This is a genomic window from Sphingomonas sp. PP-CC-3A-396 (genome assembly GCF_004343105.1).
Taxonomy (GTDB): Bacteria; Pseudomonadota; Alphaproteobacteria; order Sphingomonadales; family Sphingomonadaceae; genus Sphingomonas.
In genome coordinates this window covers 171546-226006 of record NZ_SLYF01000002.1, presented here as the reverse complement: position 1 = coordinate 226006, position 54461 = coordinate 171546, and the positions used below count along the sequence as shown (strand labels likewise).

General features: G+C 66.2%; 59 protein-coding genes and 1 tRNA gene (2 of these 60 cut by a window edge). 36 read left to right on the top strand and 24 right to left on the bottom strand.

Features of this window, described 5'->3' with window-relative positions; all coding sequences use genetic code 11:
- Positions 1-274 carry the start of a 4-hydroxybenzoate octaprenyltransferase gene (gene ubiA, locus C8J40_RS04735; protein WP_132896022.1) on the bottom strand. It extends 668 nt beyond the left edge of the window, so the window shows 274 of its 942 coding nt (coding positions 1-274); its start codon is at positions 272-274; its stop codon lies beyond the left edge, outside the window.
- Positions 275-356: 82 nt separating this feature from the next.
- On the opposite strand from ubiA, the gene C8J40_RS20180 reads away from it, so the two are divergent.
- The 3 genes from C8J40_RS20180 (at position 357) to C8J40_RS04725 (ending at position 2976) form a co-directional block, all read left to right on the top strand.
- Entirely contained in the window at positions 357-518 is a 162-nt protein-coding gene (locus tag C8J40_RS20180; protein WP_165899558.1) for a hypothetical protein, read from the top strand.
- Positions 519-753: 235 nt separating this feature from the next.
- Positions 754-1524 carry a 16S rRNA (uracil(1498)-N(3))-methyltransferase gene (locus C8J40_RS04730; protein WP_132896021.1) on the top strand — a complete coding sequence of 257 codons (771 nt, stop codon included), beginning with the start codon at positions 754-756 and terminating at the stop codon, positions 1522-1524.
- A gap of 78 nt (positions 1525-1602) precedes the next feature.
- The gene (locus tag C8J40_RS04725; RefSeq protein WP_132896020.1) at positions 1603-2976 is read left to right on the top strand and encodes a glutamate--cysteine ligase; all 1374 of its coding nucleotides are present in this window, start codon (positions 1603-1605) and stop codon (positions 2974-2976) included.
- Positions 2977-3087: 111 nt separating this feature from the next.
- Here C8J40_RS04725 and C8J40_RS04720 read toward each other — a convergent pair whose 3' ends face one another.
- On the bottom strand, positions 3088-4362 hold the full coding sequence (locus C8J40_RS04720; RefSeq protein ID WP_132896019.1) for a DUF1295 domain-containing protein: 1275 nt from the start codon (positions 4360-4362) through the stop codon (positions 3088-3090).
- Positions 4363-4478: 116 nt separating this feature from the next.
- Here C8J40_RS04720 and C8J40_RS04715 point away from each other — a divergent pair.
- Positions 4479-4552 (top strand) — tRNA-Gly (locus tag C8J40_RS04715).
- A 74-nt stretch (positions 4553-4626) separates the two neighbouring features.
- On the opposite strand, the gene C8J40_RS04710 is transcribed toward C8J40_RS04715, so the two are convergent.
- The 6 genes from C8J40_RS04710 to groES all read right to left on the bottom strand — a co-directional run bounded on the left by C8J40_RS04710 (position 4627) and on the right by groES (position 9482).
- Positions 4627-5064, bottom strand: a complete 438-nt coding sequence (locus C8J40_RS04710) for a winged helix DNA-binding protein (RefSeq protein WP_132896018.1) — start codon at positions 5062-5064, stop codon at positions 4627-4629.
- Between the two features lie 20 nt (positions 5065-5084).
- Entirely contained in the window at positions 5085-5543 is a 459-nt protein-coding gene (locus C8J40_RS04705) for a hypothetical protein (RefSeq protein ID WP_132896017.1), read from the bottom strand.
- 34 nt (positions 5544-5577) lie between these two features.
- Positions 5578-6525 (bottom strand): sigma factor-like helix-turn-helix DNA-binding protein, encoded by a 948-nt coding sequence (locus tag C8J40_RS04700; protein WP_132896016.1) that lies wholly within the window; start codon positions 6523-6525, stop codon positions 5578-5580.
- A gap of 172 nt (positions 6526-6697) precedes the next feature.
- Positions 6698-7267, bottom strand: coding sequence for a Uma2 family endonuclease (locus tag C8J40_RS04695; RefSeq protein WP_132896015.1), 570 nt, complete (start codon positions 7265-7267; stop codon positions 6698-6700).
- A 199-nt stretch (positions 7268-7466) separates the two neighbouring features.
- Entirely contained in the window at positions 7467-9110 is a 1644-nt protein-coding gene (gene groL / locus C8J40_RS04690; RefSeq protein ID WP_056065680.1) for a chaperonin GroEL, read from the bottom strand.
- A gap of 84 nt (positions 9111-9194) precedes the next feature.
- Positions 9195-9482, bottom strand: a complete 288-nt coding sequence (groES, locus tag C8J40_RS04685) for a co-chaperone GroES (RefSeq protein WP_056052039.1) — start codon at positions 9480-9482, stop codon at positions 9195-9197.
- Positions 9483-10017: 535 nt separating this feature from the next.
- Between groES and sppA the strand changes: the two genes are divergently transcribed.
- Positions 10018-11961 (top strand): signal peptide peptidase SppA, encoded by a 1944-nt coding sequence (gene sppA / locus C8J40_RS04680; protein ID WP_132896014.1) that lies wholly within the window; start codon positions 10018-10020, stop codon positions 11959-11961.
- On the top strand, positions 11961-12548 hold the full coding sequence (locus tag C8J40_RS04675) for a GNAT family N-acetyltransferase (protein ID WP_132896013.1): 588 nt from the start codon (positions 11961-11963) through the stop codon (positions 12546-12548). The genes sppA and C8J40_RS04675 overlap by 1 nt, the downstream gene beginning before the upstream one ends.
- Before the next feature lie 339 nt (positions 12549-12887).
- Here C8J40_RS04675 and C8J40_RS04670 read toward each other — a convergent pair whose 3' ends face one another.
- Positions 12888-13526, bottom strand: a complete 639-nt coding sequence (locus tag C8J40_RS04670) for a TRIC cation channel family protein (protein ID WP_132737295.1) — start codon at positions 13524-13526, stop codon at positions 12888-12890.
- Positions 13527-13722: 196 nt separating this feature from the next.
- On the opposite strand from C8J40_RS04670, the gene C8J40_RS04665 reads away from it, so the two are divergent.
- The 3 genes from C8J40_RS04665 to C8J40_RS04655 all read left to right on the top strand — a co-directional run bounded on the left by C8J40_RS04665 (position 13723) and on the right by C8J40_RS04655 (position 15267).
- The gene (locus C8J40_RS04665; protein WP_132737292.1) at positions 13723-14028 is read left to right on the top strand and encodes a glycine zipper 2TM domain-containing protein; all 306 of its coding nucleotides are present in this window, start codon (positions 13723-13725) and stop codon (positions 14026-14028) included.
- Between the two features lie 106 nt (positions 14029-14134).
- The gene (locus tag C8J40_RS04660; RefSeq protein ID WP_132896012.1) at positions 14135-14560 is read left to right on the top strand and encodes an OsmC family protein; all 426 of its coding nucleotides are present in this window, start codon (positions 14135-14137) and stop codon (positions 14558-14560) included.
- Positions 14561-14667: 107 nt separating this feature from the next.
- A complete protein-coding gene (locus C8J40_RS04655) occupies positions 14668-15267 on the top strand; it encodes a glycine zipper 2TM domain-containing protein (RefSeq protein ID WP_132896011.1) in 600 nt (199 codons plus the stop codon).
- A gap of 55 nt (positions 15268-15322) precedes the next feature.
- Here the strand turns inward: C8J40_RS04655 and C8J40_RS04650 are convergent, their stop codons facing one another.
- A complete protein-coding gene (locus C8J40_RS04650) occupies positions 15323-15544 on the bottom strand; it encodes a hypothetical protein (RefSeq protein ID WP_132737284.1) in 222 nt (73 codons plus the stop codon).
- Between the two features lie 234 nt (positions 15545-15778).
- Between C8J40_RS04650 and C8J40_RS04645 the strand changes: the two genes are divergently transcribed.
- The 3 genes from C8J40_RS04645 (at position 15779) to C8J40_RS04635 (ending at position 18510) form a co-directional block, all read left to right on the top strand.
- Positions 15779-16507 carry a hypothetical protein gene (locus tag C8J40_RS04645; RefSeq protein WP_243693205.1) on the top strand — a complete coding sequence of 243 codons (729 nt, stop codon included), beginning with the start codon at positions 15779-15781 and terminating at the stop codon, positions 16505-16507.
- A 336-nt stretch (positions 16508-16843) separates the two neighbouring features.
- Positions 16844-17218: a fluoride efflux transporter CrcB gene (gene crcB / locus C8J40_RS04640; RefSeq protein WP_207901145.1), complete on the top strand. Its 375-nt coding sequence runs from the start codon at positions 16844-16846 to the stop codon at positions 17216-17218.
- Positions 17215-18510 carry an RluA family pseudouridine synthase gene (locus C8J40_RS04635; protein ID WP_132896009.1) on the top strand — a complete coding sequence of 432 codons (1296 nt, stop codon included), beginning with the start codon at positions 17215-17217 and terminating at the stop codon, positions 18508-18510. Before crcB ends, C8J40_RS04635 begins: the two co-directional genes overlap by 4 nt.
- Positions 18511-18870: 360 nt before the next feature.
- Here C8J40_RS04635 and C8J40_RS04630 read toward each other — a convergent pair whose 3' ends face one another.
- A complete protein-coding gene (locus tag C8J40_RS04630) occupies positions 18871-19365 on the bottom strand; it encodes a DUF1440 domain-containing protein (RefSeq protein WP_132896008.1) in 495 nt (164 codons plus the stop codon).
- A 114-nt stretch (positions 19366-19479) separates the two neighbouring features.
- On the opposite strand from C8J40_RS04630, the gene C8J40_RS04625 reads away from it, so the two are divergent.
- Genes C8J40_RS04625 through C8J40_RS04615 form a run of 3 tightly spaced genes read left to right on the top strand, consistent with a single transcriptional unit; the run spans position 19480 to position 21048 of the window.
- The gene (locus C8J40_RS04625; protein ID WP_132896007.1) at positions 19480-20139 is read left to right on the top strand and encodes an HAD-IA family hydrolase; all 660 of its coding nucleotides are present in this window, start codon (positions 19480-19482) and stop codon (positions 20137-20139) included.
- On the top strand, positions 20136-20354 hold the full coding sequence (locus C8J40_RS04620) for a hypothetical protein (RefSeq protein ID WP_132896006.1): 219 nt from the start codon (positions 20136-20138) through the stop codon (positions 20352-20354). Before C8J40_RS04625 ends, C8J40_RS04620 begins: the two co-directional genes overlap by 4 nt.
- A 13-nt stretch (positions 20355-20367) precedes the next feature.
- The gene (locus C8J40_RS04615; protein WP_132896005.1) at positions 20368-21048 is read left to right on the top strand and encodes an ATP12 family protein; all 681 of its coding nucleotides are present in this window, start codon (positions 20368-20370) and stop codon (positions 21046-21048) included.
- A gap of 126 nt (positions 21049-21174) precedes the next feature.
- Here C8J40_RS04615 and gmk read toward each other — a convergent pair whose 3' ends face one another.
- From gmk to C8J40_RS04590, 5 genes are all read right to left on the bottom strand, one after another.
- The gene (gene gmk / locus C8J40_RS04610) at positions 21175-21825 is read right to left on the bottom strand and encodes a guanylate kinase (RefSeq protein ID WP_132896004.1); all 651 of its coding nucleotides are present in this window, start codon (positions 21823-21825) and stop codon (positions 21175-21177) included.
- A gap of 216 nt (positions 21826-22041) precedes the next feature.
- Complete coding sequence (locus C8J40_RS04605; protein WP_132896003.1) at positions 22042-22239, bottom strand: hypothetical protein; 198 nt, start codon at positions 22237-22239, stop codon at positions 22042-22044.
- The gene (locus tag C8J40_RS04600; protein WP_056489740.1) at positions 22236-22448 is read right to left on the bottom strand and encodes a hypothetical protein; all 213 of its coding nucleotides are present in this window, start codon (positions 22446-22448) and stop codon (positions 22236-22238) included. The genes C8J40_RS04605 and C8J40_RS04600 overlap by 4 nt, the downstream gene beginning before the upstream one ends.
- Positions 22449-22542: 94 nt before the next feature.
- Complete coding sequence (gene fumC, locus C8J40_RS04595) at positions 22543-23934, bottom strand: class II fumarate hydratase (protein ID WP_132896002.1); 1392 nt, start codon at positions 23932-23934, stop codon at positions 22543-22545.
- Positions 23935-24120: 186 nt separating this feature from the next.
- Positions 24121-24606 (bottom strand): ClpXP protease specificity-enhancing factor SspB, encoded by a 486-nt coding sequence (locus C8J40_RS04590; RefSeq protein WP_056489744.1) that lies wholly within the window; start codon positions 24604-24606, stop codon positions 24121-24123.
- A gap of 71 nt (positions 24607-24677) precedes the next feature.
- Here C8J40_RS04590 and hisB point away from each other — a divergent pair, with 71 nt between their 5' ends.
- The 8 genes from hisB (at position 24678) to C8J40_RS04550 (ending at position 30442) form a co-directional block, all read left to right on the top strand.
- Positions 24678-25265, top strand: coding sequence for an imidazoleglycerol-phosphate dehydratase HisB (gene hisB, locus C8J40_RS04585; RefSeq protein ID WP_132896001.1), 588 nt, complete (start codon positions 24678-24680; stop codon positions 25263-25265).
- 124 nt (positions 25266-25389) lie between these two features.
- Positions 25390-25995: an imidazole glycerol phosphate synthase subunit HisH gene (hisH, locus tag C8J40_RS04580; protein ID WP_132896000.1), complete on the top strand. Its 606-nt coding sequence runs from the start codon at positions 25390-25392 to the stop codon at positions 25993-25995.
- Positions 25992-26738: a 1-(5-phosphoribosyl)-5-[(5-phosphoribosylamino)methylideneamino]imidazole-4-carboxamide isomerase gene (hisA, locus tag C8J40_RS04575; RefSeq protein WP_132896256.1), complete on the top strand. Its 747-nt coding sequence runs from the start codon at positions 25992-25994 to the stop codon at positions 26736-26738. The genes hisH and hisA overlap by 4 nt, the downstream gene beginning before the upstream one ends.
- 247 nt (positions 26739-26985) lie before the next feature.
- Positions 26986-27759 (top strand): imidazole glycerol phosphate synthase subunit HisF, encoded by a 774-nt coding sequence (gene hisF / locus C8J40_RS04570; RefSeq protein ID WP_132895999.1) that lies wholly within the window; start codon positions 26986-26988, stop codon positions 27757-27759.
- A gap of 4 nt (positions 27760-27763) precedes the next feature.
- A complete protein-coding gene (locus C8J40_RS04565; RefSeq protein ID WP_132895998.1) occupies positions 27764-27955 on the top strand; it encodes a hypothetical protein in 192 nt (63 codons plus the stop codon).
- Positions 27956-27987: 32 nt separating this feature from the next.
- Positions 27988-28305: a phosphoribosyl-ATP diphosphatase gene (locus C8J40_RS04560; protein WP_132895997.1), complete on the top strand. Its 318-nt coding sequence runs from the start codon at positions 27988-27990 to the stop codon at positions 28303-28305.
- Between the two features lie 115 nt (positions 28306-28420).
- Positions 28421-28798 (top strand): HIT domain-containing protein, encoded by a 378-nt coding sequence (locus tag C8J40_RS04555; RefSeq protein ID WP_132895996.1) that lies wholly within the window; start codon positions 28421-28423, stop codon positions 28796-28798.
- A 111-nt stretch (positions 28799-28909) separates the two neighbouring features.
- Positions 28910-30442 carry an amino acid permease gene (locus C8J40_RS04550; RefSeq protein ID WP_132895995.1) on the top strand — a complete coding sequence of 511 codons (1533 nt, stop codon included), beginning with the start codon at positions 28910-28912 and terminating at the stop codon, positions 30440-30442.
- A 111-nt stretch (positions 30443-30553) separates the two neighbouring features.
- Here C8J40_RS04550 and C8J40_RS04545 read toward each other — a convergent pair whose 3' ends face one another.
- On the bottom strand, positions 30554-31552 hold the full coding sequence (locus C8J40_RS04545) for an adenosine kinase (RefSeq protein ID WP_132895994.1): 999 nt from the start codon (positions 31550-31552) through the stop codon (positions 30554-30556).
- Positions 31553-32026: 474 nt separating this feature from the next.
- Between C8J40_RS04545 and C8J40_RS04540 the strand changes: the two genes are divergently transcribed.
- The 3 genes from C8J40_RS04540 to C8J40_RS04530 all read left to right on the top strand — a co-directional run bounded on the left by C8J40_RS04540 (position 32027) and on the right by C8J40_RS04530 (position 33599).
- Positions 32027-32716 (top strand): EI24 domain-containing protein, encoded by a 690-nt coding sequence (locus C8J40_RS04540; RefSeq protein WP_132896255.1) that lies wholly within the window; start codon positions 32027-32029, stop codon positions 32714-32716.
- Positions 32713-33084, top strand: coding sequence for a hypothetical protein (locus C8J40_RS04535; RefSeq protein ID WP_132895993.1), 372 nt, complete (start codon positions 32713-32715; stop codon positions 33082-33084). The genes C8J40_RS04540 and C8J40_RS04535 overlap by 4 nt, the downstream gene beginning before the upstream one ends.
- Positions 33085-33149: 65 nt before the next feature.
- Positions 33150-33599: a hypothetical protein gene (locus C8J40_RS04530; protein ID WP_132895992.1), complete on the top strand. Its 450-nt coding sequence runs from the start codon at positions 33150-33152 to the stop codon at positions 33597-33599.
- Between the two features lie 78 nt (positions 33600-33677).
- On the opposite strand, the gene queG is transcribed toward C8J40_RS04530, so the two are convergent.
- On the bottom strand, positions 33678-34832 hold the full coding sequence (gene queG, locus C8J40_RS04525; RefSeq protein WP_132895991.1) for a tRNA epoxyqueuosine(34) reductase QueG: 1155 nt from the start codon (positions 34830-34832) through the stop codon (positions 33678-33680).
- Positions 34833-34876: 44 nt separating this feature from the next.
- Here queG and C8J40_RS04520 point away from each other — a divergent pair, with 44 nt between their 5' ends.
- The 4 genes from C8J40_RS04520 to msrB all read left to right on the top strand — a co-directional run bounded on the left by C8J40_RS04520 (position 34877) and on the right by msrB (position 38983).
- Positions 34877-35803, top strand: a complete 927-nt coding sequence (locus tag C8J40_RS04520) for an ATP-binding cassette domain-containing protein (RefSeq protein WP_132895990.1) — start codon at positions 34877-34879, stop codon at positions 35801-35803.
- Positions 35800-37035, top strand: a complete 1236-nt coding sequence (locus tag C8J40_RS04515; RefSeq protein WP_132895989.1) for an ABC transporter permease — start codon at positions 35800-35802, stop codon at positions 37033-37035. The genes C8J40_RS04520 and C8J40_RS04515 overlap by 4 nt, the downstream gene beginning before the upstream one ends.
- A 159-nt stretch (positions 37036-37194) precedes the next feature.
- A complete protein-coding gene (locus C8J40_RS04510) occupies positions 37195-38433 on the top strand; it encodes a cytochrome P450 (protein ID WP_132895988.1) in 1239 nt (412 codons plus the stop codon).
- Between the two features lie 61 nt (positions 38434-38494).
- Entirely contained in the window at positions 38495-38983 is a 489-nt protein-coding gene (msrB, locus tag C8J40_RS04505) for a peptide-methionine (R)-S-oxide reductase MsrB (RefSeq protein WP_132895987.1), read from the top strand.
- 355 nt (positions 38984-39338) lie between these two features.
- On the opposite strand, the gene C8J40_RS04500 is transcribed toward msrB, so the two are convergent.
- The 4 genes from C8J40_RS04500 to C8J40_RS04485 all read right to left on the bottom strand — a co-directional run bounded on the left by C8J40_RS04500 (position 39339) and on the right by C8J40_RS04485 (position 44441).
- Positions 39339-39962 (bottom strand): CHAP domain-containing protein, encoded by a 624-nt coding sequence (locus tag C8J40_RS04500; protein WP_132895986.1) that lies wholly within the window; start codon positions 39960-39962, stop codon positions 39339-39341.
- A gap of 137 nt (positions 39963-40099) precedes the next feature.
- Positions 40100-41977 carry a M1 family metallopeptidase gene (locus C8J40_RS04495; RefSeq protein WP_132895985.1) on the bottom strand — a complete coding sequence of 626 codons (1878 nt, stop codon included), beginning with the start codon at positions 41975-41977 and terminating at the stop codon, positions 40100-40102.
- A gap of 197 nt (positions 41978-42174) precedes the next feature.
- On the bottom strand, positions 42175-43617 hold the full coding sequence (locus C8J40_RS04490; protein WP_347812456.1) for an MFS transporter: 1443 nt from the start codon (positions 43615-43617) through the stop codon (positions 42175-42177).
- Complete coding sequence (locus C8J40_RS04485; RefSeq protein ID WP_132895984.1) at positions 43614-44441, bottom strand: SDR family NAD(P)-dependent oxidoreductase; 828 nt, start codon at positions 44439-44441, stop codon at positions 43614-43616. Before C8J40_RS04485 ends, C8J40_RS04490 begins: the two co-directional genes overlap by 4 nt.
- A gap of 130 nt (positions 44442-44571) precedes the next feature.
- On the opposite strand from C8J40_RS04485, the gene C8J40_RS04480 reads away from it, so the two are divergent.
- Positions 44572-45360, top strand: a complete 789-nt coding sequence (locus C8J40_RS04480) for an SDR family oxidoreductase (protein ID WP_132895983.1) — start codon at positions 44572-44574, stop codon at positions 45358-45360.
- Positions 45361-45518: 158 nt separating this feature from the next.
- Here C8J40_RS04480 and C8J40_RS04475 read toward each other — a convergent pair whose 3' ends face one another.
- A complete protein-coding gene (locus C8J40_RS04475; protein ID WP_056052149.1) occupies positions 45519-47774 on the bottom strand; it encodes an NADP-dependent malic enzyme in 2256 nt (751 codons plus the stop codon).
- A gap of 429 nt (positions 47775-48203) precedes the next feature.
- Here C8J40_RS04475 and mutS point away from each other — a divergent pair, with 429 nt between their 5' ends.
- The 3 genes from mutS to C8J40_RS04460 all read left to right on the top strand — a co-directional run bounded on the left by mutS (position 48204) and on the right by C8J40_RS04460 (position 52487).
- On the top strand, positions 48204-50783 hold the full coding sequence (gene mutS, locus C8J40_RS04470) for a DNA mismatch repair protein MutS (protein WP_132895982.1): 2580 nt from the start codon (positions 48204-48206) through the stop codon (positions 50781-50783).
- Positions 50784-51009: 226 nt separating this feature from the next.
- Entirely contained in the window at positions 51010-51978 is a 969-nt protein-coding gene (locus tag C8J40_RS04465; RefSeq protein WP_132895981.1) for a cation diffusion facilitator family transporter, read from the top strand.
- A 65-nt stretch (positions 51979-52043) separates the two neighbouring features.
- Positions 52044-52487: a hypothetical protein gene (locus C8J40_RS04460; RefSeq protein WP_165911364.1), complete on the top strand. Its 444-nt coding sequence runs from the start codon at positions 52044-52046 to the stop codon at positions 52485-52487.
- 121 nt (positions 52488-52608) lie between these two features.
- Here the strand turns inward: C8J40_RS04460 and C8J40_RS04455 are convergent, their stop codons facing one another.
- On the bottom strand, positions 52609-53637 hold the full coding sequence (locus tag C8J40_RS04455; RefSeq protein WP_132895980.1) for a polyprenyl synthetase family protein: 1029 nt from the start codon (positions 53635-53637) through the stop codon (positions 52609-52611).
- Between the two features lie 110 nt (positions 53638-53747).
- Here C8J40_RS04455 and C8J40_RS04450 point away from each other — a divergent pair, with 110 nt between their 5' ends.
- Both C8J40_RS04450 and C8J40_RS04445 read left to right on the top strand, forming a co-directional pair.
- Complete coding sequence (locus tag C8J40_RS04450; protein ID WP_132737208.1) at positions 53748-54035, top strand: chorismate mutase; 288 nt, start codon at positions 53748-53750, stop codon at positions 54033-54035.
- A 238-nt stretch (positions 54036-54273) separates the two neighbouring features.
- Positions 54274-54461 carry the 5' end (the start) of an AcvB/VirJ family lysyl-phosphatidylglycerol hydrolase gene (locus tag C8J40_RS04445; RefSeq protein WP_132895979.1) on the top strand. Its footprint extends 580 nt past the window's final position, so only the first 188 of its 768 coding nucleotides appear in the window; its start codon is at positions 54274-54276; its stop codon lies beyond the right edge, outside the window.

Sequence of the window (54461 nt, the reverse complement as noted above, 5' to 3'; positions counted from 1 at the left end):
CGAGATCGCGGTCGATGATGTCGTTGAAGACGCAGCCGGCGCCGCGCATCGCGATGCTGCCGAGGAGGAGCCATAGGATCAGGTCCCAGCGCTCGACTGCGCCACCGGCGAGCGCGACGCCCCACGCGCCGGGCCAGAACAGCAGCCACCAGCCGATCGGGCGGTCGAAGCGGGCCAGTAGGGCCAAGCCGCGGAGCGTGGGCGGGAGGCGGCCGACCAGTCCTCGGTGTTCGCTGTCGGGGACGATTTCCGCGTGGCTCGGCTTGGTCTGCATGGCGGAGGCGTAGGAAGACGGGGTTTGGCGCGCAAGCCTTTGCCGGGTACCGGTGGGGCGTGACGCGTTCGGACCCTCCAGCATGATCGGCCTTTCGGTCGCGGTCGGCCGCTTCGTCGAGGCGTTGTTCTGGGGTATTTTCCGCGTCGCCGGCGCGGTTGCGGGGGTGTTGATCCTTGGCGTCGTAGTTTTGGTTGTTGCGTGGGTGGTTGCGCGGAAGATGTGGGCGCGGCGGAAACGCTGAACGCCGCTTCCCGAAGAGGCCCCTCCTAAATTCTCCCCGGCACGGGGAGGGGGACCGTTCGCCTTGGCGAAGGGTGGAGGGGGATCACCGCGACCGTTCCGCTGGTAGCGGAGAGCCTCGCAAGTGCCGCTTCTATTAACGCCCCGGACGCCGCCGTTACTTCCGCGGAAGCCCCCCTCCACCAGCTGCGCTGGTCCCCCTCCCCGTGCCGGGGAGGATTTGCTAGAGGCGAGTTATGCCCGCAACTCCCGCCTGGCCGCCGCAATCCACGCCGCGCCTTTTCGTCGATCGCCTCCTCGCGCCCGGGCCGCTCCACATCGACGGCCCCGCCGCGCATTATCTCGCCGGCGTGATGCGGATGAAGATCGGCGATCCGGTGAAGCTGTTCGACGATCGCACCGGTGAATGGCTCGGCGTCGCGTCGAGCGTCGGCAAGCGCGACCTCGTGCTCGACGTCACCGAATTGCTGCGACCGCGCGAGGACGTGCCCGACCTATGGCTCTGTGCCGCGCCGCTCAAGAAGGGCCGGGTGGACTGGATGGCGGAGAAGGCATGCGAGCTCGGCGTCGCGCGGTTGCAGCCCGTCGTCACCAGGCGGACGATCGTCGACAAGCCCAATACCGAACGCCTCCGCACGCAGATGATCGAGGCGGCCGAGCAATGCGGGCGCACTGCGCTGCCCGAGGTGACCGAGCCGGTGAAGCTGCCCGCGCTGCTCCGCGACTGGCCCGAGGACCGCGCGCTGTTCTTCGCCGACGAGACCGGCGGCGCGCCCGCTCTGGAGGCGATGCGGGCGCGGCCCGGCCCGGCGGCGATCCTGATCGGGCCTGAGGGTGGCTTCGATTCCGACGAGCGCGAGGCGATCCGCGCGCATCCGCAAGCGGTTGGAATCGGTTTGGGGCCGCGCATCCTGCGGGCGGAAACCGCGGCGGGCGCTGCGGTCGCGTTGTGGATGGCGGCGGCGGGCGATTGGCGCGGCAACGAGGCGGGCGGCGAGGATAGATAACGGGACCGGGGCGCAATACCTACCGATTGGTCCGAATCCCCTCTAGCACCCTCGTTCATCGGCGCGTAAGGCGCGGCGATGACGACGATTCCCGCTCCGAAAAAGACCAGCCCGACGATCGAGTCGCGCGACCAGTTGATCGCCAGCTTCGCGGGCGGCGAAAAGCCGAAGGACGCGTGGCGGATCGGCACCGAGCACGAGAAGTTCGTCTATGCGAACGGCGACCACCACGCGCCGTCCTATGACGAGCCGAGCGGTATCCGCGCGCTGCTCGGCGAGTTGGAGCAATATGGCTGGAAGCCGGTCATGGAGGGCGGCAACGCGATCGCCATGTCGGGACCGGACGGCAGCATCAGCCTGGAGCCCGCCGGCCAGTTCGAACTGTCGGGCGCGCCGCTCGATTCGCTCCACGAGACCTGCGCCGAAACCGGGCGTCATCTGGAGCAGGTGAAGGCCGCGGGCGAGAAGCTCGGGATAGGCTTTCTCGGGCTTGGCATGTGGCCGGACAAGACGCGCGCGGAACTGCCGATCATGCCCAAGGGGCGCTATGCGATCATGCTGCGGCACATGCCGCGCGTCGGCAGCATGGGCCTCGACATGATGCTGCGGACCTGCACGATCCAGGTGAATCTGGATTACGCATCCGAGGCGGACATGGTGAAGAAGTTCCGCGTCGGGCTGGCGCTTCAGCCGCTGGCTACCGCGCTGTTCGCGAACTCGCCGTTCACCGAAGGCAAGCCCAACGGCATGCTGTCGTATCGCAGCCATATCTGGTCCGACACCGATCCGCACCGCACCGGCATGCTGCCGTTCGTGTTCGAGGATGGCTTCGGCTACGAGCGTTACGCCGAGTATGCGCTCGATGTGCCGATGTACTTCGTCTACCGCGAGGGCAAGTATATCGATGCCGCCGGGCTGTCGTTCCGCGACTTCCTGAAGGGCGAACTGAGCATTTTGCCGGGCGAGAAGCCGACGCTCGACGACTGGACCGATCATCTGTCGACCGCTTTCCCCGAGGTCCGGTTGAAGACCTTCCTCGAGATGCGTGGTGCCGATGGCGGGCCGTGGAACCGGATCTGTGCGCTGCCGGCGCTGTGGGTCGGGTTGCTGTACGATCAGGGTGCGCTCGATGCGGCGTGGGATCTGGTCAAGGACTGGACGATCGACGAACGCCAGGCGTTGCGCGATGCGGTGCCGAAGCTCGGGCTGAACGCGCCGATCGCGGGTGGCGGCAAGCTGCGCGATATCGCGGGACAGGTGCTCGACATCGCCGGCGCCGGCCTGTCGGCACGCGCGCGGTTCAACCGGGCAGGTGACAACGAGACGGGCTTCCTCGACCCGCTGCGCGAGATCGTCCGCAGCGGCAAGGTGCCCGCCGAAGTCCTGCTGGAGCGCTATAACGGCGTGTGGAACGGTGACGTCTCGAAGGTCTACGACGAAGCCAGTTTCTAACTCCTCCCCTCCCGCTTGCGGGAGGGGTCGGGGGAGGGCTTGTCCGCTGGCGTTGCGCTTAGAGGTATAGGTCGGCCCCTCCCCTAACCCCTCCCGTAAACGGGAGAGGAATTAGCCGCGCAGTTTCTTGAACAGCCGCGGCACCAAGCCGTTGCGCGTCATCCAGTCGAAATACGCGCGATAGTCCGGATCGAGCTTCAGGTGCCGCTCTTCGGTCTTGGCGCGCCAGTAATACACCCCGCTGACCGCCGCCATCAGCAGTGTCGCGCGCGCCGCGTCGACGACGCTGCCTAGCGTCAGCACGGGGATCGTCGAGATCCACCAGAAGACGTTCTTCGACAGATACGCAGGATGCCGCGACACCGCGTAGGGCCCATGCGTCAGGATCCCGCGGTTGGTGAGGTTGGAGAAGCGAAAGCCGAACGCCATCGTCGCCCAGGCGTAGATCGCGGTCAGCCCGACCAGCACCGCGCCGATCAGCGCGAGCAGGATTGGATGCCCCTGGAACCAGTAGGCCCAGTCCGACGTGCCCGGATGATAGTCGAGCGGTCCGCCGGGGGTCATCAGGATGAACGGCGGGTAGCACATCAGCGCGGGCATCCATGCTGCTGCGAACGGGTTGGCGCTGCGGATGTGCGAATCGAGCGGGCGGAAGGTCAGCAGATAGCCGACCGTCGCGAACGCCACGTCGATCAGGAACATCAGCGTTACCAGCCAGCTCGCCAACGCGACCGGATCGCGGAGAACGATCGAGACGTCGCCGCGAACGAAATCGCCGAACCCCGGCGGCACGATCGCCAGCATGAAGGCGAGGAAGAACGTCTTCACCCCCCAGGCGCGGAGATGGCCGTAAATCGCCTCGCGGTCGACACCCGCCTGCCCGGTCATCCAGGCGCCGAGATGCCAGGCACCGTCGCGCGGCTCGACCAGATAGCGGTCGATCCAAAGCACATAGGGGATCGAGACCACAAACAGGATCGGCGCGGCATTGGTGAAGCACCACATCGCAAACGCGAAATTACCCTGCCAATAGAAGCGCCCGGCGCCATAGATCACCGCGATCGCGGCCCAGGTCGCCCATAGCCCGGCCAGCTTGGTGAGACTCGTGTCGAGCATCTCGCGCCACGACTTGCCAGCCGTCCAGTCGACTCCCGTGCTCGGGCTCAAATGCACCTTGTCGACCAGTAGCGACCAGGCGATCATCGGTAGACCGCAGGCTGCGACGTTGATCAGCGCCGAATACGGCCCGTCCATGCCGTAATGGCGGGCGACGGCAATCCAGACGAGTACGCCCACCAGTCCCGACAGCCCAGCGCCGTGGCTGACCGCCGATTTCGGCCGGGGATCGATGGTGGCGGGAACGGTAATCGCTGGGTCGTGGTCCATCCCGTCGGCCTAGCGCAATATGGTAATCAAGGCGTGAAGCATGTTCGGCAGCACCTATACGGACGCTTGCGCCGAGCGCATCGCGACGCTAGTCCAACCGCTCGCTCAGGCGTCGGGCGGGTATAGTACAATGGTAGTACAGCAGCCTTCCAAGCTGAATACACGGGTTCGATTCCCGTTACCCGCTCCAAAAAATGGCGCGCCCTTCGCCCCGCGACCATTGCCACGACGTGTCAGCCACCGCCCTGGTCGAGCCTCCAGTCGTTATTTTGCGACCAGCTGCCCCAATAGGTTCGCCATCCGTCGCCGTCCGAGCACGGTCAGTTGGACGTGCGAGCGGCGCCCATCGCGCTCATCGCGCGTCCGTTCGACCAGATTGGCGTCCTGCAACATTGCCAAATAGCGCAGCGCGGTGGCCGAAGGCGCACGCGCACCGATACAGACGGCGGAGACGCTGAGTTGGCGACGCTCGTGATCCGAAATGAACAGATCCAGCAGGATGTCCCATGCGGGTTCCGAAAACAGCGTTTCGCCGAGCAGGTCGTCGCGAACCTTTCTCATGGTATACAAGCGCTTGGCCACCTCCACCAGCGCCGGCGAAGAGACCCCACCGGGCGCCGGATCGGCAATGGACACGCCGACCGGTAGAAAGGCCACGCGCTTGGCGGCCGTGATGGGCACCACAGCAATTGCGTAAGTCATAAACGTCTTCCGAATATGCTTCAGCGGAGGGTCGGGTCCTGGCGACTCCAGTCGAGATCCCAGCCACGTGCCCGGATCCTGCGCGAGTGCCTGACTGTCCCGATCACGAGAAGCAGGACGATGGGATAGCTCCAGGCCGCGGAGAGGACAGCGTAGACGAGCCGGATGACGTCAGGGCTAATCGCTCGAGCCAGATGAGCCCCCGTCCCCAACGCGTGGAGCGCGGTTGCCCAGGCCGGCCAGAACCGATCGGCCTTGAGCGTGATCGCGATCATCACCGCCAGCAGGACGAGGTCGACGATCATCACGCCCCCCTCCAGTCCTACGAACAGGACCGGAATATCCCGCTGGACAAGGCCGGTCGATACCGCTGCGAGCAGCAGCGCCAACCCCGTCAATCGCTCCGGCGCCCCGCCCCGCAGGAGGGCATAGCCGGACGCGGCCACCTGTATCGCGTAGAACAACCAGACCCGATCCAACTCTTACCTCCAAAGCAGGACCGAAACCGGCCGTTCAGGCCACTGCCGCGAGGCGAACCGGCGTCTCGGCGCGCAACGCACCTTCGTTCGGCGGACATTCCGCGGTGTCGCCATACCCGTAGAACTGCCCGAGGCCGATTTCGGCGCGCACGTCGACCAGCGCACGATGCGCCTCGACGAAGCGCTGGCGGGCGTTAATGATATCGAGCGAGGCTTGCGATACCATCTGCAACGCCGCGACGCCGGTGCCGACAGGCAGGTTGGCGGCGACACGCTGCTGCAACAACGTCGATACGCACGATGCCGCGAGCATCGCCGCGTGATCGACGGCCGCCTCGGCCTTCAGAAAATCGATCGTGACCTTGTCGGTCGCGTCGCGTCGTTGTTTCAGCATCGTCGTTCTCCCCGTTGGCACCGTCGTTGCGGTGCCGTGTACGGGAGCGCCGCGATCTCGGTTCGATCGCAACAGGCTGGTCATCGTCATCGCCATGTTCACAAGAGCCATCGAGGTGACGGCGATCAGGCCCATGAGAGCGAGAAGTCTGATTATCCTGTCGCCAACCGAAAATCGATTGCGGGCCACTCCCGTCGATCCGCTTTCCCCGGAGATTCCGAAGAAGCGGCGAACAAGCCCCCACGGCTCGATCTGAGCTCTGTCTGGGGTGTTGGAGGGGGGATTGGGAACGTCGAATGGTTCGGATGGTAGCCGTTCGTATGTGAGCGCAGGCTCTTCCACCTCGGTTGGTTCACGAACCAGCACGGTGTCGCCGGTCACGCCCTGCTCGTGCTCCTGCAGGCGCCGCGCGGCTTCGAACCGCGTGCCGACGCCGAGAATCTGGATGGCGCGCTCGATCCGCTTGTCGATCGCCGACGGCGACACGCCGAAGATCGCAGCGATCTCCTTTGAGTTATGGTGGGTCAACACCAATCGCAGGCAGGCGCGCTGGGCTTCGGTCAACTGCTCGATGCGTCCTGCGGTCATGCCGTGATGGTAGCGCGAACGCGGCGCGGTTGCACCCTTCACTTACATCAGGATGGCGTTCCAGCCGCACGACGGCGCAACGTGTTGGAACTGGCAGAAACTGCCGGCGCTGGATGGGCCAGCCTTTGCCGATCTCTTGCCTGCATTCGGCAGTCGTGGGACGTCGAGCGCCTCAATCGCGGGCGAAGATCTCGTCATGCGGGATGGTCAGGTCGAGCGATGGGATGTGGAGATCGGTACGATCACGCAGCCAGTCGTCGGTCCATCCGCCGCTCGGCGTGCGCCGGACAAGGCGGATGCGTTCGTCGGTCGGGTCGACGAGGATGATCTCGTGGGTGCCTTCCAGCTCGCGATACTCCTCGAGCTTGACCTTCTGGTCGTAGGAGGAGGTCGATGGCGAGAGTACCTCGAACACGACCTGTGGGTCGCCGAGAAGCTTCTTGCGGTCGTTGCCGGGGGCGGACGGGTTGTTGCAATATATGCTGAGGTCGGGAAATCGCACGGACCGCTCGCCGGTGCGGGTGGCGAAGTCGGAGCCGTAGGGGCGGCAGCCGGTGCCGCGCAACTTGGGGCCGATATACATCAAGAGATTGGCGGCGATGCGGGCATGCGCTTCGTTGCCGCCGGCCATCATGTAGATCAGGCCATCTTCGAGCTCGGCCTTCGCGCCGCCGAAATCCATGGCGAGGAACTCGTCGACTTCGACTCGGCGGTAGGCGGGATCGAGGCGGAGGGCGGTCATGGGCTGACGGTATACCGTTCGCGGGGACAAACAAAGGGCCGGGGATTGCTCCCCGGCCCTTTGCTTTGGTCGGTGTGTTCGGAACGGAGGACCGGCAAAGCCGGCCCTTTTCGTCGGACGGGCCTGGGGGCTTCGCCGCCCAGCCCGCCGGCCGTTCTGATCTTCTGTCCGGGGCAGGTTGCCCTGCCCCGGTCGAAAATCAGAAGTCCATGCCGCCCATGCCGCCCATGCCGCCGCCGCCCATGGGCATGGCGGGCTTGTCTTCGGCCATTTCGCTCACGGCCGCTTCGGTCGTGATCAGGAGGCCTGCGACCGATGCTGCGTTCTGCAGCGCGGTGCGGACGACCTTGGTCGGATCGATCACGCCGGCTTCCACCAGGTTCTCGTAGGTGTCGGTCGCGGCGTTGAAGCCGATCGACGTGTCGTTGCCGTCGAGCAGCTTGCCCGAAACCACCGCACCGTCATGACCGGCGTTCTGAGCGATCTGGCGAACCAGAGCCGTCAGCGACTTGCGCACGATATCGATACCGCGCGTCTGGTCGTCGTTCGCACCCTCGAGGCCGTCGAGAGCCTTGGTTGCGTACAGCAGAGCCGTACCGCCGCCGGGGACGATGCCTTCTTCGACGGCTGCGCGGGTTGCGTGCAGCGCGTCGTCGACGCGGTCCTTGCGCTCCTTGACCTCAACCTCGGAAGACCCACCGACCTTGATCACGGCAACGCCACCGGCAAGCTTGGCGAGACGCTCCTGGAGCTTCTCCTTGTCGTAGTCGCTGGTCGTGTTCTCGATCTGCTGGCGGATCGCTTCGGTGCGGCCCTTGATCGTGTCGTGATCGCCGGCGCCGTCGACGATGACAGTGTTGTCCTTGTCGATCGTGACGCGCTTGGCGGTGCCGAGCATGCCGAGCGTGACGGTCTCGAGCTTGATGCCGAGGTCTTCCGAGATCATCTCGCCCTTGGTCAGGATCGCGATGTCCTCGAGCATCGCCTTGCGACGATCGCCGAAGCCCGGTGCCTTGACCGCTGCGACCTTCAGGCCGCCGCGCAGCTTGTTGACGACGAGCGTGGCCAGAGCCTCACCCTCGATGTCTTCTGCGATGATCAGGAGCGGACGACCCGACTGGACGACGGCTTCCAGGATCGGGAGCATCGCCTGCAGGTTCGACAGCTTCTTCTCGTGGATCAGGATGTAGGGATCCTGAAGCTCGACGGTCATCTTCTCGGGGTTGGTGATGAAGTACGGCGACAGATAGCCGCGGTCGAACTGCATGCCCTCGACGACGTCGAGCTCGAATTCGAGACCCTTCGCTTCCTCGACGGTGATCACGCCTTCCTTGCCGACCTTCTCCATGGCTTCGGCGATCTTCTCGCCGACTTCACGGTCGCCATTGGCCGAGATGATGCCGACCTGCGCCACTTCCTTCGAACCCGAAACCGGCTTCGAACGCGCCTTGACGTCCTCGACGACCTTGATGACGGCGAGATCGATGCCGCGCTTCAGGTCCATCGGGTTCATGCCCGCTGCGACCGACTTCATGCCCTCGCGAACGATGGCCTGCGCCAGAACCGTCGCGGTGGTGGTGCCGTCGCCAGCGATGTCGTTGGTCTTCGAGGCGACTTCGCGCAGCATCTGCGCACCCATGTTCTCGAACTTGTCCTTGAGCTCGATCTCCTTGGCGACGGTGACGCCGTCCTTGGTGATGCGCGGTGCGCCGAAGCTCTTGTCGATGACGACGTTGCGGCCCTTGGGGCCCAAGGTCACCTTGACCGCGTCGGCGAGGATGTCGACGCCGCGAAGGATGCGCTCACGCGCGTCACGACCGAATTTTACGTCCTTGGAAGCCATGTCAGCTGCCCTTTCAAAAAGTGGAAGTTCACGAAGTTCACGCTACGCAGGGGTCGAAAACCGCTCCCGCGCGAGTGACTTGGGTTAGCCGACGATCCCGAGGATGTCGGATTCCTTCATGATCAACAGGTCTTCACCGTCGACCTTGACCTCGGTGCCCGACCATTTGCCGAACAGGATCTTGTCGCCGGTCTTGACGTCGAGCGGGGTGATCGTGCCGTTCTCGGCGCGGGTGCCGGTGCCGATGGCGACGACTTCGCCTTCCTGCGGCTTTTCCTTGGCGGTGTCGGGGATGATGATGCCGCCAGCCGTCTTCTCTTCGGCTTCGAGGCGCTTCACCAGCACGCGATCATGCAACGGACGAAAGTTCATGGGGTCCATGTCCTTTTGGATTGTGACAGATTTCTGGCACTCGAGGTTATCGAGTGCCAACGGACGGCATATGTGCCTCGGGGTGCGGCATGTCAAAGGTTCCGGAGGCGAAATTTTTTCGGGCGGGCGTGGGTTTCGGGCACCTGCGCTCGTTTGCCCGAACCTCCACCCCAGCGGAGGCCGGGGCCCAGGTGGCAAGGTCGGCGTAACGGAACGCACCGCTCGGTTGACGACGTTCCCCAACTGGGCCCCGGCCTTCGCCGGGGTGGTGGAATTGGGATGCGTCTGGGCGCTTGCATTCGCAGGAGAACAAGGCTGGGCGAACTTTCCCTTCTGCTCCCCTTCCGCTTGCGGGAGGGGTCGGGGGAGGGGTTTCTCGGGCGGGCTTGTGGGACTCCCCTCCCCTAACCCCTCCCGCAAGCGGGAAGGGAACTGCGTAGTGATTGCGGCCGATGTGCGGGCTAGAACGCTTCCTGTGTTGGACGCGTAATACAGGGCATTTACCTGTGCGCCCCGTTGCTCTAGCTCTCCTCCCATGACCGATACCGCTGTGCCGTCCTACGCCCCCTCCTATAACGACCCTGCCCGCCCGCCGCGGAAGAAATGGCGGCTCGTGCGGGGCGTGTGGAAGTTTCTCGTGGCGATCAAGGACGCGCTCGTCCTGATCGCGATGCTGTTGTTCTTCGGGCTGATCTTCGCGGCACTCAACGCGCGGCAGAGCACGACGGCGATCAAGGACGGCGCGCTGGTGCTCGACCTCAACGGCTCGATCGTCGAGCAGCCCGAGGAACAGGCCGCGTTCGCCGCACTTTCGGGGCAGAGCCGGACGCGGCAGTTTCGCCTGCGCGACGTGGTTCGCTCGATCGACACCGCACGCACCGATGCGCGCGTGAAGGTCGTCGTGCTCGATCTCGACAGCTTCGCCGGCGCGTATCCCGCGGCACTCGGCGAGGTCGGCGACGCGCTGGCGCGGGTGCGCGCGAGCGGCAAGCCGGTGCTGGCTTACGCGACCGCGTACACCGATGGCGGCTATCGCCTCGCAGCGAATGCTAGCGAGATCTGGGTCAACCCGCTGGGTGGCACGATCTTCATGGGGCCGGGCGGCAACCAGCTCTATTACAAGGGCCTGATCGACAAGCTCGGCGTCAACGCGCACGTCTACCGCGTCGGCCGCTACAAGTCGTTCGTCGAGCCCTACACGCGGGCGGACCAGAGCGAGGACGCGAAGGCGGCGAGCACCGCGCTGTACGGCACGCTGTTCGCGCAGTGGCGCGAGGCCGTCGCGAAAGCACGCCCCAAGGCGCAGATCGCGCAGTTCATGAGCGCACCCGACAAGGTGATCCTCGCGGCGAACGGCAACATCGCCGAGGCAAACCTGCGCGCAGGCATCGTCGACAAGCTCGGCGATCGAATCAGTTTCGGGCGGCGCGTGGCGGAGATCGCCGGCAGCGACGCGAACAAGCCGGCGGGCAACTACACCGCGATCAAGTACGACGCGTGGGTGAAGGCGAACCCCCTCCCCACCGCGGGCGACGCGATCGGCGTGCTGACGATCGCCGGCGAGATCGTCGACGGCGAGAGCGGCCCCGGCAAGGCGGCGGGCAAGACGATCGAGAAGGCGGTGCTCGACGGGCTCGCCAAGAAGACGTTGAAGGCGCTCGTCGTGCGCGTCGATTCGCCGGGCGGATCGGTGATGGCGTCGGAGCAGATCCGGCTCGCGATCCTCGAGGCCAAGCGGCAGAAGCTGCCCGTGGTCGTGTCGATGGGCGGGCTGGCCGCGAGCGGCGGTTACTGGGTGTCGACGCCGGCCGACGTGATCTTTGCCGAGCCCGGCACGATCACCGGCTCGATCGGTATCTTCGGCGTGATCCCGACGTTCGAGAACGCGCTCGCCAAGATCGGCGTGACCAGCGACGGCGTGAAGACCACGCCGCTGTCGGGCCAGCCCGATATCACCGGCGGCACCACGCCGATGTTCGACGCGATCGCGCAGGCGGGGATCGAGAACGGCTATCGCCAGTTCGTCTCGCGCGTGGCGGCATCGCGGAAGATGACGCCGGCCCGGGTCGACGAGATCGGCCAGGGCCGCGTCTGGGATGGTGGCACCGCGCGCCAGATCGGGTTGGTCGACCGGTTCGGTACGTTGCAGGACGCGATCGACGAGGCGGCCAAGCGCGCCAAGCTCGATCCGGCGAAGGTCCATGCCGAGTATCTGGAGAAGAAGCCGGGCTTCCTCGCGACGATCGCGCAGGATTTCGGCAATGATGGCGATGATGATGCGGGTGGCGGCGATGCATTCGCGCACGTCGCGGCGGACCGGCGCCAGATGCTTGCGCGCGCCGTGGGTGACATGAAGCGGCTGGCGACCTCGGGGTCGATCCAGGCGCGCTGCCTCGAGTGTGGCGGGATGGGGCCGACGGCCGCGGGGATCGGCGATGCCAAGCTGCTCGATATGCTGCTGGCGCGGATCGGATTCTGATGGCGATCCCCGCTTCGGGCAATGGGGGCGGGATCGTCATTCGGGCGGCGGTCCCCGAGGACGCGGCGTCGATCGCGGCGATTTACGCGCCGCACGTGCTGGTCGGGACAGTGTCGTTCGAGACCGAGGCGCCCGATGCGCGGCAGATGCGCGCGCGGATGGCCGCGTCGGACGGGCTGTATCCGTGGCTGGTCGCCACGATCGGCTCCGAGGGAGGGGTGCTGGCGTACGCCTATGCCTCGGCCTTCCACAAGCGTGAGGCGTACCGGTTCGCGTGTGAGACCACGGTGTATGTCGCGGATGCGGCGCAGCGCCAGGGGGCTGGGCGGCTGTTGTACGAGGCGCTGATCGATACGCTGCGGGCTCAGGGGTTTACGCAGGCGATCGGGGCGATCGCGTTGCCGAATGATTCGTCGATCAAGCTGCACGAGGCGGTCGGGTTTCGACGCGCGGGGGTGTACCGCGAGGTCGGGTACAAGAACGGGCAATGGATCGATGTCGGGCATTGGCAGTGCGAGCTGAACGAGCCTGCAGTGCCGCCGGTGGAGCCGCGTAGGTTTGCGGAGGTCGGGGTTGTACGGGGGTAATCGGACGATTGTACAGCGGATGAACTTCGAGCTCAACGTAGCGTTGAATGATCAGACGACTGGGATGAATGTGATGATTAAGTCGATCGTGATACCCGCACTGATGATATCCTCAAGTGCTTTTGCGCAGACATATCAGACGACTGCCAGAACGCCGGGTGGAACTACACATTCGGTACTTTCTACGCGAAACGTGGGCCTCTCCACGCGGATGACATCGTCTCTTCATGAACCGCGAGAATGTTTGGTTCGCAATTCAACCAAGGTGACGGAATGCCATACACGTGCCGAATGGGCCCGGATTGCACGAAAAGACTATAAGCGACCACGGGGTTAAGGTCAGCGCCGGCCGCCGTATGCCGGAAGCGCTAGATGAAAGCGGATCGCGGCAGCTCTGAGTGTAAAGCCGGCGCTCGCCGCAATGACCGCCGACAACCCGAGCGGCACGCCCAGCAGCACCAGCCCGACATAACTCGCTGCCGCCAGCGCCGCCGCGGTCACGTACAACTCCGGCCGCATCAGGATCGACGGCTCCCCCGCCAACACATCGCGGATGATACCGCCGACGCACGCGGTCATCACCCCCATCAGCGCCGCAGGTACCGGCGGTACGCCGTAGCCGAGTGCCTTGGCCGCGCCGTAGACCGCGTACGCCGCAAGCCCGACCGCATCGAACCAGCCGAGCGCCTCGTCTTTCCACCACCGCTCGGGCGTCACCCAGATCAGCAGCGCAACCCCGAGGCACACGCTGGCAGCGCGCGCGTCATGTACCCAGAACACCGGCGCGCCGATCAGCAAGTCGCGCACGGTACCGCCGCCGACGCCGGTGATCAGCCCAAAGAAGACGAGCGTCACGAACGTCTGGCCACGCTTGGCCGCCGCGAGCGCACCCGAGGCGGCGAACACCGCCAGGCCCGCGAGGTCGAACCAGGGCGCGGCGACGGGCAGGATCTCGACGGGCAAGGGCACGGGCAACATCGCGGCGGCGTAACCGGCCTGCCATCCAGCGTAAAGCGGGACCACGGAATGATGTCGCCCGTGCCGCAAACGCAGTGGCCCAACGCCTGCTGCAAAGATGAACGCCAGCATGAACGCGGTGTTGTTTTTGGTTCATGCAACTGGCGCTATAGTCACTTCGTTACACCAGCAGATCAATTCACTAGGGAGTTACATCATGCGTAAGTTCGTTCTGGCCATGGGCCTCAGCGCAATGGTCCTGCCGACCATGCTCGTCCCCGTCTCGGCGGCAGACGCGCGCGATCGTCGCGAATGGCGTGGTCGCGATGGCCGCGTCTACTGCAAGAAGAGCAACGGCACGACCGGCACGATCATCGGCGGCGTCGGTGGCGCACTGCTCGGCCGCACGGTCGACACCCGCGGCGACCGGACGGTCGGCACGCTGGGCGGCGCCGTTCTCGGTGGCCTCGCCGGTCGCGCGATCGACAAGGGCACGAGCAACAACAACCGTCGTTGCCGCTGACACTGATCGGCTAAATCAATGCCGCTATTTCGATAGTTGCGCGTTGTGGAAGGGCGTCGTGGGAAACCGCGACGCCTTTTTTCTTGTCCGACGAAGGATCAAAACGATGACCACACGCAGCGGTTCGGCAAAGTATGAAGGCCTCGGCAAGGACGGCAAGGGTCATGTCTCGACGCAGTCGGGCGTGTTGTCGAACAACCCCTACGGCTTCAACACGCGGTTCGAGAACGAGCCCGGCACCAACCCCGAGGAGCTGATCGCGGCGGCGCACGCGTCGTGCTTCACGATGGCGCTGAGCTTCGCGCTTGCGGGCAAGGGCTATGAGGTCGGCACGCTCGAGACGTCGGCGAAGGTCACGCTCGACAAGGATGGCGACGGGTTCAAAATCACCAAGTCGGCGCTGACGCTGAATGCGAAGGTCGACGGCATTTCGAAGGAAGAGTTCGAGGCGATCGCCGCGGACGCCAAGGCGAACTGCCCGGTATCGAAGGTGCTCAACGCCGAGATCACGCTCGAGCATAACCTCGCCTGATATCAATGACCTAAGTCTGTCGGCCGGCTGAATGCGACGTAGTTTGCGGTTCACGCAACTCGCGCTTCGGCCGGCCGTTGTTTGCGTATTCAGTCAGGAGACCAAACATGCGTATCGCCATTCTCTCGGCGGCCCTCGCCGCCACCGCGTTCGGCGCGATCCCCGTCGGCGCGCAATCGACCGTTCGTGGCGCCAACCAGGAATATAACGACCAGGTGCGCGACGCACGGCGCGACTATCGCCGCGATCTCCGCAACGCCGACTCACGTGGCGACGTCCGCGATGCGCGCCGCGATTACCGTGACGAGGTGCGCGACGCACGCCAGGACCGCCGTGGCGACATTCGCGACATCCGCCAGGATCGTCGCAATGACGGGCGCAACTGGCAGCAGTATCGCGGCTATGACTACAACCGCTACGAACCCGGCCAGCGTGGCTATCTCGCCGACCGCTATTACCGCGATGGCCGCTATTATCAGGAGCGCCGCCTTGGTCGTAACGACCGCATCTATCGCGGCGGCAACGGGCGCTATTACTGCCGTCGCAACGACGGGACGACCGGGCTGATCGTCGGCGGGCTTGCCGGTGGTGCGCTCGGCAACGTGATCGCGGGCGGTGGTTCGCGGCTGCTCGGTACGCTGATCGGGGCGGGCGGTGGCGCGGTACTCGGGTCGTCGATCGATCGCGGCAACGTGCGCTGCCGATAAGACGCGGTTGGCGTGAGACGATAGGGCCCGGTGGAAACACCGGGCCCTATCTGCGTCAGATGATACCGCCGCCCAAGCTCAGGCGGAGCGCGAAGATGATGATCAGGACGATGTTGAGGTTGCGCCCGCCGGTGCTCGACGACAGCGCGCCGACGGCGGCGCCGACGATCCCGATCGGGATGACCAGCCAGTTCATCCAGCCGAGCAGCGGAATGAACGCGACGAGGCCGAGCACCAGAGTGACGAGGCCGATGAGGATCGAGACGATGTTCAGCATGAGGTGAACATGGCGAGTCGCGGGGGTTCGGGCAAGACTTGGGCGGATCCGTACGATCCTCCCCCGCCAGGGGGAGGTGTCGCCGTAGGTGACGGAGGGGGAGGACACGGAACATACGTTGCCCTTTCCACCCCCTCCGTCTGGCAAACGCCAGCCACCTCCCCCTGGCGGGGGAGGACCGAGCGTGTGTGGAAAACGCTTTCTTCACCGTCTTTCGCGCATAGGATGCGGGTGATGACTTTTTCCCTGCGCTCCGCACTTCTCCTCCCGCTGGCGCTGGCCGCCTGCAACCGGTCGTCGACCGACCAGCAGGATCTCAACAGCCTCGATGCCGAGCTGACCAACGGCGCGGTGCGCGATCCCGCCGTTGCCGAGTCGCTTGGGAGCCAGATCATGGTCGATCCGCGGCTGGCGCAGTCGTCGAACACCGACGCGGTGCGCCCGCCGCCCCGCCCGGATAGCGGCGCGGTACCGCCCGAAGGCCCGCTCAACGCCGATCCGGTCGATGCCAAGACCTTACACCGCGCGCCGGCTCCATCGAACGACTGCCCCGAGTGCAAGACCGCGAACGGCGCGCTCACGCTGGGGGCGCTGGCGGAACGGCAGAAGACGCCGGATGCAGGGGCGTGTGCGCGCCAGATCGGCTATTCGGCCGGGTGGGCGAACCGGTTGCCGGCGGATCTGCCGCTATATCCGGGCGCGCGGTTGACCGAGGCTGCGGGGGCGGATCGGGACGGCTGTCGGCTACGCGTGGTAAGTTTCGCGAGTGCGGCGCCGATGCAGAAGATGCTCGATTATTATTTCACGAAGGCGCAGGCGGCAGGGTATTCGGCCGGGCATAGCACCGATGGCAAACAGCATGTGCTGGGCGGGGTTCGGGGGAACGACGCGTATGTGGTGTACGTGACGGCGCGGGCTGGTGGCGGGAGCGATGTTGATATGGTGTCCAACGCTGGGCGGTGAGGTGCGGTTTGGCGCTACTGGAAGCCTCCCGACAATCTTCGCTTGAGATTCACCTCCCCGGCGGAGGCCGGGGTCCAGTTGGGGAACGTGGCTAACTGAGCGCAATCCTTCGTTATTGCCACCTTTCCACCTGGGCCCCGGCCTTCGCCGGGGTGGTGGTACGCGGGGTGGCGTGTTGGGGGGCGACGCCTCCCACTTCTTGTTCTCCCGCGAAGGCGGGAGTCCAGTCTAGGTCCCCGCCTTCGCGGGGAAACAATAGGGCAAGGGTGAACCGAGACATTTGCGCGCTTGCGGCCCCACCTTTCCGTTCGCCCCGATTCGCGCTAGGGCGCGAGAATGCTTCCCCTTCTCTACGTCATGGTCGGTGGTGCGGTCGGTTCCGGCGCGCGCTATCTGGCGGGTAGCGCGACGACCGCGCTGCTCGGGCCGGACTATCCCTTCGGGACGCTGGCGGTGAACATCGTCGGCGGGTTGCTGATGGGCGTGCTCGTCGGCGTGCTGGCGCGGAACGACGCGTCGGAGCACTGGCGCCTGCTGCTAGCGGTCGGCGTGCTTGGGGGATTCACGACGTTTTCGGCGTTCTCGCTGGACGTCGTCACGATGATCGAACGCGGCGCGATCGGCGTCGCGTTCGGGTATGTTTTGGTGTCGGTGATCGGTTCGGTCGCCGCGTTGTTCGCGGGTCTCTCCGCAGTAAGGGCCGTCGCATGACTGCGGGCAAAAGCGATAGCGATTCCGGCTTTCGGGAATTCAACGTCGGGTTCGACGATGACGGCATCCGGCTCGACCGGTGGTTCAAGCGGCATCTGCCCGAGACGAGCTTCACGACGGTGGCGATGTGGGCGCGCACCGGGCAGCTCCGCGTCGATGGCGCGCGCGCGACTCCGGGCGACCGGATCGCGGCAGGCCAGATGCTCCGCGTGCCGCCGCCCGAAGCCGACAAGGCCGCCGCCGACGTCGACAAGCCCCGGCGCGTCCGCGAACGCGTGATCCTGTCGGACGAGGAGACCGAACTCGCGCAGTCCATGGTCATCCACAAGGATTTCCAGGCGTTCGTTCTGAACAAGCCGCCGGGTCTCGCGACGCAGGGCGGGACCAAGACGACGCAGCATGTCGACGGGCTGCTCGACGGGTTGCAGTACGACAATGAGGGTCGGCCGAAGCTGGTCCACCGGCTCGACAAGGATACGTCCGGCGCCTTGCTGGTGGCGCGAACGTCGCGCGCGGCAGCGTTCTTTGCGAAGGCATTCTCGGGGCGGACGGCGCGAAAAGTCTATTGGGCGCTGGTGGTCGACGTGCCGTCGATCGAGGACGGCATGATCGAGCTGCCGATCGCGAAGCAGCCGGGCACCGGCGGCGAGAAGATGCACGTCGACGAGGCCGAGGGTGCACCGGCGCGGACGCGGTACCGGGTGATCGAGCGGGCGGGCAACCGTGCGGCGTGGGTGGAGTTGCAGCCGTTTACCGGGCGGACGCACCAGTTGCGCGTGCACATGGCGGCGATCGGGCATCCGATCGTTGGTGATGGCAAGTACGGCGGGGCTGCGGCGTTTTTGACCGGCGGGATCTCGCGGAAGATGCATTTGCACGCGCGGCGGATCAAGGTGGATCATCCGGATGGCGGGTCGATCGACGTGACCGCCGAGCTGCCGACGCATTTCGCCGAGAGCCTCAAGCAATTGGGTTTCGAGGAGAAGCTGGGCGACGACCTGGTACTCGACGAGAAGACCGCGCCAACGCGCGAGCAGATGAAGTCGCGGGCCAAGGCGCATGCGAAGTCGGTGCGGAAAGACCGTAAGGGTGAGCGGCGTGGGCGTGGGGTTGTCGAGGAGAAGGCGACGGGCAAGCCTGCGCCGAAGACGGGTGGGCCTCGGACCGGGGCTGGGTCGAAGTTCGGCGCGCCTCGGAGTGGGCCTCGGGTTGAGGGGCCCAAGCCGGCTGGGCGCGGGCGTCCGGGTGGAGCTGGGAAGCCTGGACCTCGGAGTGGGCCTGCGACTCGGTAATTGATGTTTGCCGCCTAACGTGCCCTCACCCTTCCCACGGCCAAGCGGCCGCGGGCCCCTTCCCTCTCCCCCGAGGGGGAGAGGGAGAGCTAGGCAAGCTGACAGCCTCCTCACCTCCCACACCACCCCGGCGAAGGCCGGGGCCCAATTGGAAAGGTTGAAGTAACGGAGCGATGAATTCCGTTAGCGACGTCCCCCAATTGGGCCCCGGCCTTCGCCGGGGTGGCGTGATTTGTTTGGAGGCTTCCGCGAACTTTTGTTCCCCCGCGAAGGCGGGGGGGCCAGAGGCCACGATCGTAACGCTGCTTGATTCCTGGGCCCCCGCCTTCGCGGGGGAACGAGGTGAGCGCAGGTAGCGCCCTACTTCAGCCAGCCCAGCAGCAACCGCCGCACACCCTCCGTCACCGTCCCGAACACGATGTGCGACGCCGCGCCATACAGATGCGTCGTCGGCGCCGTGTTCCACGGCGCATCGCCAAGCCCCGCCGCCGGCACCGCCGCCTCGTCGAGCAACGCCGTCGTCGCCGCAGCGAACGCGGTACCATAGCCTGCGGTCACCGATGGCCGGTATTCCGCCGCCACCGCATAGGCGATCCCCAGCCCTGCGCCGAGCGCATAGTGCACGACCTGCCCGGCAAGCGGCTTGCGATCGTCGGGTATGTCGTGGCCGACCACCACTTGCGACACCTTGTCCGCCGCCTTCTCCGTCGCAGGCTCGGCATCGCTTTCCGAAGAAGACAGCGCGGCGACGCCGGCCTGGAAGCGGTCCATGACGAACGAGGCCGCGAGCCCTGCCACGAGTCCCGCAGCGGCGGCGGCCCAGATGTTCGGGGTGTCGGTCTGTGCGTGCGCCATCGTTGAGTCTCCAGAGGTATCCGACACGAACCGTTCGCAGGCGCGCGCGTTCCGGTTTGGCGTTCCCTCGCGTGCACGCGTGATCTACGAGGCGGCGATGCGTTGGAAAATCTCATGACCCGTCTTGCCGTGTTCGATTGCGACGGGACGCTCGTCGACAGCCAGGCGAATATCTGCGTCGCGTGCGAGCGGGCGTTCGAGGGCGCCGGACTGATCCCGCCGCCGCGCGCCGATATTCGGCGGATCGTCGGGTTGAGTCTTGTCGAGGCGATGCAGGTGTTGCTGCCGGAGGCGGACGATGCGCGGCACCGGTCGCTCGCTACCGACTACAAGAACGCGTTCCATGCGATGCGCGCGAGTGGCGAGCTTGCCGACGAACCGTTGTTCGAAGGGATTGCCGAAGTGATCGAGACCCTCGCGGCAGACGGCTGGCTGCTCGGCGTGGCGACGGGGAAGTCCGATCGCGGGCTCGCGCATATCCTCGCCGCGCACGGAATCACGGAGCGGTTCGTGACGTTGCAGACTGCGGACCGACATCCGTCGAAGCCCGATCCGGCGATGCTGCTGGCGGCAATCGCGGAGGCCGGTGCTGCCGTGGAGACGACCGCGATGATCGGCGATACGAGCTTCGACATGGCAATGGCGCGGGCGGCGCGAGTGCGGGCCGTCGGGGTCGCGTGGGGGTATCACGACGTGCACGAGCTTTCAGACGCGGGGGCGGATGTCGTTGCGGCTGCCGTGCCGGACCTGCTGCATATGGTGGCGCGGCCATGACCGATGCGGACAAGGTGGCGCAGCGGCGCTGGTCCGTGCTGGTCGTCGTCCGGATGGCGGGGGTGGCAGGTGCGCTGCTCGGATTGATCCTGATCGCGCGCGCGCATGACTGGGCGCCGAAGATCCTCGGGACGGCGATCGTGCTGTCGGCGATGGCGATGATCGCGATCGTGCCGCGTAGTCTCGCGCATCGCTGGCGGAGCACGCCTGAATGAACGGAATGGGCGCATGAAGCGGTTCTGGAAAGACGTCGCGATCGATGCCGACCGGGTGGTGACACTCGATGGCAAACCGGTGCGGACGCCCGGGCGGCGACCGCTGGCGTTGCCGACCGATGCACTCGCCGAGGCGGTCGCGGCGGAATGGCGTGCGGTCGGCGAAACGATCGATCCGCGAACGATGCCGCTGACGGGGTTGGCGAACGCGGCGACCGATCCGATCGCGAACGATCCTGCGCAGTTCGCCGCGCGGCTGGCGGCGTATGGCGAGAGCGACCTGCTCTGCTACCGCGCGGAGGGGCCGCCGTTGTTGGTCGAGCGGCAGGCGGCGTCCTGGGATCCGCTGCTGGCGTGGGCGCGGGGGCGGTATGACGTGACTTTCGCGGTGACGACGGGGGTGATGCACGTCGCACAGCCCGACGCGACGATCGCGCGGCTTTATGAAGCGGTGGCGGCGTATGACGATTTTCGGCTGGCGGGGTTGTCGCCGGTGGTGACGCTGACCGGGTCGCTGGTGATCGGGCTGGCGCTGATCGAGGGCGAGATCGATGCCGATGCGGCTTGGGCGGCGGCGGGGATCGATGAGGACTGGTCTGTCGAGATGTGGGGCGAGGACTGGCAGGCGACTCAGTTGCGCGAGCTGAAGCGCCAGGAGTTTGGGGTCGGGGTAGAGTTTCTGGGGCTGCTCTAGCCTTAGGAGTTTACCCACCCCCTCCAAGTCCGTCACCCCAGCGAAAGCTGGGGTATTCCGATTGGCGAATGCCGCGACCCGGAACGGGGAGATCCCAGCTTTCGCTGGAATGACGGTTGGGATGGGTTAGCGCGTCAGCCTGCGGATGAAACCGATCAGCCCGGTCTGGCGCGAGCGCTTGAGGCGCTCCGCGGCCAGGATCGTCTTCACGCCGCGGATACAGCTGTCGACGTCGTCGTTGACCAGCACGTAATCATAGCCGTCCCAGTGGCTGACCTCGTTCGCCGCGCGCGACATGCGGGCTTCGATCACTTCTTCCGAATCGGTGCCGCGGCTGGTGAGGCGGCGGTGGAGTTCTTCCATCGACGGCGGGAAGATGAAGACGCGGACGACGTCGCCGCCGGCGATCTGGAACAGCTGTTGCGCGCCCTGCCAGTCGATGTCGAACAGCACGTCCTTGCCGGCCGCGAGCAGTTCCTCGACCTGCGCGCGGGGGGTGCCGTAGCGGTGGTTGAAGACGTGCGCCCATTCGAGGAACTCGTCCTTCGCGACCATGTCGCGAAAGCCCTCGAGGTCAGTGAAATGATAATCCTTGCCGTCGACTTCACCGGGTCGCATCGACCGGGTCGTGACCGAGACCGACATTTCGAGTTCGTGCTCGTCCGCGAGCAATCTGCGCGCGATGGTCGACTTGCCGGCGCCGGACGGCGAGGACAGTACGAACAGAACTCCGCGACGACGGAAACCATGCGGGTCGGACGGAAGTGTGTGGGGCATGCGCGCCCTTGCCGCGGACTGCGCATGGGCGTCAAGCCGACTTAGGGTGTGCCGAGTTGATTACGCGGCTGCATCAGTAATCTGCAAACGCTCGCAGTCCGTCATGCCGGGCTTGTTCCGGCATCCACCGTTCCGCACCCTCCTCAGACTTGGGTCTGCGGAACCGTGGACCCCGGAACTAGTCCGGGGTGACAGAGGAGATTGGCACGAGCCGGATCAGATCGATTTACGAGCCTTGTTGCGGTCGTACGCCTTCTTGGCCGCGTAGCCGCCGCCGAGGATCATGCCGAGCGGGCCCATGCGGCGCATCAGACCCATCGCGACGACGCCCTTTACGGCGCCAGCCGTCCCGCCGCTGCCGTTGCGACGGCCCATCTCGCGGCCTACCAATGCACTGATAATACGTCCGATCATGCTTCTGACTCCCCGAAAACCTGGTCTTTGAGTTCCGCTGCACCGCGCAGCACTGCCCAGCCGATCGCGTAGGTCACGGCTAGCGGCACGACGACCTTGAGTACGTTGGCGGTGATCGCACCGATGATCGCGCCGTCCGCGTTGCCGTCGTCGCCACTGAGCGAGTCGATGCCTGCGCCGATCAGCGCGCCTATGGTCGTTGCGCCCACGTAATTTCTCCTGTCCGTGTGGCGGGTTAGCGTTTGGCGGAGGATTGGGTTCCCGCGCGCCCGCGTTCTCCTGCGTGCGCAGGAGAACGGGAGGTTAGCGGCCGAGCATCGATTCGGGTTTGACGACGCGGTCGAAGGTTTCGGCGTCGACGAGGCCTAGCGCGAGGCCGGCTTCCTTCAGCGTCAACCCTTCGGCGTGCGCGTATTTGGCGATCTTCGCCGCAGCGTCGTAGCCGATCTCGGGGGCGAGTGCGGTGACCAGCATCAGCGAGCGGTCGAGCAGTTCGGCGATGCGGCCGCGGTTCGGTTCGATGCCGTCGACGCAGCGTTCCGCGAATCCTTCCATCGCGGTGGCGAGCAGGTCGATCGAGCGCAGCACGTTGGCGCCGATCAGTGGCTTGAACACGTTCAGCTCGAGATGGCCCTGCATCCCGCCGACGGTGACCGCGACGTGGTTGCCCATCACCTGCCCCGCGACCATCGTCAGCATCTCGCACTGGGTGGGGTTGACCTTGCCCGGCATGATCGAGCTGCCGGGCTCGTTGGCGGGCAAGTCGATCTCGCCGAAGCCGCAACGCGGGCCCGACCCGAGCAGGCGGATGTCGTTGGCGATTTTGGTCAGCGCGACCGCCAGCGTGTTGAGCGTGCCGGACAAATGGACGAGCGGGTCGTTCGACGCGAGCGCCTCGAACTTGTTGCGCGCGCTGACGAACGGCAGGCCGGTGATCGCCGCCAGTTCGTGCGCGATCGCGTCGCCGAACCCGGCTGGCGCATTGAGGCCGGTGCCGACCGCGGTGCCGCCCTGCGCGAGGATCACCATGCCGTGGCTGATCGCGGGCTCGATACGGGCACGGCAGCGGTAGAGCTGGTTCGCGTAGCCTGAGAATTCCTGGCCGAGCGTTAGCGGCGTCGCGTCCTGCAGGTGCGTGCGGCCGATCTTGACGATGTCGTCCCAGGCGTTGGCCTTCGCGTCGAGCGCAGCGTGCAATTTGTCGAGCGCGGGGATCAGGCGGTGTGTCGTGGCGATCGCGGCGGCGATGTGAAGCGCGGTCGGGAAGCTGTCGTTGGACGACTGGCTCATGTTGACGTGGTCGTTGGGATGGACCGGCGACTTACCGCCGCGGGTGCCGGTGAGGACTTCGTTGGCGCGGCCGGCGATGACTTCGTTGGCGTTCATGTTCGACTGCGTGCCGCTGCCAGTCTGCCAGATGACGAGCGGGAACTGGTCGTCGAGCTTGCCGTCGACGACTTCCTGCGCGGCGGAGTCGATCGCGGTGGCGATTTTCTCGTCGAGGCCGTGGGCGCGGTTTACGCGGGCGGCGGCTTGTTTAACGAGCGCGAGAGCGTGGACGATCTCGATCGGCATGCGTTCGCGGGTGGCGAAGGGGAAGTTCTCGATCGAGCGTTCGGTTTGGGCGCCCCAATAGGCGGTGGCGGGGACTTCGATGGGGCCGATCGTGTCGGTTTCTGTGCGGGTTTGGGTCATGCGGAGTCAACCTTCTGGGCCTTGCGTGGGTCCCTCGCCCCTATGGGGAGAGGGAGGGAGGAGCGCTTGCGACGGAAGGGAGAGGGGCCGTTGGGATGAACCGTCCCGAGCCTCACTCCCCTCTCCCTTCCCACGACAAGTGTCGCGGGCCCCTTCCCTCTCCCCGTAGGGGCGAGGGAGTTTGGGTCACTTCTTCCGCTTGAAATCCACCGCGACGACGTTCGAGCCGTCTTCGATCGGCACCGCGGTCGGGCCGTCGTTTTCGGCTTCGTCGTGGTCGCCGAGTGCGTCTTCCGCACCCTCCTGCGCCTGGAAGCGGAGCTCGAAGCTTACCGCCGGGTCCTGGAACGCGGTGATCGCCGAATAGGGGATGACCAGCTTCGACGGGACCTGATTGAACGAAAGCCCGATCGAGAAGCGCTCGTCGTCGACGATGAGGTCCCAGTAGCGGTTCTGCATGACGATCGTCATCTCGTCCGGGAAACGCTCGATCAGGCGCTTGGGGATGTCGACTCCCGGCGCCTGCGTCTTGAAGGTGATGTAGAAATGATGCTCGCCGGGAAGCCCGCCGGCCTCCGCGACCGAGCCGAGTACGCGGCCGACCACGGCACGCAGGGCTTCTTGTACGATCTCGTCGTACGGAATCAGGCTATCGGGCAGTCCATCGGTCATATCCCTTGGGTAGCGCCATTCGGATGCCGGTCAAGATTGCATGCGTCGTGGCGCACGTTATGGGAGGTGGCATGCGCACCGCCACGATCACCCGCTCCACCGCCGAGACGGCGATCGACGTCACCGTGAATCTCGATGGGACCGGCGTGTACGACGTCGAGACCGGGGTCGGTTTCTTCGATCACATGCTCGAACAATTGTCGCGCCACTCGCTGATCGACATCCGCGTGCGGACCAAGGGCGACCTGCATATCGACGAGCACCACACGGTGGAGGACACCGGCATCGCGATCGGGCAGGCGTTCGCGCAGGCGCTCGGCGATAAACGCGGCATCGCGCGGTACGGCGATGCGCTTTCCCCGATGGACGAGACGCTGACTCGCGTTGCGCTGGATATTTCCGGGCGGCCTTGGCTGGTGTGGAAGGACCTGTTCTCTCAGAAACGCCTGGGCGGGATGGATACCGAGATGTTCGAGCATTTCTTCCACAGCTTCGCGCAGGCGGCCGGCATCACACTGCACGTCGAGACGCTGTACGGGACCAACAACCATCACATCGCCGAGGCGGCGTTCAAGGGCGTCGCGCGTGCGCTGCGGACCGCGATCGAGATCGATCCGCGCAAGGCCGACGCGATTCCGTCGACCAAGGGGATGCTGTGAGCGCGTTGACTCCGTCAGCTCAAAAGCCCGTCACCCCAGCGAAAGCTGGGGTATCCCCGTTACGACGAGACCCCGGCTTCCGCTGGGGTGACGGACTTCTTGTACCGGGTCGCGGGGATACAGCATGACGCTCGCGCTCATCGATTACGGCGCAGGGAACCTGCATTCGGTCGAGAACGCGTTGCGGACGGCTGGGTGTGTCGATCTGATTGTAACATCGGATGCGGACGTCGTGGCGAAGGCCGAGCGGATCGTGCTGCCGGGCGTTGGCGCATATGGTGCTTGCGCGGCGGCGTTGCGCGCGGTCCCGGGGATGGTCGAGGCCTTGAATCGGCGGGTTCGCGACGAGGGTACGCCGTTTCTCGGGATCTGCGTCGGCATGCAGTTGATGGCCGATGCGGGCGAGGAGATGGGGACTCATGCCGGGCTCGGCTGGGTTTCGGGGCGCGTGCGCCGGTTGGAGCCGGGGACGATGGAGGCGAAGGTGCCGCATATGGGGTGGAACGATGTCGTTCCCTCCGTGGCGCATCCGCTGATCGAGCCGGGCGAGGCGTATTTCCTGCATAGCTTTGCGTTCGAGGGCGCCGACGTGCTCGCGACCACCGACCACGCCGGTGCAGTCACCGCGGCGATCGGTCGCGACACGATGATCGGCGTGCAGTTTCACCCTGAGAAGAGCCAGCGCTACGGCTTGGCCTTGCTCGAACGATTCCTGGAGTGGCGGCCATAAATACCCCTGCGAGCCTTATCATTTTCCCCGCGATCGACCTCAAGGCGGGTCAGGTCGTGCGTCTCGCCGAGGGCGATATGGACCGGGCGACCGTCTATGGCGACGATCCGGCGGCGCAGGCGATGCTGTTCGCGAACGCTGGCGCGGAGCATCTGCACGTGGTCGATCTCGACGGCGCGTTCGCGGGGGCTTCGGTCAATGGCGACGCGGTGCGGTCGATCGTCGCGCAGTTTCCGGGGCACGTGCAGCTTGGCGGCGGCATCCGGACGCGGGCTAGCGTCGAAGGCTGGTTCGACCTGGGCGTATCCCGTGTCGTGATCGGAACGGCGGCGCTTGAGGACCCCGAGTTCGTCCGCGGCGTGGCGAAGGATTTCCCCGGCGGCATCGTCGTCGCGGTCGACGCGAAGGACGGCATGGTCGCGACCAAGGGCTGGGCGGATGTGTCGACCACGAGCGCGGTCGATCTCGCACGGCGGTTCGAGGATGCGGGGGTGGCGTCTTTGCTGTTTACCGACGTCGGGCGCGACGGGATGCTGAAGGGGTGCAACGTCGACGCGACTGTCGATTTGGCGCGGTCGGTGGACATTCCGGTGATCGCCAGCGGCGGGGTGAAGGGGATTGCCGAGATCCACGTGCTGGCGCTGCATGTGCGCGACGGGGTCGAGGGAGTCATCACCGGGCGGGCGTTGTACGACGGTCGGCTCGATCTTGCTGCGGCATTGAGTGTGGCGAAGGCTGCATGATGGTTCATGCGGAGACGCGGAGACGCGGAGATAGTAGTTTCGCGCAAAGGCGCGGAGCATCGCTTGGCGCCGCAGGCAAAAATATGTTCACGCAAAGGCGCAAAGGCGCGAAGAGTAAGCAGAAGGGAAGGCCTGTTCTTCTTTTCACTCTTCGCGCCTTTGCGCCTTTGCGTGAATCATTCTTAGCGGCTTTGCCGCGTCTCCGCGTCTCCGCGTCTCCGTGTGAACAAAACCTGCGGCACAGCGCATGACGGTCCGCGCGCGCGTCATTCCGTGCCTCGACGTTGCCGATGGGCGCGTGGTGAAGGGCGTGAACTTCGTCGAACTGCGCGACGCCGGCGATCCGGTCGAGCAGGCGCGGGCCTATGATGCGGCCGGGGCGGACGAGCTGTGTTTCCTCGATATCGGCGCATCCCATGAAGGCCGGGGTACGATCCTCGACGTGGTGCGACGGACCGCAGCAGTGTGCTTCATGCCGTTGACGGTCGGCGGCGGCGTGCGGACGGCGGACGATGCGCGCGCGCTTTTGCTGGCAGGTGCCGACAAGGTGGCGGTCAATTCGGCGGCGGTCGAGCGGCCGGAACTGGTCGCCGACATCGCCGAGCGCTTCGGCAGCCAGTGCTGCGTCGCGAGCGTCGATGCGCGCAGGTCCGGCGAAGGTTGGGAAGTATTCACGCATGGCGGCCGCCGCGCGACCGGGATCGATGCGATCGCGCATGCCTTGAAGCTCGCCGAGCTGGGCGCTGGCGAGTTGCTGGTCACGTCGATGGACCGCGACGGCACGCGCAGCGGCTACGATCTCGAGCTAATCCGCGCGATCTCGGACCGCGTCAGCGTACCGGTGGTGGCGAGCGGCGGGGTCGGCGGGCTCGACGACCTGGTGGCGGGCATCCGCGACGGGCATGCGAGCGCGGTGCTGGCCGCGTCGATCTTCCATTTCGGGCAGGCGTCGATCGGCGATGCGCATGCCGCGCTGGCGGCGGCGGGGATCCCGGTGCGGACGCTGGTCAGCTCGGCCTGATCCGATGATCGCGCTACCCCTCCTCGCGGTGCAGTCGGGGCATAGCGGCATCGTCCATCCGCGTACCGGGCCCGAACTCTCAGACATCGCGCTGTTCGTGGTAGCAGCGCTAGGCGTATGGCTGGTGCGGCGCGCGCTGCGGAAGCGGTTCGCCAAGACCAAACCGCCCGCGAAGGCCCACCCGAAGAGGGATTGACCCGCCTGCTCGGCTACGTCAGCACGCGAGCCATGGACCCCGTATTCGACCGCCTCGAAGCAACCATCCGCGCCCGTCGCGATGCGCCCGCCGACACCTCCTATACTGCGAGCCTGTTCGCGAAGGGGCGTCCCAAGATCGCGCAAAAGCTCGGCGAGGAAGCCGTCGAGACGGTGATCGCAGCGTGCTCGGGCGACGAAGCCAGCATCGTGCCGGAAGCGGCGGACCTAATGTTCCATCTGGCGGTGCTGCTGGCGGATGCGGGGTTGAGCCTGGACGATGTGCGGGCGGAATTGGAACGGCGCGAGGGAGTCGGTGGCCTAGTCGAAAAGGCCGGCCGGGCGGGGTAATCTGCCCCCCTCCCGCTTGCGGGAGGGGTCGGGGGAGGGCATGGTCTACGCGCTCCGCCGGGACCGGGAAGGCACGCCCCTCCCCTAACCCCTCCCGCAAGCGGAAGGGGGATTTATGCCGATCGACGCCACCCAGCCTTATGACGACCAGAACATCTTCGCGAAGATCCTCCGCGGCGAGATCCCGTCGAAGCGCGTCTATGAGGACGACTTCGCGATCGCGTTCCACGACATCAACCCGCAGGCACCGACGCACCTGCTCGTGATCCCCAAGGGCGCGTACGTGTCTTGGGACGATTTCTCCGCGCGGGCGCCCGATGCCGAGATCGCCGGTTTCATCCGCGCGGTCGGTGCCGTGGCGCGCGCGGCGGGGCTGGTCGAACCGGGCTATCGCCTGCTCGCGAACATCGGCCAGGATGGGCACCAGGAGGTGCCGCATCTGCACGTTCATGTCTTTGGCGGGCGTCCGCTGGGGCCGATGCTGGCGCGATAGGCCAGCTTTGCCGCACTAAAGGATTGCACGTAATAAAATTGCCATTAGGCTCTGGGGATTGAGCAAGGGGGCCTTCTGACCGGGCCCCTGCAATCCCCGGGGGGTACCGAATTGATTTTTGGTCGCGTAAAATCACTGGACGCCATCCTGGCGACGGCGGAGAAGAAATCGCTCCACCGATCGCTCGGTGCGTTCCAGCTTACCATGCTCGGCATCGGCTGCGTGATCGGCACGGGCATCTTCGTGCTGACCTCCGCCGCCGCGCAGAAGGCCGGGCCGGGCATGATCCTGAGCTTTATCGTCGCCGGCGCAGTCTGCGTAGTCGCGGCGCTCTGCTATGCCGAGATCGCGGCGATGGCACCGGTCGCCGGGTCCGCCTACACCTATACCTATTCGGTGATGGGCGAGCTGCTCGCCTGGACCGTCGGCTGGGCGCTGATCCTCGAATATGCCGTCGCCGCGAGCGCCGTGTCGGTCGGGTGGTCCGGCTATTTCTCGGGCTCGATCCTGCGAGAAACGTTCGGGATAGACCTGCCCCTCTGGCTGGCCGCCGGGCCGTACGTGCCGGGCGGGTTCATCAACCTGCCGGCGGTCGTCATCTCGCTGCTCGTCACCTGGCTGCTGATGATCGGCACGACTGAGAGCGCGCGCGTCAACGCGGTGCTGGTGACGATCAAGGTGGTCGCGCTGACCGCGTTCGTCGCGCTGACGCTGCCCAAGACGCATGGCGGCAATTTCGAGCCATTCCTCCCGACCGGCATCCTCGGCAGCAACGGCCTTGGCGTGGTCGGCGCGGCGGCGACGATCTTCTTCGCCTATGTCGGCTTCGACGCGGTCTCGACCGCCGCGGAGGAGACCAAGGATCCGCAGCGCAACGTGCCGATCGGCCTGATCGCGTCGCTCGGCATCTGCACCGTGTTCTACATGCTGGTCGCAGCGGGCGCGATCGGGACGATCGGTGGCCAGCCGCTGTTCGGGGCGGACGGCGTGCCGTTCACGACGGGCTCGCCCGAACTGGCGCGTGCCTGCCTGATACCGGCCAATGCGCAGGCACTGGTGTGTTCGAACGAGGCGCTCGCGCACGTGCTGCGCCAGATCGGCTATGCCAATGTGGGCAACTGGATGGGCTATGCGGCGGGGCTCGCGCTGCCGTCGGTGATCCTGATCCTGATGTTCGGCCAGACCCGAATCTTCTTCGTGATGAGCCGTGACGGCCTGTTGCCGGAAGTGCTGAGCCGCGTGCATCCGAAGTGGAAGACGCCCTATATCGTAACCGCAATCACCGGCGTGTTCGTGGCGTTTGCCGCGGCGTTCCTGCCGGTCGGCCAGCTCGCGGACATCGCCAATGCGGGCACGCTGTACGCGTTCATGATGGTGGCGATCGCGCTGCTGATCCTGCGCAAGCGCGAGCCGAACCGGCATCGTCCGTTCCGCACGCCGGCCGCCTGGATCGTCGCACCGCTGACGATCGTCGGCTGCATCGGACTGTATTTCTCGCTGCCGTACGAGGCGATGGCGGTGTTGCCGATCTGGGGCGCCGTCGGGCTCGTGATCTACTTCCTGTACGGCTACCGGAAGAGCTATCTGGGTCGCGGGATGGCCGATGGTGGCGAGACCGACATCGACCTGACGCCGGGCCACTGAGACCGGACGCAAAAAGGGCCGCGGGAGGAAACTCCCGCGGCCCTTTTTTTGTGCTTCATAGCCAACGCGTCATCCCCGCGGAGGCGGGAATGACGGTGCGGCGGGCCACGTTCAGCCGATATGCTTGGCGGCGAGCGCCTTCATATCGACCATCGGACGCGCGCCGACATGGCTGATGATCTCGGCCGCGCAGACCGCGCCGAGCTTCAGCGATGCCTGCAGGTCGTAGCCCTGTGCCTGGCCGTGGAGGAAGCCGGCCGCGAACAGGTCGCCGGCGCCGGTGGTGTCGACGACCTTGGCGATCGGCTCGGCCTTCACCTCGGCGCGCGTGCCGCTCTGGAGCGCGCAGGCTCCGTGCTCGCCGCGGGTAACGACCAAAGTCGGGACTTGCGCGGAGATCTTGGCGACCGCTGCGTCGAAGTCTTCGGTCTCGGCGAGTGCTGCGAGTTCGCTCTCGTTCGCGAACAGGATGTCGATCAGGCCGTCGCTGAGCAACTGGCGGAAATCGCCGCCGTGGCGCGAGATGCAGAACACGTCGCTGAGCGTGAACGCGACCTTCCGGCCCGCATCGCGTGCGCAATCGATCGCGGCACGCATCGCGGCGCGCGGCTCCTCGGGGTCCCAGAGATAGCCTTCGAGATACAGGATCGCGCTGTCGGCGATCATCGCGGTGTCGATCGCGGCGGCGGGGAGGAACTGGCCGGCGCCGAGGAACGTGTTCATCGTGCGCTGGCCGTCCGGCGTCACGAAGATCAGGCAGCGGCCGGTGGTCGGGTCGCCGGCGCGGACGGGGGTGGCGAACTCGATGCCGATGCTGCGGACGTCATGCGCGAAGACCTGGCCGAGCTGGTCGTCGGCAACCTGGCCGATGAACCCGCACTTGCCGCCGAGCGCGGCGATGCCGGCGACCGTATTGGCGGCCGACCCGCCCGAGACTTCCATGCCCGGGCCCATCTTGGCGTAGAGCGCGTCGGCTTCTTCCGACGAGAACATGAGCTGCATCGAGCCCTTGGCGACGCCGATCTCGGCGATGAACGCGTCGTCTGCGGTGGCGAGGATGTCGACGATGGCATTGCCGATCGCGACGACGTCGTAGGTTGGGTTGGGCAAGGCGGGACTCCGGGGGTGCGGGAAAACGCTTGCCGTAAATGCCGGTTGGGATTGGTGCAACTGGTGTGCGCGGCGCGGCTATAGGCATGGCGCTGTGGTCGAACGTGAATAGGCCACCACCCCGGCGAAGGCCGGGGTCCAATCGGGAAACGTTGCTAACGGCGGGCAGCGCGCAATTGCGACGACCTTTCCATTTGGGCCCCGGCCTCCGCCGGGGTGGTAGTTGATGACGGGGTTGCGTGCGGCAAGCACAGGTCTCGACGCCGAGGCCGTGGCGGACGGTGGCGGTTACCGCGCGCCCCCCACTCACCTGTTCCCTCGCGAACGCGGGGGTCCAGAGTCTCGGGCGGTGTGCGTGGTTGCGCTGGCCCGCCGCGTCCGCGGGGGAACGTAATGCTTCAGGGGGAACGTCGTAGCCACCATCAGCGTCAAAGCTTCGTTGACCTCGCCACCACCGCGCGTCATCCCGAACCGATGCTCCGCGCCCTCCTCCTCTCGCTCGGCCAACTCACCGATCCGCCGGTCCTCCGCGTGTTCGTGAAGTCGATGCTCGTCACGCTGCTCGTCTTCGCACTGCTCGGCGTCGGGACGTGGTGGGGCACGCAGGCCGCACTGGCCGCGTGGCTCGGCTGGCATGCCGACGGGCTCGCCGCGGCGTTCGCGCTGTTCGTCACGATCCTCGCATTATGGCTGTTGTTCCGCGCCGTCGCGATCGCGGTCGTCGGGATCTTTGCGGACGAGGTCGTCGAGGCCGTCGAAGCGCGTCATTATCCCCAGGCGCTGAAAACCGCCCGCCCCGTGCCCCTCGCCCGCAGCCTCGCGATGGGCCTCCGCTCCGCCGCCCGCGTCGTGCTCGTCAACCTGCTGATGCTGCCGGTCTATATCGCGCTGCTCGTTACCGGTGTCGGCACCGCGGCCGCGTTCTTCGTCGTCAATGGCTGGCTGCTCGGGCGCGATCTCGGCGACATGGTGGCAGCGCGACATATGGACGCAGCGGCGATGCGGGGCTGGCGTGCGACGACCAAGAGCGGGCGGTTCGTGCTGGGGCTTGCGAACACCGGGCTGTTCGTGGTTCCGATCGTCAACATCGCTGCGCCGGTTCTGGGTGCCGCGATGGCGACGCATTACTTCCACACCCAGTATTACCGTAAGGCCCGATCATGACGCGATTGACGACGATAGGGATCGCGCTGGCGCTCGGCGGCGGGCTCGCGGGTTGCGCCGCACCGGTGGCCAAGCCCGCGGTCGGGCGTCCGGCCATCCCCTATACGAGCGTCGGGCTCGAACGCGTCCTCGGCCAGGACGCCGCCGGCCTAACCAAGCTGTTCGGCCAGCCCGACGCCGACGTCCGCGAAGGCAGCGCGCGGAAACTCCAGTTCCAGAGCGGGATCTGCGTGCTCGACGCGTATCTCTACCCCAAGGGATCCGACGCCCCCCGCGTCACCTATCTCGACGCGCGCGAACCCGACGGCAGCACGATCGACCGCGCCAGCTGCGTCGCCGCACTGACCCGGCGCGAGGGTGGACGGTAGCGGGCGAGATCGTCCACTTTCCGACAGTCACTCTGCATAGTAGCATCTCCAAAAGGAGACGTTCGTTGCCCGCAACTGCTCGCCCTTTATGGATTTTGACAGCATTTCTAATTGCTGCATTTCCAATTCTAAGTTTTGTGTACTGGCCTCAGCTACTCCGCTCGGGCCGGTTGCAGCCGGACGGCGATAGTATTGGCGTACCGATGTATGGCAGCGCTCTGATCGCGATTATCGCGTCACCGTTCGTAATTGGCATCGCCGGTCTTTGCCTACGAAGATACAATCAGCCAGTTCGCCTGACCGCCTACAGGCGCGACCGACCTTTCCGAAGCGCTCTTGCGACGATCTTTTTTGGTGGTGCGGGATTCGTCCTGATGCTCGGTTCGATCGCCCAGCTTGTACACCCGCTTCCATGGTACGAATATCTATGGCCAGCGTACACGGCGCTTTGGGTCCCATGGATGTTCGGCTTGCGTGCCGCCTTCATTGAGCAAGACACCGTTGTTGTCGGTTAGGCGGCTGGGCTCAACCACGTTTTATCCCTGGCAAAAGCGGCCAGTCCGCTCTCCTCCTCAAGCCGGACGTGCCGAAAACTAGGCTTGATAGTCGGCGGCGACGCTGGCGGCCCATTCCGCGGTGACGTCCGGGTCGTGCTCCGAGGTCGAGAACCAGTTGCGTTCGCTGTGACAGCGCACGGCATCCAGTCGCCGGAGTGCCCAGATTGCGGCACCGCGCACCACCGGGGCTTCGTCGGCCAGCAGCTTTACGACAGGCTCGACCAGCTCCAGATCACCGCTGTTGCCCGCTGCGATGAGCGCGTTGCGGACCATCCGGTCGCGGCCGATGCGTTTGATCGGGGAGCCAGCGAAGACCTGGCGGAAGCTCGCGTCGTCCAGCGCGAGGATGTCCCCCAGTTCCGGCGCGACCAGTTCCGCGCGGGGGTGAAACGCGAGGTTCGCGTTGGCCGAGGCGGCGAATTTGTTCCAGGGGCACACCGCCAGGCAGTCGTCGCAGCCATAGATGCGGTTCCCGATTGCGGCGCGGAACTCGTGCGGGATCGGGGCGGCATGCTCGATCGTCAAATAGGAGATGCAGCGGCGGGCATCGAGCTGGAACGGCTTCGGGAAGGCGTCGGTCGGACAAGCGCTCTGGCATGCGTCGCAACTGCCGCAGGTGTCGACGCCACCGCGGTCCGGCGCCAGGTCGAGCGTCGTGTAGATCGCGCCGAGGAACAGCCAGCTGCCATGCTCGCGGCTGACGAGGTTGGTGTGCTTGCCCTGCCAGCCGAGGCCAGCGGCTTCGGCGAGCGGCTTCTCCATCACCGGCGCGGTGTCGACGAACACTTTCAGGTCGAACGGCGGCAGGTCGCGCCCCGCTTCTGCCGCCAGCCACCGGCCGAGCGCCTTCAACTGCCGCTTCACGACATCGTGATAATCCGGCCCCTGCGCATAGACCGAGATGCGCCCAACCCCACCCTCGTCCGCGAGCCGCAGCGGATCGTCCTTCGGCGCATAGCTCATGCCGAGCGCGATGACGCTGCGCACCTCGGGCCACAGGCCAGCGGGGCTTTCGCGGTGGTGCTTGCGCTCCTCCATCCAGATCATGTCGCCGTGGCGGCCGTCCGCAAGCCACTGATGCAGGCGTTCGCCCGCGCGCGGCGCCGCGTCGGCGTGCGCGATTCCGCAGGCGGCAAAACCCAATTCGGCCGCTTTGGCCTTAAGTCGGTGTTCCAGCTTGTCTTGCGCCACGTACGCCCGCTACCACGACGTCACCCTCGGGAGGAAGATTGCGCGTGAACGATGAATGGGCGGTCACCGCGAGCGGGATCGTGAAGCGGTTCGGCGATCGGCGCGTGGTCGACGGGGTGGACATCATGGTGCCGCGCGGCTCGGTGTACGGCGTGCTCGGGCCCAACGGCGCGGGCAAGACGACGACGCTGCGCATGCTGCTCGGGATCATCGAGCCCGACGAGGGATCGCGCACATTGCTCGGTTACGACAATCCACGCGATGCGAGCGACCAGGTGGGCTATCTGCCCGAGGAGCGCGGACTGTATCCGGCGATGAAGGCGCGCGAGGCGATCGCGTTCCTGGGGGCGTTGCGCGGGCTCGACTGGAAGACCGGGCGCGAGCGTGCGGTGGTGCTGATGGAGGCCGCCGGACTCGGACATGCGGTCGACGAGAAGATCCGCAAGCTTTCGAAGGGCATGGCGCAACTGGTGCAGTTGCTCGGCTCGGTGGTCCACCAGCCCGACTTGCTCGTGCTCGACGAGCCGTTTTCGGGCCTCGATCCGGTCAACCAGGAGCGGCTCGAGAAGCTGATCCTCGCCGAACGCGACCGCGGCGCGACGATCCTGTTCTCGACGCATATCATGAGCCATGCCGAGCGACTGTGCGATCGGCTGGCGATCATCGCCGGCGGCAAACGCCGGTTCGAAGGCACAGTCGCGGACGCACGGGGTATATTGCCGCAACGCGTCCACTACACGCCGCATCGCCCCGATCCGGCGATCCGCGGCGTGCTGCCATCGGATGCGGTTGCGGACGGGGATAGCTGGCGGTTCGAATTGCCGAATGAAGGGATCGAAAGCTTGCTCGTGAGGCTGATCGACGCGGGATACGGGATCTCGGGATTGTCGATCGAGCGCCCCGGGTTGCACGAGGCGTTTGTCCGGATCGTCGGGCAGCACGGCGATGTCGCGAAGGAGGACGCCGCATGACCCGCTTCCGTCGGACCTTGCGGCAGACCTTCACGATCGCGCGGCGCGATTTCATCGCCACGGTGTTCACGCCGATCTTCCTGTTGTTCCTGTTCGCACCGGTCATCATGGGATCGTTTGGCGCGATCGGCGGGCTGGGGGCGGCGAGCGTCAGCGGCGGCGCGCAGGACAAGACGCGGATCATCGCGATCGTCCCCGCCGCGACGTCGCGGCCAATCGCGGAGGCCGATACACGGCTGCGCGGCATGTTCCGCGACGACGAAGCGCCCCCAGGGCTGACCACCGTCGCGCCCTCGGCCGACCCGGCGGCACAGGCGCGCGCGGCGTTCGAGACGAAGGATATCGACGCGTCCGCAGTTCTCTACGGCCCGCTCAACGCGCCGCAGATCCTGTACGGGCCGCGCGGCGCGAGGTCGGCGGACTATCTGGGAATGCTCGCGCAGACGACTCTGGCGGCGCAGAAGCTCGGCGGCACGCTGCCGACGATCGCCGCGACCAAGACGCAGATCACCCGCTCGACCACCTCGGTCGGCGGCCAGCACCAATCCGCCTTCTTCGCGGTGTTCGGGATCTTCTTCCTTACGCTGTTCCTCTCGGGGCAGGTCGTCGGCACGATGGCCGAGGAACGCAACAACAAGGTGATCGAGGTGCTCGCCGCCGCGGTGCCGCTCGAGTCGGTATTCTTCGGCAAGCTGATCGGCATGTTCGGCGTGGCCGTGCTGTTCGTCGCGTTCTGGGGCACCGTCGTGACGCAGATCACGTCTCTGATGCCCGCCGCCGCTGCGGTGGCGCTGGGCGACCTGACGCCCGCGGTCGGCGCGCCGATGTTCGCGCTGCTGTTCGCCGCGTATTTCAGCATGGCGTATCTGCTGCTGGGCTCGGTGTTCCTCGGCGTCGGTGCGCAAGCGTCGACGATGCGTGAAATCCAGATGCTGTCGCTGCCGATCACGATCCTGCAGGTCGCGATGTTCGGGCTGTCCTCGGCGGCGGTCTCGCACCCCGGAAGTTGGATCGCCACCGCCGCCGAGCTTTTCCCGCTGTCGTCGCCATTCGCGATGGCGGGTCGCGCGGCGAACTCGCCCGAACTTTGGCCGCACGTGGCGGCGCTCGCGTGGCAGGCCTTGTGGGTGACGATCTTTATTTCGGTCGGGGCTCGGCTGTTCCGAAGGGGCGTGCTGCAATCGGGCAGCGCGCGGCCGTTCTGGCGGCGGAAGGTTAAGGCGGCGGCATAGCCGTTCTCCTGCGAACGCAGGAGCCCAGTGTAACGAACGCCATCCCCCGCGGTCCTGGGCTCCTGCGTTCGCAGGAGAACATGAGACTAACTACTGAGCGACCCTATTGACATGGGTGTCAGCTAGGCCTTTTCTATGGTAAAACACGGGAGAGAGACGATGGCGACTCTGGTAAGAGACGTGGCGCAACAGACGGTCGATCCGCTCGACGTGAGCCGCGCCGAACTCTACCGCGACGATCTCTGGCAGGCGCCGTTCGCCCAGCTCCGCGCCGAGTCCCCCGTCCATTACGTCGAGCATTCCGACTACGGCCCCTACTGGTCCGTCTCGACCTACAAGGGCATCGTCGAGGTCGAATCGCTCCCCGATCTCTATTCTTCCGAAGCCGGCGGGATCACGATCGCCGATTTCGTCGCCGAGCGCGACGTCCGCATGCCGATGTTCATCGCGCGCGACCGCCCCGTGCACACCGGTCAGCGCCGCACCGTCGCGCCCGCCTTTACGCCTAGCGAGATGACGCGGATGTCGAGCGATATCCGCAGGCGTACTGCCGCGATGCTCGACAGCCTGCCGTGGAACACGCCGTTCGACTGGGTCGACACGGTCGCGATCGAACTCACCACGCAGATGCTCGCGATCCTGTTCGACTTTCCGTGGGCGGACCGACGCAAGCTGACCCTGTGGTCGGATTGGGCGGGCGATATCGAGATCGTCAAGAACGAGGAGCTGCGCGGTCAGCGGCTCGCGCACATGTTCGAATGCGGCTCGTATTTCAAAAACCTCTGGGACGCGAAGATCGACAAGGCGCCGACGCCCGACCTGATCTCGATGATGATCCATTCGGACGCGATGAGCCACATGGATCACAACGAGTTCATCGGGAACCTCATCCTGCTGATCGTCGGCGGCAACGACACAACGCGCAATTCGATGTCGGCGCTCGCCTACGGCCTCGACAAGTTCCCCGAGTCGCGCACGAAGCTGGAGGCGGATCCCGGGCTGATCCCCAACGCGGTGAGCGAGATCCTGCGCTGGCAGACGCCGCTCGCGCATATGCGCCGCACCGCGACCGCCGATGCGGAATTGATGGGGCAGCAGATCAAGGCGGGCGACAAGCTCGCGCTCTGGTACATCTCGGCGAACCGCGACGAGAGCATGTTCGGCGACGATGCGGACTCGATCGTCGTCGATCGCCCGAACGCGCGGCGGCATCTGGCGTTCGGCCACGGCATCCACCGCTGCGTCGGCGCACGGTTAGCCGAAATGCAGATTGCGATCCTGCTGGAGGAGATGGCCGCGCGGCGGATGCGGATCAACGTGCTCGCCGAACCGACGCGGGTCGCGGCGTGCTTCGTCCACGGCTATCGCACGCTGCCGGTGGAAATCAGTAAATACTGAGGCTCGGCGTAACCTTATCGGGTGGTTCGACCGTACCTATATCCGAACCATGGAGACGAACATGACCCAGGACCGCCGCGCTTTCCTCACGCTCGCCGGAGCAGGCGTCGCCGGCTTTGCGCTCTGGGGATGCTCATCGCAGCCCGCGCAGGCCGCCGAGCGGTTCGAGGTGACGCTGACCGACGCGCAGTGGCGCAAGAAGCTGTCGCCCGACGCGTATAACGTGCTCCGCAAGGATGGTACCGAAGTCCCGTATTCGAGCCCGCTCAACGCGGAGCATCGCGCGGGAATCTTCTCCTGCGCCGGGTGTGCATTGCCCAACTATTCGTCGAAGACCAAGTTCGAGAGCGGTACCGGCTGGCCGAGCTTCTGGCAGCCACTGCCGAACGCCGTGCGGACGCGGGTGGATTCGACGATGGGGATGGCGCGGACCGAGGTCCATTGTCGGCGGTGCGGCAGTCATCTCGGCCACGTGTTCGATGATGGGCCGAAGCCGACGGGGAAGCGTTACTGCATGAACGGCGATGCGCTGACGTTCAAGGCCGCTTGAGGGCGTTCATTTGAACGTGCGCGGCGCGTAGCGGAACTGAGCAGGTAGCGTGTTCCCCCGCGAAGGCGGGGGTCCAGACTGGGCTCCCGCCTTCGCGGAAGAACAAGAAGCTAAGCAGAGCAGTGATCTGCCCTAAAGCGCCGCCCCGGCAAGGCCGGGGTCCAGTTGGGGGACGTCGCTAATGGAGGTAGCGGTCTGTTACCGCGACCTTTCCAACTGGGCCCCGGCCTTCGCCGGGGTGGTGTCGTTAGGATAAGGTTGGCGCGCTGAACCGTTGAAGTGTGATCGGCAGCGGGACTTCGAGTGTAGAACGTGGACTGTCGCGAACGTCAGGCATCACGCGGAGGTAAGAACCTCAGTTCGCCTCGTTCACCAGCGTGAAGATCCCGCGCGGATCGGTCGGGCCGTGCTGGATCGTCGCAAGCTGAGCGGCATTGGCGCGCTGCGTTGCAGACACGGTGTGGTTCGCACTCGCCATCTGGAACGAACGCTGCACCGGCGCATCAAGCGTATCGCCAGCAGGCGCGTGGCCCGAATAGATGAAGCCCTTGGTCGGATAGGCCGAGGTGCCGAGGTCGCCCTGCGGGCCGTACCACACCTTGACCATGCTCCAATCGCCAGCGGCAGAAACGTCGACTGCGCGGACGTTGGTCTCGATCGCGCCGGGGCGCGACCAGTTGGCATGCGTAAGGAGGACTTCGCGGTCGCTGACGACCTTCGAGACCATTGCGACATGGCCGACGCGCATCCGCGAGGTCGGCGAGAAGGCGAGGACCGACCCGGCCTTCGGGGTGTGGCCACGCTCGTAGCGACCCTCGGCCTGGCTCCACCAGGTGTTGGCGTTGCCGCGGATTTCGATCCCCGAAACCGAGCGAGCGAACGTCACGCACTGCCAGAACTGAGCCGCAGCAGGGGTGGCCGTCATCAGGCCGCACGATACCACCAGCGCAAAACGCGCTGCTAACGCCTTGAAATTCATCGAGACCCCCCGGCCAAAACCCGTTTGTCGCATTCTGGCTACGGGAGGTTCGATTTAATTGGAACCCGTGCGGGAACCATATCCGACGAAGCGTGTTACCGCGCCGACCAACGCCCCGAATGGGCGCTCAGGGCGGCTCAGTTCATGAGTTTCCAACCGGTTATGCGGTCCACGGTGACCTGCGTGACCGCGTGATAGCCCGGCCGCGCCTTGCCGTAGATGTCCATCGCCAGCTTGTGGCCCCAGTCGCCCGAGTCCATCATCTGCTGGAACAGCGGCGCGACGAATTTCCGCCGGCCCTGCGACGTCAGGAACTGCTCGGCCGAGGCATCGGCCGGCTCATAGTGATTGGCGAGCGCGAGTTGCAGCCAGGCGAAACGAATCTCGGCGTTGCCCGTCGTGTTCCAGCCGAACGCGGTATCGAGCGTCTTCAACCGCTCGATCGGGAGTTTGCGCGGCAATTGCGTGATGAAGCGCGTGATCTCCTGCGTTGTAGCCTTGCCGGGCACGCCCGAGACGGGACCGCCAGCCGCATACGCCTTTGCCGCCGCGTCGACCGCGGGGAACGCCGCGGACGTCACATGCACCGCGTTCGCCGGGATACCGGGTTGGTAGACCCAGGCATCGACGCCGATCGTCTTGGCTTCGGCGGGGGTGAGCAGCTTCGATTTGAGGTCGGCGAGGAAGCCGGCGCTGGTCTGCGGTTGGAAGGCGTGGCGGTCGAAATAGCTGCGCAAATACGCGTCCCACCGCGCACGGCCGACCTGCTTCTCGATCGTGCGGAGGAAGGCTGCGCCCTTGTCGTAAGCGATCTGAGTCATGCCGTCGTCGGGATCGCGCGACGCGTCGAGATCGAGGTGGAGCTGCGTATCCTTCGCGGCGGGGCCACCGGCGTCCTTCACCGCGGCGAGCATGTCGGTCCAGGCGAGGTCGGCCTCCATGTCGGCGCGGCGCTTGCCGTAGAGCGCCTCCATGATCCGGTTCTCGAAATAGCTGGTGAAGCCTTCGTTGAGCCAGAAATCGTCCCACGTCGCGTTCGTCACGAGATTGCCCGACCAGCTGTGCGCGAGTTCGTGCGCGATCAGCGAGACGAGGCTGCGGTCGCCGGCGATCGCGGTCGGCGTGGCGAAGGTGAGCGTCGGGTTCTCCATGCCGCCGAACGGGAACGACGGCGGCAGGACCAGCACGTCGTAGCGGCCCCAGCGATACGGGCCGTACAGCCCTTCAGCGGCGGCGACGAACTTCTCGAGCTCGCCGAATTCATACGCGGCCTTGGGCAGGGTCGCGGGTTCGGCCCAGATCCCGGTGCGCGGCCCGGTCGACTTGAACGCGATGTCGCCGACCGCGAGCGCGATCAGGTACGGCGCGACGGGCTTGTCCATCTTGTACTGGAACGTGCAGCGATCCGCGACGCAGGTCGGCTTGCCGGTCGCGAGCCCGCTCATCACCGCGGTGAGTTGCTTGGGGACGGCGATCTTGGCCTCCCAGGTCTGGCGGATGCCGGGGGAATCCTGTGTCGGAATCCAGCTGCGGTTGAGGATCGCCTCGCCCTGGCTGAACAGGAAGGGCTGCGTCTTGCCCGCGGTCTGCGCAGGGGTCAGCCACTGCAGCGCCTTCGCGTCAGGCGACGAGGCGTAGGCGATGCGGATTTTCCTGGCGCCGTTAAGCGTGACCGTCAGCGGCGCGCCGTGGATCTTGTCGACCGCGCCGACCTGATAGGGGAGCGGCTTGCCGGTCGCGTCGGTGATGTTGACGATCTTCAGCCCGTTGTCGTCGAGCACAAGTTTCGCGCCCGGTTTCGCCAGGATGTCGAGCGTGGCGATCCCGCGGATGACGTGCGTGTCGAAGTCGGCGGCGAGATCGAGCGCGACATGCGTGACGCGCGCCTCGGCGGGGCGGGCATAGCTATGCGGGTCGTGCGCGTCGGGGGTGGTGAGGACGGGGGCGATCGTCTGCGCGACGGCGGGGGATGCGAGGACGAGCGTCAGGGCGGTGGCTAGTGCGGGGATGCGCATGGGAACTCCGATGTCGCCGTTCCTCGATATCGGGAAGGCCAGGCCTCGGTCCTACCGTGGTGTCTCTGGCGCTGGAAGGGACCTGATTACGGCGGGCGCGTTTACAGGCTGCACCAAACAAATCCCGTCATCCTGACGAAAGTCAGGATCCAGAGCCGTAAAGGACAGCCGTTCGTCACTCTGGATCCTGACTTTCGTCAGGATGACGGAGGAAATTGCGCCGATGTCGTTGCCAGTCGCGCCAACCGCGCCTCATGCTCCACCCGCCCGAATGGAAAGCGCGAGAAGAAGAACGCAGAGACGCACGCCAGCACGATATAAAGGCCGGCGTAGATCAACGTCAGCCGGTCGATCGTTCCCACCGGGACCGTCCCCGGCATAGCCTTGGCCGGGAACCCCGCCACCGCGAGAATCATCCCCGCGAAGAATATCCCGATCCCGCTGGTGCATTTCTGGACGAAGAACGACCCCGCGAAGAACACCCCTTCCGATCGCCGCCCCGTCTTCGCCTCCGAATCCTCGACCACGTCGGCCATCATCGAGGCGCCGAGGATGAACCCGGTGACGTTCGACGCAGTGCCGAGGATGAAGAACCCGAACAGCATCGGCAGCAGCGATGGATCGCCGACCTCCGGAAACACGCCGAGCATCCGCAGCCAGTACGGCGACGTGTTGAGCGCCGCGCCGAGCAGCACCGCGCCCATCGCCGCCTTGGGTTTGCTCCCCGTCCTGCCGAGCCGGGGCGCGGCGAGGAACGCGAGGAACACGCCCGAGAACAGCGCGATCGTCAGATAGACGAACACCGGCCCCTTGAAGCCCCACACATAGGTGTAGAGGTAGTTCGACATCGCATAGCTGATGCCCTGGATCGTGTACGCGCACACGCCCGCCGCCATCAGGATCGCGAACGCGCGGTTCTTCACGGTCTGGCGCAGTTCGGCGAAGGACTCGCGCAGGGTCTGCTTGACGATCGGCGGGTTGGGTAGATGTTTGATCTCATGGTGCGTGCCGAGCGCGGAAACGAGGATCGCGACGCCGATGAACAGCGCCCCCGCCAATGCGAAGCCGCCATAGCCGGCACGGTTGAGCAGGCCGTTCGGGAACGCCGCGGTCGGTGCAAGAAAATACTGGTACGCCGACAACAGCATCAGCAGCCCGCCGACCCAGCCGAACAGGTAGCGATATGCCATGATCCGCGTCCGCTCGTCATAGCCCGACGTGAGTTCGGGGGTCAGCGCGACCGACGGCACCTCGTAGCAACTCACCGCGCTGCGCACGATCACCGCCATGACGAACAGCCAGATCAGCGTCTGCGGCTCTGACATGATCGCGGGCGGATTCCAGAGCAGCAGCCATCCGATCATGATGGGTAGCGCGGACGCGTACATCCACGGATGCCGCCGGCCCCATTTCGTCCGCGTACGATCGGAGAAGAAGCCCACCGCCGGATCGACGAACGCATCGATCAGCAGCGCCATCATGATGACGAGGCCGACGGTGGCGGACGGCAGCCCCACCACCTGGTTGTAGAACAGCAGCAGGAACGTACCGAACCCGGCGTCCTTCACCCCGTACGCGACCGCGCCGAAGCCGTAGCTCGCCATCGTGCCGTTGGAGAGGCGGCGGGCGGGTGCCGTCACTTCAGTTTGTCGAGCAGCGCGAACAGCGAAGGTTGCGCGGGGTCCCAGCTTGGCCGCGTGCCGATCGTCATGCCGCCATCGACGAGGATGTGCGTGCCGGTGATGAAGCTCGCGTCGTCGCTGGCAAGGAACGCGACCGCGGCGGCGATGTCCTCGCTGGTGCCGGGGCGGCGGATCGGCTGTGCGTCGGCGGCGATATGCGCGATCATCGCGTCGGCCTGCGACGTCTTGGCGGCGTCGAGTTCGAGCGTGCGCGTGAAGATGTTGGTGACGATGAAGCCGGGCACGACCGCGTTCACGCGGATCTTGTGCTGCGCGAGATCGGCGGCGGCCTGCTTGGTGAGGTGGAGCACGCCGGCCTTGGCGGTGGAATAGGCGGTCGGCGCGTAGCCGGTGCCTAGCGCGGACACCGACGAGGTGTTGACGATCGCGCCGCCGCCTCGCTTGGCCATCCGCGGTGCTGCGTAGCGGATGCCGAGCGCGACCGAGCGGAGGAGGAGTGCCTGGGTGCGGTCCCAGTCCTCAGGCGAAATCTCGCCGATCGGGTCGCGCGAGCCGCCTGCGCCGGCGTTGTTGAACAGGATATCGAGCCCGCCTGCGTCGTCGGCGGTCTGCATCAGCGCCTCGATATCGCCCGCCTGAAGCACGTCGGTACGCTGGAACAGGATACGGCCGCCGGACGCGTCGGCGATCGCGTGGCCGCCTGCCTCGTCGATGTCGCCGATCAGGACGGTGGCGCCTTCGTCAGCGAGTCGGAGTGCGGTCGCCCGGCCGATGCCGGACGCACCGCCGGTCACGACGGCACGCTTGCCTGAAAACCTCACACGCTCTCTCCTAGTTTTTGGCGAGCATAGTACGGGCTTTGCACTCGTCAATGATGGCTGGTTCGAAAAACGGGTTTGCGGCGGGCGGCGCTCGGCGATACCAAGCGGGCAAACATTCGGAGGATGCGTGATGGATACGACCAACCTGTTCCGGCTCGACGGCCGCGTCGCGCTGATCACCGGCGGCAGCCGCGGGATCGGCAAGATGATCGCCGCCGGCTTCATCGCGCAGGGGGCGAAGGTGTATATCTCGTCGCGCAAGACCGATGTGTGCGAGGCGGCTGCGGCGGAACTCGGGCCGAACTGCATCGCGTTGCCGCAGGACGTCTCGACCGTGGCGGGGTGCAAGGCGCTCGCCGCTCAGTTCGCCGAGCATGAGTCGAAGCTCGATATCCTCGTGAACAATGCGGGGGCGGCGTGGGGCGTGCCGTTCGAGGAATTTTCCGAGGTCGGCTGGGACAAGGTCATGGACCTGAACGTGAAGTCGCCGTTCTTCCTGACGCAGGCGCTGCATGCGGCGTTGAAGGCGTCGGGCTCGCGCGAGAAGCCGGCGAAGGTGATCAACATCACGTCGATCGACGGCCAGCGGCTGAACCCGTGGGAGACGTACAGCTATCATGCGTCGAAGTCGGCGCTGATTTATCTAACCAAGCGGATGGCGGCGCGGCTGGTGACGGACTCGATCAACGTGACCTCGATCGCGCCGGGGGCGTTCGCGAGCGACATGAACAAGGCGGCGCGCGATCATGGGGACGCGGTGGCGCAGGGGATCCCGGCGAAGCGGGTTGGGGTGGACGAAGATATGGCTGGGGCGGCGATTTACCTGGCCAGCCGCGCGGGGGATTATGTGATTGGGGAGACGATTACGGTAGATGGCGGCTTGGTGCACGCGTCGCTGGGGACGAGCATCGACGCCTGAGCTAATTCCCTCGCCCCTCCGGGGAGAGGGAGGGAGCAGCCGCTTGGCTGCGGAAGGGAGAGGGGCTTTGGGACGAACCGTCCCGAGCCTCACGCCCCTCTCCCTTCCCACGGCAAGTGCCGCGGGCCCCTTCCCTCTCCCCGTAGGGGCGAGGGAGTTTAACGCGCGATGCCGCCTGCCGCGAGCACTGCCAGGGTTACCAGTTCGCTGGCGGTCGACGTCATCGGCGCGACCTGCACAGGCTTTTCCATCCCGATCAGCATCGGGCCGATGACCGAGTCGCCGCCGAGTTCGCGCAGCAACTTTGCCGAGATATGCGCCGACTGGAGCCCCGGCATGATCAGGACGTTCGCCGGGCCGGAAAGCCGCGCGAACGGGTAGTTTGCGAGCTGCTTCGGATTCAGCGCAACATCCGGCGCCATCTCGCCCTCATACTCGAACCCGACCTTCCGGCCATCCAGCACCGTCACCGCGTCACGGATATTGTCGAGCCACTCCCCCTTCGGATTACCGAAGTTCGAATAACTCAGGAACGCCACGCGAGGCTCATGCCCCATGCGACGCGCGACCGCCGCAGTCTGCTCGGCGAAGTCGGCCAGCTGCTCGGCGGTCGGACGCTCGTTGACCGTGGTATCGGCGATGAACACCGTGTGGCTCTGGCCGACGAGCAGATGGATGCCGAACGGCGTCTTCCCCGCGGCGGGATCGATCACGCGATAAATCTGGCGCATCGTCTCGCCGTAGGTGCGGGTGATGCCGGTGATCATCGCGTCGCCTTCGCCGAGCTGGAGCAGCAGCGCGCCGAAAATGTTGCGGTCCTGGTTGACCATCCGTTCGCAATCGCGGCGCAGATACCCGCGACGCTGGAGCCGCGAATACAGGAAGTCGACCATCCGCGGCACGAGCGGCGAGACGCGGCTGTTGTGGAGCTCGAAGCTCTCCGGATCGGTGACGCCGAGCGCGCGCAACCGGTCGGGCACGTCGTCGCGGCCGACCAGCACCGGCGTGCCGTAGCCGCCTTCCTTGAACGCGATCGCCGCGCGCAGCACGACTTCCTCCTCGCCCTCAGCGAAGATCACGCGCTTGGGATGCGCGCGCGCGCCTTCGTACGCCATCGACAGGACCGAGGTGGTCGGGTTGAGGCGCGCGCGCAACGAATGGCGATACGCTTCGATATCGAGGATCGGCTTGGTCGCAACGCCCGAGGCCATCGCCGCCTTGGCGACCGCGACGGGGACGACTTCCATCAGGCGCGGATCGAACGGTGCCGGGATGATGTACGCCGGACCAAAGCTATGGCTGACGCCGTACGCGGCCGCGACTTCCTCAGGTACGCGTTCGCGTGCCAACTCCGCAATCGCGTTGGCCGCAGCGATCTTCATCGCGTCGTTGATGCCGGTCGCGCGGACGTCCAATGCACCGCGAAAGATGAACGGGAAGCCGAGCACGTTGTTGACCTGGTTCGGATAATCCGAGCGGCCGGTCGCGACGATCGCATCGGGGCGCGCGGCCATCGCGAGTTCGGGGCGAATCTCCGGCTCGGGGTTGGCCATCGCGAAGATGATCGGCGCGGGGGCCATGTCCTTGACCATCTCCGGCGTCAGCGAGCCCGCCGCGGAGAGGCCGAGGAACACGTCGGCGCCGACCAGCGCCTCGGTCAGCGTGCGCGTTTCGGTCACTGCGGCATGTGCCGACTTCCACTGGTCGACGCCCTCGCGGCCCTGGTAGATCACGCCCTTGCGATCGCACAGGATGACGTTGTCGCCGCGCACGCCCATCGCCTTGACGAGTTCGGTGCAGGCGATCGCCGCCGCGCCCGCGCCGTTGACGACGATCTTGACCTCGGAGAGTTTGCGCCCGGTCAGCAGGCACGCGTTGATCAGCCCGGCGGCGGTGATGATCGCAGTGCCATGCTGGTCGTCATGGAAAACGGGGATGTTCATCCGCTCGCGCAGGGCCTGCTCGATGATGAAGCATTCGGGCGCCTTGATGTCCTCGAGGTTGATCCCGCCGAAGGTCGGCTCCATCAGCTCGACCGCGTCGATAAAGCGGTTCACGTCCTCGGTCTTCAGCTCGATGTCGATCGCGTCGACGTCGGCGAAGCGCTTGAAGAGCACCGCCTTGCCTTCCATCACCGGCTTGCTCGCGAGCGGCCCGAGATTGCCCATGCCGAGGATCGCGGTGCCGTTCGAGATCACCGCGACGAGGTTACCCTTCGCGGTATAGTCATAGACGGTCGCGGGATCGTCGTAGATCGCCTGCACCGGCACCGCGACGCCGGGCGAGTACGCGAGCGCGAGATCGCGCTGCGTCGCCATCGGCTTCGACGCGATGATCTCGATCTTTCCCGGACGGCCTTCCGAATGGAAGAGCAAGGCTTCGCGTTCGGAGAATTGCAGCGTTTCGTCGGACATGGGCGGGGCCTCGCGCGGTCGTTAGGTTTGGAAGACCTTCTAGGCAGGTGGTCGCCGTTCGTCACCCCGGACACTTCGCCCATGCCGGTACCGTCGCGAAAACTGCACCACCCCGGCGAAGGCCGGGGCCCAGTTGGGGGACGGACTTAGCGAAGGGTGGTCCATCGTTACTCCGACCTTTCCAACTGGGCCCCGGCCTCCGCCGGGGTGGTGATGGTGCGGAGGCAGTAACAACTCCTTCTCCCCCTCGGGGACAAGGTGGCGCGCCTGCGCCGGATGAGGGGTGGTTGGGGTGCGGACCCGAGCCTCACTCCCCCTCACCCTCCCACGCTGCGCGCGGGTCCCTCCCTCTCCCCGAGGGGAGAGGGGTTTTACGGGGCGTGGCTTTTCGCTACCCGCACCGTGATGTCGCACCCCGCCCCTACCCCCATGATGACGCAGTATCTCGGCCTGAAGGCGGAGGCGCAGGATTGCTTGCTGTTCTACCGGATGGGCGATTTCTTCGAACTGTTCATGGACGATGCGCGGATCGCGGCGGGGGTGCTCGACATCGCGCTGACCGCGCGCGGCGAACATGAGGGCAAGCCGATCCCGATGTGCGGCGTACCCGTGCACGCGGCGACGGTGTACCTCCAACGCCTGATCAAGGCGGGGCACCGGGTGGCGATCGCCGAGCAGGTCGAAAGCCCGGCAGAGGCGAAGGCGCGCGGCGGATCGAAGGCGCTCGTCGCGCGGGCGATCGTGCGGGTGGTGACGGCGGGAACGCTGACCGAGGAGGCATTGCTCGACGCTCGGAGCGACAATTGGTGCGTGGCGATCGGCGAGGCTGGCGGATCTGTGGCGATCGCCGCGGCGGACGTTTCGACCGGGCGGTTCGAGATCATCGAGGTTGCGGGCGACGCGGTCGAGGCGGAACTCGCGCGGCTCGGTGCGGCGGAAGTGGTGGCTTCGGAGGCTAGCGCCTTCGAGGAGGCGGCTACCACGCTGCGACCGAAGATCGACTTCGACAGCGGCGCGGGCGAGGCGCGGCTGAAGCGGGTATACGGCGTGGCGACGCTCGACGGCTTCGGGCAGTTCGGGCGCGCGGGGCTGGCTGCAGCCGGAGGGCTGGTCGCGTATCTGGAGCATAATGCGAAGGGCGCGATGCCCTTCCTCCGCCCCCCGCGGATCGGCCGAGCGGCGGAGACGATGGCGATCGACGCCGCCACGCGCGAGAGCCTGGAGCTGACCTGCACCACCGGCGGCGTTCGGAAGGGCAGTCTGCTCGACTCGGTCGACCGGACCGTGACGGGCGCCGGCGCGCGGTTGCTCGGCGCGGACCTCGGTGCGCCATTGATGGACAAGGCGGCGATCGACGCGCGGCTCGACTTGGTGCGGCTGTTCCACGACGACCAGGCGGCGCGCGAGCGGTTGCGCTCGACCTTGCGCGCACTGCCGGACATCGGCCGCGCGCTCGGGCGGCTGGCGGCAGGACGTGGCGGCCCACGCGATCTGGGGCAGTTGCGCGACGGGCTGGACGGGGCGTGGAGCCTTGGCGAGCGGATGGATGCGATCGTCGACCCGCCGGTGCTGCTCCGGGACATCGCGCCAAGATTGCGTGGACACGGCGCGCTGATCGACCTGCTCAAGCGCGCGCTGGTGCCGTCGCCATCGATCGAGGCATCGGACGGCGGGTATATCGCGGCGGGCTATGACGCGGCGCTCGACGACCTGCGCGATGCGGGCGCTGGCGGGCGGCGGGCGATCGCCGCGCTGGAGGCGGAGTTCCGCACCGCGACCGGCGTCACCGCGCTGAAGATCCGGCATAACGGCGTGCTGGGCTATCATGTCGAGGTGCCGGCGCGGGCGGCGGATCCTTTGATGAAGCCCGAGAGCGGTTTCACGCATCGGCAGACTCTCGCGGGCGTGGTCCGCTTCAATACCCCTGCGCTGCACGAAGTCGCGGCGAAGGTGTCGCAGGCCGGCGCGCATGCACTGGCGGCGGAGGCGGCGCATCTCGAGGAACTGACCGCGCAGGCTCTGGCCGGGCGCGAGGCGATTGCGGCGACCGCAGATGCGCTTGCACGGCTCGACGTCGCGGGGGGGCTGGCGGAGCGCGCCGCAGAAGGCGCCTGGGCGCGGCCGTCGCTGGTCGATCACGCGTGTTTCGAGATCGAGGGCGGCCGGCATCCGGTGGTCGAGGCGGCCGTGGCGAAGTCGGGCGACCGGTTCGTCGCCAACGACTGCAATCTGTCGGAGAGTTCGCGACTGTGGCTCGTCACCGGCCCAAACATGGGCGGTAAGTCGACCTTCCTCCGCCAGAATGCGCTGATCGCCGTCCTCGCGCAGGCCGGTTCGTACGTGCCCGCGACCAAGGCCACCCTGGGGCTGGTCGACCGCCTGTTCAGCCGCGTCGGTGCGTCGGACAACCTTGCGCGCGGCCGCTCCACGTTCATGGTCGAGATGGTCGAGACCGCGGCGATCCTCGCGCAGGCGACGCCGCGGTCGTTCGTGATCCTTGATGAGGTCGGCCGCGGCACTTCCACCTATGACGGCCTCGCGATCGCTTGGGCGGTGGTCGAGGCGATCCATGAGGACAATCGCTGCCGCTGCCTGTTCGCGACGCATTACCACGAGCTGACGCGGTTGGCGGAGCGCTGCGAGGCGCTGTCGCTGCACCACGTCCGCGCGCGCGAGTGGAAGGGCGAGCTGGTGCTGCTCCACGAACTCGCCGACGGCCCGGCGGATCGTAGTTACGGACTGGCCGTCGCGCGGTTGGCGGGGATGTCGCCGGTGACGGTGGCGCGTGCGAAAGCCGTGCTGGCGAAGCTCGAGGCCGGACGCGCGAAGACTGGCGGGATCGCGGCGGGGCTGGACGACTTGCCGTTGTTCGCGGCGGCGGCGCAGGTCGAAGAGGTGGCGTGCGATGTGTTGCGCGAGGATCTGGCGAAACTCGATATCGATGCGATGAGTCCGCGCGATGCGCTGGAGGCGCTCTATCGGTTGAAGGCCCTCGCGAACGAGGGGTGATCCTTTCCCCGTGCCGGGCCCTTCGGCTTCGCTCACGGGAGCCTCGTTCCGGCATCCACTGTTCCGCACATCCGAAACAGGTAAGTATGCGGTACGGTGGGCCCCGGCCTCCGCCGGGGTGACGGAGTGGGAGGGGACAGGGCGCAACCGACTAAGAATGCGCGCGTCCTAGTATCTCATGATACCTCGATGCTAGGCGGCGGCCGGATTTAGCGGAGCGCGGGCCTTGGGCGGACATCATCACGGGCATTCACACGATCACGGCCACGCGCACGCGGGCCACGGCGGAGGCCATTCCCACGGCGGCCATAGCCACGCCCCAGCCTCGTTCGACCGCGCGTTCGCGATCGGGATCGGGCTCAACATCGTGTTCGTCGCGGTCGAGGCGATCGTCGGTCTGCGGATCGACTCGGTCGCGCTGCTCGCCGACGCCGGGCACAATTTGTCCGACGTGCTCGGGCTCGTCGTCGCCTGGGGTGGGACGATGCTGGCGCGCACTGCGCCGACCAAGCGCTTCACCTACGGGCTGAAGGGCTCGACGATCCTCGCCGCGCTGACCAACGCGCTGCTACTTCTGGTCGCACTCGGCGCGATCGTGCTGGAGGCGTCGCAGCGTTTCTCCGATCCTGCCCCCACCGCCGGCCTGACCGTCTCGATGGTCGCCGGCGTCGGCATCGCGGTCAACGCGATCACCGCCTGGATGTTCGCGCGCGGACGCAAAGGCGACGTCAACATCCGCGGCGCGTATCTCCACATGGCCGCCGACGCGCTGGTCTCGGCGGGCGTGGTGATCGCGGGTATCGTGATCTGGCGTACCGGCTTCACCTGGATCGATCCGGCGGTCAGCATCGTCATCGCCATTCTCATTTTCTGGCAGACCTGGGGCCTGCTCCGCGAGACCGTCGAGATGTCGCTGTCTGCCGTCCCCCGGGGAATCGAGTTCGATCATGTCGACGAGGCATTGTGCGGCCTGCCCGGCGTCACCGAGATCCACGATCTCCATATCTGGCCGATGAGCACCACCGAGCCCGTCCTCACCGCGCATCTGGTCATGCCGGGCGGGCATCCAGGCGATCAGTTCCTCAGCGATGCGCGGACGATGCTCCACGACACATTCGGGATCGGCCATGCGACGTTGCAGGTCGAGACGGGCAGCGGCCATGATTGCTCGATGGCGAACGCGGCGACCGTCTGAGTCTGGCGGTTTGAACTTTTCCGGTGCGGCACGGGTTACCCTGTCACGCATCAGGAGCAAAGTTCATGAAAAAGCATCTTATAGCAGCGTTGATGTCGGTCGCCGTCGCAGCGCCGGCGATGCTGCCGACCGCCGCGACCGCCCAGCGGTACGATGACCGCCGCGACAACAACGACCGTCGCGACCGTGATCATCGCGACCGTGACGACCGTCGCGGTGGCGATCGCAACTGGCGTGGCGACGACCGCAACTGGGATCCGTCGAACAGCTACCGCGACGGCAAGTACCGCGAGCGCCGCCTCGGCCGTAACGACCGGATCTATCGTGGTCGCGATGGTCGCGCTTATTGCAAGCGCAACGACGGCACGACCGGTCTGGTGATCGGTGCACTCGGCGGCGGCGCACTGGCGAACCTGATCGGTGGCGGCACGCTCGGCACGCTGGCAGGTGCCGGTGGCGGCGCACTGCTCGGCCGCTCGGTCGACCGCGGCAACGTGAAGTGCCGCTGAGCCCTAACCGGTTCTAGAAACAACGGCGGCCGAGCGATCGGCCGCCGTTTTTGTATCTACGAAATATGCCGTTCGTGCTGAGCGAAGTCGAAGCACCATCGCTCAGAGCGAACGAAAGGGTCTAGTAGGCGCGGGCGACCGCAAATTCGACCGCTTTGATCATCGCATCCTTGGCGTCGCCGTTTGCAAAACCGGCGATCGAGTCGATCGCGCGCTGGCCGTAATGCCGGGCTCTCGCAAAGGTGTCGTCGACCGCGCGGGTCGAGCGGATCAGGCGGATCGCGTGCTGGAGGTCGGCGTCACTGTCGCGGCGACCCTCGACCGCGTCCTTCCAGAACGCGCGATCCTCGGCCGAGCCGCGCGCATAGGCCAGGATCACCGGAAGCGTCATCTTCCCCTCGCGGAAATCGTCGCCCGCGTCCTTGCCCATCGTGTCCGCATCCGAGACGTAATCGATCGCATCGTCGACCAGCTGGAAGGCGATACCGAGGTTGCGGCCATAGGCATCGAGCGCGGCCTCTTCGGCTTCGGGGCGTTCGGCGACGACCGCGGAAATCCGGCAGGCGGCGGCGAACAGCGCGGCGGTCTTCGCGCCGATGATGTCGAGATACCGCTCTTCGCCGAGTTCGACGCGGCGGGCGGCGGTCAGCTGGTTGACCTCGCCCTCGGCGATCACCGCGCTGGTCGACGACAGGATCTTCAACGCCTTGAGGCTGCCCGCCTCGACCATCAGTTCGAAGCTGCGGCTGAACAGGAAATCGCCGACCAGCACGCTGGCGGGGTTGCCCCAGATGATGTTGGCGGTGCGCTTGCCACGACGCAGGTCCGAGCCGTCGACGACGTCGTCGTGGAGCAAGGTCGCGGTGTGGATGAACTCGACCGCGGCGGCGAGCAGGTGATGCTGCGTCCCCGAATAGCCGATCAGCTGCGCACTCGCGAGCGTCAGCATCGGCCGCATCCGCTTGCCGCCGCCCGCGATCAGATGACCGGCGAGTTCGGGGATCAGCGGAATCTCGGACTCCATCCGGCCGCGGATCACCGCGTTCACCTGGTCCATATCGCCCGAGACGAGCTTGACCATCGGGTCCAGCGACGGCTGGGACTCGGGATTGGGACGTACGGTTTCGAGGCGGTGGACGGTGGCGCTCATCTTCCCGAGCCTCTGCCGCCTATGCCCCGGCAAAGCAACCCTTGGTGCCCCTTGCCGTTCGTCGTCCGCGCCCGCAAAAGGCGCGGCGAACCAATGAAAGGGTGCTTCGCGTGGCTGACGAACTGCTGAACGGATACCGCCAGAGCATCGACAATATCGACGCGGCGCTGATCCACATGCTCGCCGAGCGCTTCAAGGTGACGCAGGCGGTCGGCCGCCACAAGGCGACGCACGGCCTGCCGCCCGCCGATCCGGGTCGCGAGGAACGCCAGATCGCCCGGCTGCGGCAGTTGGCGACCGACGCGCAACTCGATCCCGAATTCTCGGAAAAATTCCTGCGCTTCATCATCGACGAGGTGATCCGCCATCACGAGCGCCTCGCGCACGATCCGGGGTGAGGCGGGAGACCACGACCAAAACGTGTCCAAATGCCTCGCCTTCAAACTACCGCGTCGGCGAAATTCACGCTCCACCGAAACCTACCACCCCGGCGAAGGCCGGGGCCCAATTGGGGGACGGTAATAACGAGGCGCGGCGCGCCGTTACGACCACCCTGCCAGTTGGGCCCCTGCCTTCGCCGGGTGGAGCTTCTCAAACAGGCATTTTGGCGCGCGGACAGAGTGCGATACGGCCAAAATGCGTGACGAAAACGTCATGTCTGCTCCACGTGCCGATCATCCGGTCGGGCGCAATCGGTTGCAAATGATGTGGTTTCGCCGATCCTTGCTCGCTTTTGCCGTATTCGGGCTCGCCGCAGTCGGCTTCATGGCCTGGCTCGGCTATTTCGGTGGACCTGTGTTCGCCGACATCACGCCGACCAAAGC

Excerpts from the sequence above, each read along its gene's own strand:
- C8J40_RS20180 (WP_165899558.1), top strand. The coding sequence starts at position 357 with ATGATCGGCCTTTCGGTCGCGGTCGGCCGCTTCGTCGAGGCGTTGTTC.
- C8J40_RS04730 (WP_132896021.1), top strand. The coding sequence starts at position 754 with ATGCCCGCAACTCCCGCCTGGCCGCCGCAATCCACGCCGCGCCTTTTC.
- C8J40_RS04725 (WP_132896020.1), top strand. The coding sequence starts at position 1,603 with ATGACGACGATTCCCGCTCCGAAAAAGACCAGCCCGACGATCGAGTCG.
- C8J40_RS04720 (WP_132896019.1), bottom strand. The coding sequence starts at position 4,362 with ATGGACCACGACCCAGCGATTACCGTTCCCGCCACCATCGATCCCCGG.
- C8J40_RS04710 (WP_132896018.1), bottom strand. The coding sequence starts at position 5,064 with ATGACTTACGCAATTGCTGTGGTGCCCATCACGGCCGCCAAGCGCGTG.
- C8J40_RS04700 (WP_132896016.1), bottom strand. The coding sequence starts at position 6,525 with ATGACCGCAGGACGCATCGAGCAGTTGACCGAAGCCCAGCGCGCCTGC.
- C8J40_RS04695 (WP_132896015.1), bottom strand. The coding sequence starts at position 7,267 with ATGACCGCCCTCCGCCTCGATCCCGCCTACCGCCGAGTCGAAGTCGAC.
- groL (WP_056065680.1), bottom strand. The coding sequence starts at position 9,110 with ATGGCTTCCAAGGACGTAAAATTCGGTCGTGACGCGCGTGAGCGCATC.
- groES (WP_056052039.1), bottom strand. The coding sequence starts at position 9,482 with ATGAACTTTCGTCCGTTGCATGATCGCGTGCTGGTGAAGCGCCTCGAA.
- sppA (WP_132896014.1), top strand. The coding sequence starts at position 10,018 with ATGACCGATACCGCTGTGCCGTCCTACGCCCCCTCCTATAACGACCCT.
- C8J40_RS04675 (WP_132896013.1), top strand. The coding sequence starts at position 11,961 with ATGGCGATCCCCGCTTCGGGCAATGGGGGCGGGATCGTCATTCGGGCG.
- C8J40_RS04670 (WP_132737295.1), bottom strand. The coding sequence starts at position 13,526 with ATGTTGCCCGTGCCCTTGCCCGTCGAGATCCTGCCCGTCGCCGCGCCC.
- C8J40_RS04665 (WP_132737292.1), top strand. The coding sequence starts at position 13,723 with ATGCGTAAGTTCGTTCTGGCCATGGGCCTCAGCGCAATGGTCCTGCCG.
- C8J40_RS04660 (WP_132896012.1), top strand. The coding sequence starts at position 14,135 with ATGACCACACGCAGCGGTTCGGCAAAGTATGAAGGCCTCGGCAAGGAC.
- C8J40_RS04655 (WP_132896011.1), top strand. The coding sequence starts at position 14,668 with ATGCGTATCGCCATTCTCTCGGCGGCCCTCGCCGCCACCGCGTTCGGC.
- C8J40_RS04650 (WP_132737284.1), bottom strand. The coding sequence starts at position 15,544 with ATGCTGAACATCGTCTCGATCCTCATCGGCCTCGTCACTCTGGTGCTC.
- C8J40_RS04645 (WP_243693205.1), top strand. The coding sequence starts at position 15,779 with ATGACTTTTTCCCTGCGCTCCGCACTTCTCCTCCCGCTGGCGCTGGCC.
- crcB (WP_207901145.1), top strand. The coding sequence starts at position 16,844 with ATGCTTCCCCTTCTCTACGTCATGGTCGGTGGTGCGGTCGGTTCCGGC.
- C8J40_RS04635 (WP_132896009.1), top strand. The coding sequence starts at position 17,215 with ATGACTGCGGGCAAAAGCGATAGCGATTCCGGCTTTCGGGAATTCAAC.
- C8J40_RS04630 (WP_132896008.1), bottom strand. The coding sequence starts at position 19,365 with ATGGCGCACGCACAGACCGACACCCCGAACATCTGGGCCGCCGCCGCT.
- C8J40_RS04625 (WP_132896007.1), top strand. The coding sequence starts at position 19,480 with ATGACCCGTCTTGCCGTGTTCGATTGCGACGGGACGCTCGTCGACAGC.
- C8J40_RS04620 (WP_132896006.1), top strand. The coding sequence starts at position 20,136 with ATGACCGATGCGGACAAGGTGGCGCAGCGGCGCTGGTCCGTGCTGGTC.
- C8J40_RS04615 (WP_132896005.1), top strand. The coding sequence starts at position 20,368 with ATGAAGCGGTTCTGGAAAGACGTCGCGATCGATGCCGACCGGGTGGTG.
- gmk (WP_132896004.1), bottom strand. The coding sequence starts at position 21,825 with ATGCCCCACACACTTCCGTCCGACCCGCATGGTTTCCGTCGTCGCGGA.
- C8J40_RS04605 (WP_132896003.1), bottom strand. The coding sequence starts at position 22,239 with ATGATCGGACGTATTATCAGTGCATTGGTAGGCCGCGAGATGGGCCGT.
- fumC (WP_132896002.1), bottom strand. The coding sequence starts at position 23,934 with ATGACCCAAACCCGCACAGAAACCGACACGATCGGCCCCATCGAAGTC.
- C8J40_RS04590 (WP_056489744.1), bottom strand. The coding sequence starts at position 24,606 with ATGACCGATGGACTGCCCGATAGCCTGATTCCGTACGACGAGATCGTA.
- hisB (WP_132896001.1), top strand. The coding sequence starts at position 24,678 with ATGCGCACCGCCACGATCACCCGCTCCACCGCCGAGACGGCGATCGAC.
- hisH (WP_132896000.1), top strand. The coding sequence starts at position 25,390 with ATGACGCTCGCGCTCATCGATTACGGCGCAGGGAACCTGCATTCGGTC.
- hisF (WP_132895999.1), top strand. The coding sequence starts at position 26,986 with ATGACGGTCCGCGCGCGCGTCATTCCGTGCCTCGACGTTGCCGATGGG.
- C8J40_RS04565 (WP_132895998.1), top strand. The coding sequence starts at position 27,764 with ATGATCGCGCTACCCCTCCTCGCGGTGCAGTCGGGGCATAGCGGCATC.
- C8J40_RS04560 (WP_132895997.1), top strand. The coding sequence starts at position 27,988 with ATGGACCCCGTATTCGACCGCCTCGAAGCAACCATCCGCGCCCGTCGC.
- C8J40_RS04555 (WP_132895996.1), top strand. The coding sequence starts at position 28,421 with ATGCCGATCGACGCCACCCAGCCTTATGACGACCAGAACATCTTCGCG.
- C8J40_RS04540 (WP_132896255.1), top strand. The coding sequence starts at position 32,027 with ATGCTCCGCGCCCTCCTCCTCTCGCTCGGCCAACTCACCGATCCGCCG.
- C8J40_RS04535 (WP_132895993.1), top strand. The coding sequence starts at position 32,713 with ATGACGCGATTGACGACGATAGGGATCGCGCTGGCGCTCGGCGGCGGG.
- C8J40_RS04515 (WP_132895989.1), top strand. The coding sequence starts at position 35,800 with ATGACCCGCTTCCGTCGGACCTTGCGGCAGACCTTCACGATCGCGCGG.
- C8J40_RS04510 (WP_132895988.1), top strand. The coding sequence starts at position 37,195 with ATGGCGACTCTGGTAAGAGACGTGGCGCAACAGACGGTCGATCCGCTC.
- msrB (WP_132895987.1), top strand. The coding sequence starts at position 38,495 with ATGACCCAGGACCGCCGCGCTTTCCTCACGCTCGCCGGAGCAGGCGTC.
- C8J40_RS04500 (WP_132895986.1), bottom strand. The coding sequence starts at position 39,962 with ATGAATTTCAAGGCGTTAGCAGCGCGTTTTGCGCTGGTGGTATCGTGC.
- C8J40_RS04495 (WP_132895985.1), bottom strand. The coding sequence starts at position 41,977 with ATGCGCATCCCCGCACTAGCCACCGCCCTGACGCTCGTCCTCGCATCC.
- C8J40_RS04480 (WP_132895983.1), top strand. The coding sequence starts at position 44,572 with ATGGATACGACCAACCTGTTCCGGCTCGACGGCCGCGTCGCGCTGATC.
- C8J40_RS04475 (WP_056052149.1), bottom strand. The coding sequence starts at position 47,774 with ATGTCCGACGAAACGCTGCAATTCTCCGAACGCGAAGCCTTGCTCTTC.
- mutS (WP_132895982.1), top strand. The coding sequence starts at position 48,204 with ATGATGACGCAGTATCTCGGCCTGAAGGCGGAGGCGCAGGATTGCTTG.
- C8J40_RS04460 (WP_165911364.1), top strand. The coding sequence starts at position 52,044 with ATGAAAAAGCATCTTATAGCAGCGTTGATGTCGGTCGCCGTCGCAGCG.
- C8J40_RS04455 (WP_132895980.1), bottom strand. The coding sequence starts at position 53,637 with ATGAGCGCCACCGTCCACCGCCTCGAAACCGTACGTCCCAATCCCGAG.